Source organism: Pedobacter sp. AK013, from assembly GCF_014205835.1.
In the GTDB taxonomy this organism is placed as follows: domain Bacteria; phylum Bacteroidota; class Bacteroidia; order Sphingobacteriales; family Sphingobacteriaceae; genus Pedobacter.
Map to the genome: position 1 here is coordinate 1 of NZ_JACHCQ010000020.1, position 57,671 is coordinate 57,671.

A 57,671-nucleotide genomic window follows, 5' to 3' on the forward strand; every position below is an offset into this window, starting at 1 on the left:
TTCGGAGGGAAAGGAACTAGATACGCATCATCCGGTAATCAAATTGGTGGCCAGTTTGGCCCGAAACAGAGGGGTCACTTTCATTGAAATACACACTCATATCGTATTGATTTTTAATGAACTGTAAAGTTACTTTCACTAAAAATTATAAATAAATATGAGGGGTAAAACCTTTGTCAGCAACTATTTTATTTTATTTCAAAAGAAACTAAAAGACAACAAAAGATAAAACTGAAAGAAATCAGTTTCTTACAATTTTCATACTCAAAATTCATAGTCTGAAAATTCTCGGAAAATTTAGAGAATAAATATAGCTAAATGAAACTAAAAGAAGTTGAAAACCTAGTCCATCCTAATATATGATAATAAATATAAGTATCTGATAATAAGCTATTTACCGATACAAAACTTTGTAAATATATTCTCCAACAAATCATCAGTAGTTACTGTACCTGTAATTTCGCCAAGATAATGCAAGGCCTGTTTAATATCCATGGCTAAAAAATCAGAGGTAACCGGATTATCTACATTGGCCAGAACCCTTTGTAGCGCGTGTTCGGTTTGTTTTAAAGCTTCTACATGGCGTATATTGGTTACCAAAGTTTCGCTGGTGTTAATGTGGTGCAAATTAACCTGTTCTAGTAATGTGGTTTTTAATTCATCGATGCCCTGCTTTTCTTTAGCAGAAATAAAAACAACATCTAAGGCTTCAAAAGCTTTACGCTGTGCAGTTGTAAGGAGTTCGGCTTTATTGACCAAAATTAAATAGGGGATAGCCAACTGCGCTAAACCCCGAATCTGCTCTTCAATTTCTGCAATACTTTGGGCAGCATCGGCCATGTAAATGATCAGCTTGGCCTGTTTCATTTTTTCTAGGGTACGTTCTACTCCTAGAGCCTCAATAATATCGGCGGTATCGCGTATTCCGGCGGTATCGATAAAACGGAAAACAATGCCGCCAATGGTGAGTTCATCTTCAATGGTATCGCGAGTGGTTCCGGCAATATCCGAAACGATAGCACGTTCCTCATTCAGGAGGGCATTTAATAGCGTAGATTTACCCACATTAGGCTTACCTGCAATAACTATGGGAACACCATTTTTAATCACATTTCCCATTTCGAAAGAGGAGATTAAACGTTGTAAAACGTAATTGATTTTGTTGACCAGGTTTTTGAGCTGTTCGCGATTGGCAAATTCCACATCTTCTTCTGCAAAATCGAGTTCGAGCTCAATCATTGAGGCGAAATGGATCAGTTGTTCGCGTAAACCCTTTAATTCGTTGGCAAAACCACCGCGCATCTGTTGCATGGCCACATCGTGCGAAGCTTTCGAATTGGAGGCTATTAAATCGGCAACGGCTTCTGCCTGACTGAGATCGAAAGCACCGTTTAAAAAGGCGCGTAGCGTAAATTCGCCGGGTTTTGCAGCACGTGCACCTTTGCTAATTAACAGGTTAATAATCTGCTGGATAATGTAGTTAGAGCCATGACAGGAAATTTCTACCACATTTTCTTTGGTGTACGATTTAGGGGCAACGAATAAACCTGCCACCACTTCATCAACAATATGACCGCCATCTTTAACCAGGCCAAAATGTAAAGTATGCGAGGCCTGCTTTTCTAAATCTTTTCCTGCAAATACGGCATTGGTAAGAGAAATAGCCTCCGGACCAGATAAACGGATGACGCCAATGGCGCCAGAACCTGAAGGAGTAGATAAAGCAATAATGGTATCCTGATTGTTCATATGCGGTATTAAAGCTGCAAAAATAAGGCTAATCTATGGGTATATCGTGTAAGGGAAGTAATTTTTTTAAGCATTGGTTAATCGGTTAATTGTTGAAATTTGTTAATCGGCTAAAAACTAGCTTAAGATCTGGGAACAAATAAATCGCCTGACTTCGGACTAAAATATCCGTTGGTTCATGGTCAGGTGTAGATTCCGGGCTGTAGTTGCTAAACCATCAATTGTTCTCCTTCCGGTGGCCTTATTGGCTAGCTGCTACGTTTCTTCTATTGTACAATAAATTATTCTTCAATATAACTCATCGGCCTATCGTGCGGACACATCTTTTTGGGAATAGTTTTGGGCATCATGCTATGATTGCTTTGAAAAACTACAGCTTTGAGCGAAGAACGCCCGTCAATCCCGGGGGGGCGGAAAAATCAAAAAAACGATTGCAGAATAGTACAAATACCACTAACAAACCTTAAACGTAGTGGTTTTGTGTTCATAACGATGATTTAATTTTAAAAAATATTGAACACAAACCCCGTAGGGCTCAATCAGACCAAAGAAAAAATAAACAATAACTGATTAAACGAAGTGCCACTGTTTTTTTGATGCGCATGGGATTGTGCAAAAGGCCCATTGCTGGATTGACCAAGCGCTTTGGGTACTTTGGCGTTTCAAAATGCGAAGCATTCTTGAGCACAGCTAAAAACAACACGAACTGCGAAAAACTATCATGCCACCGCGGCATAGACCGGAAAAACAGCGATATCTATTACTAAATAAGCTTTCTAAGAAATTAGAATCAGCTAATGGCTAGAAATAAATCTATATTAAAAGAGATGTGTCCACACGATAGCTCATCGGTAGGAAACCGGGTTATCGATCCTGGACTACAGACTTCGGACTAAAAAACCAAACTTTTTCACAACGGCTGTGTTTAAACCTTAATCAGATAAACTTTTTATGACAAACAATTTACCCCTAACCGTTAAACGATCAATAGAATTATTGGGTCTCATGGCCGTTGTAGCCGTTATGGTAATCGGAAGAGATATTATCATGCCGATATTGATGGCTTTTTTTATCAGCATTATGTTGCTTCCGGTATATCGCTTTTTAAAAAGAAAAAAAATACCCGAATCGTTAGCCATCATTCTATCCATTTTATTGGTCGCGCTTTTTGTAGCGTTGATTGTTTGGTTTTTTTCGAACCAGATTGGTATTTTGGTTAAAGATTTTCCGCAGATAAAAGCGAATGTAACACAACATATCAATTCGTTAAGCGATTGGATTAGCCGGATTACCCATTACGATGATAAGCAGCAAAAAGCCTTTATACAAGCTAAAAGCGACGATCTGATGAACATGGGAACCTCACTGGCGGGTGGTGCTGCTGTAACCTTAAGCGGCATTTTTGTATTTATCGGTTTATTGCCTATTTATATTTATCTGATGCTTTTTTATAAAGATATTTTATTACGCTTTATATTTATGTGGTTTAAAACCGACGATCATCCAAAAGTGAAAGAAGCAATTTATGAAACGGAATCGATCATTAAAAGCTATTTAATCGGACTATTGATCCAGATCACTTATATGACCATTTTGTTGGGGGGGATATTGATGTTAGTGGGGATCAAACATGCCTTATTAATTGGCGTAATCTTCGCCATATTAAACCTGATTCCATATGTGGGTGCTTTAATTGGTAACGTAATCGGGGTACTGCTTACACTTACTTCATCGCAAGAATTATGGCCGGTAATCACTGTTTTAGGTGTAATTGCATTTGTTCAATTTTTAGATAACAATATCTTAATGCCGCGTATTGTGGGCTCTAAGGTAAAAATCAATGCCCTGTTTGCCATTTTAGGCGTATTTATAGGCGGCAGTATAGCAGGTGTATCAGGCATGTTTCTCGCACTGCCTATTGTGGCCGTACTCAAAATTATCTTCGATCGTACAGAATCTTTTAAACAATGGGGGGTGTTACTGGGAGATGAACGCCCGGCTAAAAGCCCCATGACTTTCCCCAACTTTAGGAAGAAAAAAGCAGTGGATACCAAATCGGGTATAGAGAAAGGGTAGGTTTAAGGTTGCGTGGACATTTCTTGTTATTTGAGATTTAGAAAGTTAAGCAGGAAGCAAATAAGGGAGGTGTATTTCGCCTCCCTGGTTGGGATTATGCCGTTTCTCTTTCTAGTGCAGGAGCCAAAGGCCAGTCTACCGGAACCTCAGTTAGCGCGTGCAGGTAGTTGGTGATGATTTTGTCACCGATCACCATTACGATGTCGATCAGATTGTCCTTCGTATAACCTGCTGCAAAGAAATTATTCAATACATCCTGATCTGCATGTCCGCGGCGCTCAGTAGTGCTTTTTACCAATTTGGCAAGTGCATCCAGTTTAGAGTCAAAGTTGATATTTGCGCGTCTTATCTCTAAAATTTGCTCATCGGTAAAACCGTTCATTTTAGCAAACTGTGTATGGGCGCTCAGACAGTATATACATTCGTTTACCTGACTGACAACCAGGTTGATGACCTCGCGTTCTTTAGAACGGATGGATGACTTTCTATTTTGCAGTGCCAGGTAATCACCAAGAGCGTTTTCACTATGGCCGAAGATTGCATACAGGTTTGGTACGAAACCTACCATAGCCTGGAGGTTATCGAATATCGCTTGGTTAGCTGAAGATACTTGTGCTTTTGTGGGGATTTCGAAATTTTTCATCATCTGTTTTTTAAATTTTGATTATTGTCTTTTGACATTACAAAAGTGCCACAGATTTATCCCCTAATGAATAGAGAGAATTCCCGTTCACATGTAATATCTTCCCTAAAGCTTTATAAACTTTCCGGCAAACAGTATGAATACGCTTTGAAGATTGGACATCGCGCGGCCAACAAAACTTGAGAGATAAAAAGGTTTCCACAGATTTAAGGATACTTTTTTCCGCCTGTGTTGATAGGAGATCGACAGTGTTAAATATAGTGTTGAGCAGAAATCCAACCGGACAAACGCTAACTGCCATTACTGATATCGTTGTTAATTTTGCACGGTCCAAATAAACATTACAATTTCGGCATAAGTTTAAGCCGTTAAATAATAGAGATAATTCCCCATGGCCTGTAAGCTATTTCCCCGACGAAAGTAAGGTTGGCTTCGCGTTACGGAAATCAGATGGGGCGTAGCCGGTTTGTTTCTTGAAAAAGTTGCTAAAATAGGATGCATCGTCATAACCTAGATCATAAGCGATTTCTTTCGCAGATTTGTCTGTATACATCAACAAACGTTTAGCTTCCAGTACAATCCTATCCTGGATTACAGCAAGTGGAGACTTATGGTTATAGAGCCCAAAGTAATTGGCCAGTGTTTTAGGAGATTTGTGAAGCTGGTTTGCATAAAACTGAACCGTGTGCGCTTTACGGTAATTGTTTTCGACCATAAGATTGAATTTTCGCAGCACGTCCAGTTTGTCATCTGTCAATGCCTGCTCTTTAAGATATTGGTGTTTGGCCAGCCGGGTAACGATGATGATCAGGCGTTTAACCAGCATCTGGAGCATGTCTCGCTGTATGGCATCTTTGTCTCCGAATTCTTCAACGAATACCTGTAGCAAAAGTTTCAACTTATTTTGTTGTTGATCGTCCAGAGCAATAAACATGGTCTCGGCAGAACCATAGAATAAGAAACCAACACAGCTAACTTCCTTATCATGATCCACAATGCAATAAAAGTTCCTGTTGTATTGCCATGCAATAATCTGCCCAGGCTTTTCAAAGCTGAAGGTCTGGTTAACCATCAATGGCAAGATGGTGTGGGCAGGAAACTTATAACAGATGCCATCTATCATAGCTGTTTGATCTGGCCCGTCATTCCAGGCGAGGGTTAAAAATTTGTCTTTCCGGCCCTGTTGGAAGAACTGTTGGTCAAAGTCTGTTTGGTGAAATGTCAGGTGCAATTCGCCAGCAGATATAGGGTCGGTGTAATGTAGCTTCATGTTGCTGCTATTAATTCGCGCAAATATAATGATTTCATCAAGGCCATATGAAGTCAAATAATAACCTAGGCTATTCTGGTGGTAAAGGAAGGGTAGGCTGGCGTTTCGCTAAAAATGGCTACAGGTTCTTATCGTTTTTTGATGTTAGCCTCAGGATTAGCCACCAAATTTACGTACCCTATAAATTAACGATAATATGAAATACCTGTCTAAGTGGTTAACCTGCCTGTCTACAATAACGTTATCGGACACATCTCTGGATATCTTAATTTTAGCTATTTTATTTTGTATGCGTTTTTAGTACTACATTTCTGCTGAGGGTTTTAAACCTAACTGCATTATCTTGTTCTACAGTAATGGTAATATGGCCTGTTTTACTCGTATTAATATCGCTTACCCGGCCATGCTTACCTATATGTGTTCCTTTAATCACCACACAGTAATCGCCATCTTTTAAATTTGTTGTTTCCATTTTAGTGTTTATGGATTTGGGCTTGTTTTGTTTTTTAATTAAAAGTATGAATTTTTTAATGTTTTTAAGGGGTTAACTTAAATTTATGAAGAATGGAGATGTAAAATGCTGGTTATGCAGCCTCATCTATTCACAAATTCTACTATCTTGTAAATGCGCTGTTTAATAAATCAAAAAACCTTTTTTTTGATAAAAAAAGATGCCTGTTTTCTAATGCCAATGCCAAATAGATCATGATTAAAAGATTAATGCCATTATTGTTACTGTTGGTTTCTTCTGCAAGCTTTTCGCAGGAAACGATCAAAACTTATCTTTCCGGAACGGATAAAGATCATACCAAACAATGGGATTTTTATTGCACTGCCGGTCGTAAAAGTGGTATATGGACCAAAATACCTGTGCCATCTAACTGGGAATTACAGGGCTTTGGAAGTTACAACTACGGGCACGATAAAGTTAAAGCCAACGAACAGGGGATTTATCGTTATGAATTTGCGACCGGTAAAATAACAGGAAAAAAAGTATTTCTGGTTTTTGAGGGGGCGATGACCGATACCAAGATAAGCATTAATGGAAAGCTGGCAGGTGATGTGCACCAGGGTGGATTTTATCGGTTTAAATATGATATTACGACACTTTTAAAACCTGAAGGAAAGAATTTACTGGAAGTAACAGTTGATAAAGTTTCTGAAAATGCCTCTATTAATAAAGCCGAAAGAACGAGCGATTTTTGGGTTTTTGGTGGCATCTTCCGTCCGGTTTACCTGGAAACTGTGCCAAACAGATTTATAGAAAGAGTTGCCGTTAATGCTAAGGCCGATGGTAGCTTTCAGCTTGATGTTTATGGTCAAAATTTAACTGCTGACGATATTATTGAAGCCCAGGTAAAAAAACTAACTGGCGAAAATGTAGGAAAAGCATTTGCCATAAAAGCGAACGCACTAAATGGCCCGCAAAGCCTGCAGGCTACTTTTTCAAACCCTTTATTATGGAGTAGCGAATTCCCCAATTTATATCAAGTGGTGGTGCGCATCAAAAATAAACAGCAGATTATTCATCAGGTGAAGCAAAAATTTGGTTTTCGAACACTTGAACTACGAAATGGCGACGGTTTTTATGTTAATGGGGCGAAAATGATTTTAAAAGGCGTTAATCGCCACAGCTTCTGGCCTGAAAGCGGACGTACATTAAGCCCTGAAGTACATTTAATGGATGTAAGGTTAATGAAAGAGATGAACATGAATGCCGTTCGTATGTCGCATTATCCGCCAGATGCAGCATTTTTGGATATCTGCGACTCATTAGGTTTGTACGTGATTAATGAGTTAACTGGCTGGCAGGCAAAATACGATAATACCGTTGGGCACAGGCTTGTAAAAGAGCTAGTGATCAGGGATGTAAACCATCCTTCTATTATTTTTTGGGCCAATGGTAACGAGGGAGGCTTTAATACTGACCTTGATAATGACTATGCTTTATACGACCCACAGAAACGTACGGTAATTCATCCTTGGGAGAAGTTTAATGGAACCGATACCAAACATTATCCCGATTATAACTATATGGTTAAGGCAGCTACTTCAGGGCAGGAAGTTTTTTTTCCGACCGAGTTTATGCATGGTCTTTACGATGGGGGGGCTGGTGCTGCTTTAGACGATTTCTGGAACCAGATGTTAATCCATCCTCATGGTGCCGGTGGTTTTATTTGGGCTTTGGTAGATGAAGACGTTATCCGGACAGATAAAAACGGCATTTATGATGGCGATGGAAACCATGCACCTGATGGAATTGTTGGCCCTCACCGCGAAAAGGAAGGCAGTTTTTATACCATAAAAGAGATATGGTCTCCTGTTTTTATCGATTTGCCAAAAATTGATAGTCATTTTAATGGTAAAATAGCTCTTGAGAACCGCTTCAGTTTTACCGATCTGGCTAAATGTGTTTTTAAATGGAAATTAGTGAGTTTCCCATCGGCCAATACCGATGGAACAAAGGCTATTGTAAATGCTAGTGGGGCATTAACCTACGGGCTCAAGCCTGGTGCAAAAGGTACACTCGACCTGGTTTTGCCAAAATCTTGGGCACAAAGCGATGCCTTATATTTAACGGTTTACGGAGCTGATAAGAAGGAAATATTTACCTGGAGCTGGCCAATAAAAGCTGCCGGTTTGATTGTGAAAAAGCAAGAAACAGCCCTGAACAATTCGGGAGTAAAAGCCGAAGAAACTAATCAGTCGCTGCTGGTTAAACAGAATGGTATAAGCTACTATTTTGAAAAGGCATCAGGCTACCTGGAGAAAGTTGTTAAAGGCAATACCATTATTTCTTTGTCAAAAGGCCCGGTGTTGGCTGGTGTAAATACTGAATTGAAAAATTTTAGTCATAAAGCAGAAGGAGCAAAATATATTGTTGAATCTGATTACCAGGGGGCTGGTTATTTGCATGCGCGGTGGATATTTGAAGCTGGAAAGCTGGTGAAACTCGAATACAAATTTAACCAGCAAGACGATGCTGATTTTATGGGGATTACCTTTAATTATCCGGAGGATAAAATTACCGGAATGAAATATCTGGGCCGCGGGCCGTACCGGGTTTGGAAAAACAGGTTAAAAGGGCAGCAGTTTGGGGTTTGGCATAAGGATTATAATAATTCGGTTACGGGCGAAACCTGGGGTTATCCTGAATTTAAAGGCTATCATGCTGAAGTGAACTGGGTTAGGGTAGAAAATAAAGAAGCTCCATTTACGGTTTATATAGCCGATGAAGATACTTATCTGCAAATGTACAGGCCTGCGCGTGAAACTGCTGCATTAAGCAACAACAACGTAGAACCTGCCTTCCCTGAAGGGAGTATCGGTTTCTTAAAAGGGATAAGTGCCATTGGCACCAAATTTCAGTCGGCTTTATTATTAGGGCCACAAAGCCAGAAAAACAAAACCGATGGAAAAACCTTTAAGGGGACGCTACTATTTGATTTTGGACAATAAGGGCATTATCTAAGTTAAAACAGCATGGCCAAATCCTATTTAATCCTTATTTAACGATATGAAGATTGTATTTTTTTCTGCGAAACCTTACGACCGTGAATTTTTCGAAAGCTGTAATAAACATTATGATTTTGAACTGGAATTTTGGGAAACCCATCTAGGGCCTCATATTGCCGGTGCGGTAAAAGCCGGTACCGATGTGGTGTGTGTATTTGTGAACGATAAACTAACTGCTGATGTTATTGCCATATTGGCACAGAGCGGAGTGAAAATTATTGCTTTGCGTTGCGCAGGTTTTAATAATGTGGATTTGAACGCGGCGAAACAATACGGTATCCGCGTTTGCCGTGTTCCCGCTTATTCGCCACAAGCCGTTGCAGAACATGCCGTAGCCATGTTGCTTACACTAAACCGTAAAACACATAAGGCCTATAACCGCGTACGTGAACAGAATTTTTCGCTTTCGGGTTTAATGGGTTTCAATCTTTTTGGGAAAACAGTAGGCGTAATAGGAACAGGAAAAATTGGTGCTGCTTTCAGCAGAATCATGCTCGGTTTTGGCTGTAATGTACTGGCTTTTGATCCTTTTGTAGATAAAGCGTTGCAGCATGCAGGGGTAAAGTATTTGCCTTTTCATGAAGTGATAAAAGAAGCTGATATTATTTCGCTGCATTGTCCGCTTACACCTGAAAACCATTATCTTATCGGATCAAATAGCTTATCGACGATGAAAAAAGGGGTAACTTTAATCAATACAAGTAGAGGTGGACTGATCAATACACATGAAGTTATTGAGGCATTGAAAAACGGACAGCTCGCAGCATTGGGAATTGATGTGTATGAGCAAGAAGAGCAACTCTTTTTTAAAGACCTTTCAGGGAGTATTATTGGTGACGATGATATTCAAAGATTGATCAGCTTTCCGAATGTCCTTCTTACCGGGCATCAGGCTTTTTTTACGCAAGAGGCCTTAACGGAAATTGCAACATCTACCTTAAAAACGGTTAAGGTGTTGTTGGAAGATAATGCTGAAGAGAACGTTTCGGATGCAATATTGGTGTAACAAAACTGGCTGCCCGACGCTGGAAAATAGAATGGATGCAGGGAGTTTAGAGTAGGCTTATTACCACAAAATCTCCCTGCAGCCTTGTATGTTATCAGTAATAAGAAGTATTGAGGTTGCTGTTTTGCTTTTCTGCGGCCTCTATAGGGGTATAATCAGAAAGAACAAGTGCTTCGCCTTTTTTGATGCAAACATCATGTTCAAAATGCACAGATGGACTTCCATCTGCAGTTCTGATCGTCCAACCGTCTTCATCAAGAAAAACATCTTTTTTGCCCATATTGATCATCGGTTCTATGGCCAGCACCAGATTTTCTCTTAATAGCAAACCATTGCCTTTTCTTCCATAATTTGGTACCTGTGGATCTTCGTGCATATCTCTCCCTAAACCATGGCCTACCAGATCTCTTACTACGCCGTAACCCTGCTTTTCGTTATGATTTTGGATAGCTGCACTAATATCACCAATGCGTTTGCCTACAACAGCTTCTTTAATACCAAGAAAAAGCGATTCTTTAGTTGTTTTTACCAGGTTTAATATCGCTGGCGATACTTCGCCTATAATAAAGGTATAAGCATGATCACCATGAAAACCGTTTTTTATGGTACCCACATCTACTGAGATAATATCGCCATCTTTCAATTCATCTTTAGTTGGAAAGCCATGTACAACTACATCATTTACCGAGGTGATGATATGAAAAGGAAAGCCATTATAGTTGTAAAAGGAAGGTACAGCGCCATTATCAAGTATAAATTCGTTGGCAATCTTATCAATCTCAAGAGTTGTAACGCCTGGCTTTAATATTTTAGCTACTTCTGCAAGGGTATTACTCACCAGTAGGGCGCTGGTCTGCATCAGTTCTACTTCTTCGTTGGTTTTATATAAAATCATTGCTGCAAATTTAGCAAAAGAAGCGAAAAGGAAAAAAGACGAAGAATTGAATGATAGAATAACTGAATGTTTGTAGCTAAATTAAGAGCACAACCGGTAATCGAGTGCTAAAACTTTATTTCTGATTCTACTCAGGGTTTCCAAGCGCATACCAAGGTAGCTGGCCAGGTATCGCTGCGGTATTCTGGTAATATCCAAGCCACTTTCCTGTAGTTTACGGTATCTGCTCATTGCTTTGGGTATCCTCGCTAGGATTGATCTTTCTGATGCTGCATAATAATGAAATGCCAACAGCTTTCTGCCAATTAAATTGGCCTCCGGATAGTTGGTATACATCACATCGATAAAGGTATATGGAATGCAAATGAGTTGGCTCTCTTCCAGGGCCTGAAGATACTCTATAGAACTACTAAGCTGCTGATCGGGATGACGTATGGCGCCTATTAATTCATTTCCGAAGCTAAACCAGGTACTGATATCTTTTTTGCCATCGCGCACAAAACCACGTACCAGACCGTTTACCAAAAAATACAGCGAGGCATTACTGTCTATTGGTGAAAGAATATATTTATTCTTTTTAACGTGGATGAGCTTACAAGATTTTTCATGTTCGGCTTTGAAGGCATCAGATAATGGATAGAATTGCGCAAAATAATCAAAAAGCGGGCGCAAAAATGATGTTGAATAAGGCATAATTAAGGCTTTTTTAGATTTTTGAGCATGTGTTAAAGCATACTCATTTGGAAACACCATAGCTATATGATGATCTGAAACCAAAAATACCTGGTATTTCAGTATTTGATGAAATACAGAGCGGTTGTGGCCTCTAACGATACGATCGTTAGACTAAAAAATGGCTATAAACAGGTTAACGACTTAATTATTATGCAAAATAGGTGGTAGGCATTACGCCTGTTTCTTTTTTAAATGCGTTATAAAATGTAGCCAGGCTTTTAAAACCAGCTTCGGAGGCGATAGCCTCGATGGTTATTTTATCTGATTTTAGGGGATATTGTTTTAAGAAATGATCAACGCGGTAACTGTTTATCCAATCGCGGAAATTTTTGCCGATATGTTTGTTAATTACGAAGGAGCAATGGTGTATAGGGATGTTAAGCTTTGCTGCCAGATCGATAATCTGAAAGTTGTGATGCAGATAAAGTTGTTCCCGTTCCATTATTTCTTTCATCGCAAAGGCATAGTCAGACAGTTGTGCATCTAAAAGATTAATTTTTTTGACTGCTGCCATTGTAGGTTTTGGATCTTTTTCTGATAAGGAAAGTAAGGGGGCACCAGTTTCCGGTTGGTTGTTTTCTAATTTCTTAGTTGCAGGTTTTTTAGTCCAGTCTACAGCTACCAGCAGATAGCCATAAAAAATATAAGGCTTGTGGAGTGCATACAATAAAATGATTAATAGTGCTAAACAGTTAAGCACAATAAAAGAAGCGTTCACATATGGGATGTGTAAACTTCTTAAAATAATGGGCACTAAACTAAACAACTGGAAAAAGGTAGCAATTCGAAGAAAAAAGATGATCCATTTTCTGCCTTCACCTTCGAGTATCTGTTGTGGCTTGTTTTTTAGACGGAGTACGACAACCCAGGTAAGGCATAAATATCCAAATACAAGCACTGGCCTAAATAAATAATGAAAATACGGAGGGAAAAGGCCACTTTTTGCCCTTAGCGAGAAGTAACCGTTTTCGGCTAATTGGCTTCCTATTAAATTCCAATCGAGCGTTGTAGAGAAATGCCAGGGGATAACGTGGATAATGGCTAACAAGGCAGGTACAAAATGAAGCCATTCTATTTTTTGTAAATTTTTACGATCTTGAAGAAAACCTGTTATGTAGAGGTAAAAGCAGGCTGGAGCAGCATAATAAAACGGCGTAAAAGTTTGATTAAAAAAGGCTAAAGCATAAGGCTGGCCCGATTTGAAGAGCAATGAAGTTAAAATTTGGCCAAATCGGGCAAAAAATATAACCGAGAGCAGCATATTAAGTAGTTTATTCCCTCTTTTTGCGAAAAAAAGATGCATAGAGAATAAAAGTAAAAATAAACAACTGGTGCTAACGAGAAGGTTTAAAGACTGCATATTTCCAACCAAGATAAAATATAATTGTTAAATTAAATTCCCCTGACTGTAAAATATTTTATTATAAAATGTGCCATTTGCAAAATGTTAAAAATGAGGCAGCTTATCAAAAAATAAGATTAGTATAGCCGCCGGCTGTTCTTATGTTTTATTAGCTTTTTACACTATCGGCAATAATGATTTGGCATAAACGTTTGTTTAATTTATAAAAAGCAATAGTTTTGCGGCCCGTTTATTGTAAGCGGAAAGGAATATTATTTAATTAATGGATGTTTAGCATCCCTATAAAAGAAAAATTATGGACAAATTTAAAAAAGTGCAAGATCTAATCTCTTCTGTTGAAGCAGACGTAACTAAATTTTATGATGGTGGTAATGCGGCGGCAGGTACACGTGTACGTAAAGCAATGCAAGACCTAAAAGTTTTAGCCCAAGAAATTAGAGATGAAGTAACTGATAAAAAAAATAGCGCTAAATAATTTGTTTTCGCTTTAAAAAGGCTGTATCATAAATATACCATTGTCATCCCGAAGGAGTCTGACGGAGCGCCTGTTGAAGCATCTGCCATAACACAGTTTAAGGCATTTAGACAGGCTCAATGTGACAAACCTTAGAACTTTGTTTTATGATACAGCTTTTCCTTTTTATGTGCTAGTTTTGGCCTTTACGCTTTACGTTTACTGGTAATAAGTTTATCGGTAAAGAAATCGCGGAAATCGTTGTAGTAAAGATCGCCCACTGTAAAGCTAATATGGTTAGATAATGTTACCCTTGTTCCCTCTACATGTAAAATATGATTGATGGAAATAATATAACCTCTATGCAACTGGATAAAGCCCTTTTTAATATTCAGTTGTTCTTTAACATCTTTCAAGCTTAAATAAGCAATAATTACTTTCTCTGTGGTGTGGATTTTAATGTAGTTGTGGAAACTTTCAAAAGCGATGATATCTGCATAACGCACTAAAACCGCTTTGTGGTTTTCTGATTTGTTTTTGACCAAGAAATAAGTTTCCTGTTCTATATTTTCTATCTCATCCTCAAAAACGCGGTTTACAGTTAAAGCAAATTTAGCATAACCGTAAGGTTTAAGTAAATATGCATCTGCTTCTGCCTCAAATGCTTCAAAGGCATATTCTTCATGTGAAGTGGTAAATATCAGTTTCCGGGTTTTGGAGCGGATGGCTTTAGAAAGTTCGATGCCCGAAATCTGTGGCATTTGAATGTCCATAAATATCACATCTACCTGATCAATCTTTTTCAGTTCGTTCAAGGCCACCATCGGATCGGTGTAGCTAGCCAGGAGCTTCATATTCGGGGTATCCGCTATGTATTTTTCAAGACCCGAAATCGAGTTTTGTTGGTCATCAATGGCTATACACTTAATCATTTGTTAATCTTCTTTGTATACATAACGAAATTACACCTTTTCATACCGAAAATAGAACGCTTTGTCCTGTTTCGCTTCAAATTTTCTATATATTGGCTAATTTAAGGTAAAAAAGAGCTTTATGGTGTATACAGGAGTGATTAAATGGTACAATCCGGTAAGAGGTTTCGGGTTTATTGCCCCGGATGGAGGAAAAGAAATGATTTATGCAGATAACCAGAAATTGATAGGGATTTACCGGCCCTCTTTACAGGTAGGAACCAAGGTTCGCTTTAATTTAGAACAGGGGCAGGTGGGATGCCAGGCAACTAATATTGTAGTGCTGGCTGTAGGGTTTGATTAACATTTGCACCTATCTGTAACGAAAACAGACCGATCTGTGTAAACCAGTGCTTAAAATTAAGGACAGAATACGATCTTGCGTATGCAAACAATAAACTGTAGAAACCTTAATCCAAACGGCGTTTGGTTTGGAAGCAATAAGTATTATTTTCCATTAACATCTACCTATTAACTTTTCATATCTGGATTATCTCTCTTTCCTATCTAAATTAGCGCTCTATTTTTAGATAGGATTCTTTCGGATAACGTTTTTGCTTAAATTCGCAATACCTTTAGGGTACGGATATTTTTAAAGCAATTGTTTATGAATTTCAAAACCTTGGTTCTTTTGTTGAGTACAGTTTCTACTGCACTAATTGGTGGCCTCTTTTATGCATACTCCTGTTCAGTTATCCCAGGCCTTGCACGTCTTTCTGATGCTTCTTTTTTACAGGCTATGCAATCAATCAACCGGGCTATTTTAAATCCGCTTTTTTTTATTTCTTTTATGGGCACGCTAGTGATATTACCCATAAGTGTTTGGTTTTTCAGAGATCAGCCTATGGTGTTTTACCTGCTTTTTGGGGCAACCTTATTATACTTGGGCGGAGTTTTTCTGGTTACGATAATTGGTAATGTACCGCTCAATAACCTATTGGATGGGGCAGATCTTGATAAACTTGGTACAACAGAACTAACTGCATTGCGCGAAAAATTTGAGCCGGGCTGGAATTTATTCCATCGGATCAGGACCATCGCATCATTTATCTGTATTATACTGGTCGCATATGCCGCAATATTAAGCCGCAATGCATAAAGGTATAAAACAAGAAATTTCGTTATTGCTTCGCGCCTCATATTTATGGGCTTTTTAATGATAAAAGATTTAAAAAGTACGCAGTTTTTTATTTTTATAGTATAAATAGGCCAATTTTATGCAGAAAATTGCAAATAGCAAAATATAAGTAAGATATGAGCCGATACGATGCAACCGATTGTATTTGTATTATCTTTGTATGATCTCTATGCGTGTTTACAGTTCATATTCTGATAGTGAATTGGCATTCTTGTTAACACAAGGTGATGAGCTGGCCTTTACCGAAATTTATAACCGCTTTTATGGATTACTTTTCATCCATGCCAGCAAACGCTTAAACAATGATGAAGAGGCGAAAGACGTATTACACCAACTGTTCGAGTCGCTTTGGGTTAAACGTTTACAGGTAGCACCCGATGGTAATTTATCAGCTTATTTATATACAGCCGTACGTAACCGTGTGCTGGATGTATTTGCACATCAAAAAGTGGAAAGTAAATATGTTAATTCCTTGCAGGATTATATAGATCAAGATCATGTATTAACTGATTATATGGTGCGTGAAAAGCAAATGGCACTATTAATTGAACAGGAAATTGATGCTTTGCCACCCAAAATGCGCGAAATATTTGTTTTAAGTCGCAAAGAGCATAAATCGCATAAAGAAATTGCGCTCGAATTGGGGCTTTCTGAGTTAACGGTTAAAACGCAGGTTAAAAAAGCGCTACGAATTCTTAAATCTAGGTTGGGGGTGGTTATTTATGTTGCTTTCCTTTTAAAAACCTATCGGTAGCTAGCTGTGGGTATATCTAATTGAAGTTTTTCTCTTTAAATTAAGCTGTATTGTGATTATTTTGAAAAAAAAATAATTTTCTGATACCCCCAAGGCTATACCTTAACCGTATATACATTAATCAACCTAACAAACTTCTTTTTAATGGAGAAAAATGCGAAAAAGCTTTTAGATAAATATCTTGCTGGTAATTGTACGCCAGAAGAGATTGCTATTGTTGAAGATTGGTATCTTCAGTTCCCTTTTCAAAAAGGAGCGCCTAACCATTCAATTATAGCATCCAGTAAACAAGAAGTTTGGAACCGATTAAGTCCTCGCAATAGATCTTTAAAATTGGTTACGGTTAAATGGCTTGCCATTGCGGCTAGTATTGTTGTATGTATGATTTTGGGGATTTATTTTACGTTACAGCGCAATGCGGCACCATTAATTGCCAAAACTGAATTAAAAGATATTCTTCCCGGCAAACGTAAGGCAGTACTTACCCTGGCCGATGGAACAGTTGTTGACCTGGATGATGCTAAAAATGGTCAAATTGCCAATCAGAATGGTATTGTAATCCGGAAAGCTAAAAACGGTCAGCTCGAATATATCATCGAAGAAATACCAAATGCAACCGTTATAGGCTCGAACACCATTAGCACGCCCCGAGGCGGGCAATATCAGGTAAGTTTGCCCGATGGAACAAAAGTTTGGCTTAATGCAGCCACAACATTAAAGTATCCTTATGTTTTTGCAAAAAATGAAAGGCTGGTGGAGTTAAATGGTGAGGCCTATTTCGAAGTTTCGAAAGACCATACCCGCCCTTTTAAGGTAAAAACAGATGCGCAAACGGTTGAGGTTTTAGGTACACATTTCAACATTAATGCCTATAGCGATGAGAACATTGTTAAAACCACTTTGTTAGAAGGCGCCGTAAAAGTGAGTGCCACATCGGGTTCGGTAAATCTGCACCCAGGTGAGCAATCGTTGCTGACGGCAAATAGTGCAAGGTTATCTATTAATAAGCAGGTAGATATAGATAAAGAAATGGCCTGGAAAAATAATATTTTCTCTTTCGATAACGACGATTTGCAGACCATTATGCGGCAGATTTCGCGTTGGTATGATGTAGATGTAGTTTATCAGGGTAAAATTACATCAGAAAAATATGTAGGAGAAATACCGAAGAACAGCAACCTTGCAGAGGTTTTTAAAATATTAGAACTGAACCACGTTCACATTGATGCTAAGGGTAAAGTACTAACAGTAACAGGAAATTAAACAAGAACGGCTTTTCTTAAAACAGCCACAAAAATCAACCAACCAATTTACAAACTAACTAAACTTTATGATGAAAAAACTACCAGAAATTTAGCTAAGTACCTTGAAAAAGACCGAAAGCGCGGCAACGCTTCCGGTAGAAATTTGGACAAGCAGCTTGCTTCGAAACCCAGCTGCTATTTTTTAACCTCATTCATTACAAAGGTATGAAATTAACTACCCTTTACAACCCCGTGTGCGACATGCGGAGGGTAAAGATTAAATTTTTATTGGTCATGAAATTGACTACAATCTTACTATTGGTCGGTGCCTTACATTTGTCGGCAGCCACTTTTTCCCAAACAGTAATGCTCTCTCGAAGAAAAACCTCGCTTAAACAAGTTTTTAAGGAGATTAAAAAGCAAACGGGCTATTTTTTCTTTTATAAGGGGCAATTGCTACAGGATAAACCTGACGTTATGGTCGAATTTAATAATGCATCGCTCGTAGATGCGCTGAATGCTTCTTTAAAAGATCAAAACCTGAGCTACAACATCGTTAATAAAACCATTGTGATTAGCCGCAAAGAGAACGTACCAGTTGTTGCAGCAAGCGTAGCGGTAAAAATTGAGGTAAAGGGTGTTGTTGCTGATAAAGCTACAGGTGAAACCCTTCCTGGTGTTAATGTTTCCATTAAAAATGGGGCAAGTGTAGGCATTACCAATGATAAAGGCGAATTTAAAGTCAATGTTGACGAAGGAAGCATTTTGGTTTTTAGTTATGTAGGCTACGACTTGTTTGAAACCAAGGTTACAGATACTAAAACGTTAAACGTTAGGCTCACCCCTAAGATGACCCAAATGAATGATGTGGTAGTAACCGGTTATCAAACCATTAAAAAAGATAACTATACCGGTAACGCAATTACGATATCTGGAGATCAGCTGAAAAGGGTAAATCCACAGAATCTGCTACAAAGTATCGGTACATTCGATCCTTCATTTAAACTGATTGATAATAATCTTGCAGGTTCAAACCCAAACAGAATTCCTTCTATCAATGTTAGGGGAGCTTCTGCATTACCCAGCGGCGATGGACAGGTATTGAGAAGGGACGAAATTCTTGGAACGGCGAATATGCCTGTTTTTATGCTTGATGGATATGAAGTGAGCGTGCAGAAAGTATTTGATTTGGATGTTAACCGGATTGCATCGGTTACTTCATTAAAAGATGCGGCGGCAACAGCCATCTACGGCTCGCGCGCGGCAAATGGCGTAATTGTGATTACCACTAAAACACCATTAGAAGGGAAATTGCGGGTAGAATATAATTACGAATTAAATCTTACCGCTGCAGATCTGACTGATTATCAGGTTTTAGATGCAGCTGAAAAGCTAGATTATGAAGTATTGGCGGGTTTGTACAGTTCTTCGAAACAACAGGTGCCTCAAGATCAGCTCGATGAAATTTATTACCACAAAAAAGCTAATGTTATTGGTGGGGTTAACAGTTATTGGTTATCGCAACCCCTGCGTAACACGATAGGGCATAAGCATGCTGTAAACCTCGATGGCGGTTCGCAGGCATTCCGCTACAATGTAAATCTTCGCTACCAAACCAGGCCGGGAGCAATGAAAGGTTCAGAAAGGGATCAATATTCTGGTGGAATGAGTTTTCAGTACAATGTGAAGAAACTTCAGTTTAGAAATGAACTATCCATTACGCAGGTAGGTGCTACCGAGTCTCCCTATGGTGATTTTTCTAATTATGTACGAATGAATCCTTATTATCCATTAGAAGATGCCAATGGGATGGCGATGAGGATTTCGGACGTATATGAAAAACAAGACCGATCGAAAGAATATGTATTTAATCCGCTGTTTGATGCCAATTTAAGCAGTTTTAATAAATCTAAGTACACCGAAATTATCGATAACCTTTCTGCCGATTTGGAAGTAGCAAAAGACCTGAGGTTGAGGGCGCAGATGAGTGTAACCACAAGATCAAATTCTGATGATATATTCACCTCTCCACTGGCCAATAAATATTACCTGTACACCACAGATAAAATAGATGAGAAAGGGGAATATACAAACAGGGAAATGAAAGAAACCTATTGGGATAGTAACATTAGGTTAACCTGGTTAAAGCAGATAGGCGGCAATTATTTTAACGCTTTGGTAGGTGTAAACGCCCGTACAGAGCTGCGCGACCAAAAAGAGTTTACGGCTATTGGCTTTGCTAACGATCGTTTTACCAGCATCGGTTTTGCCAAAGGCTATGCCGAAGATGGAAAACCGCAAAGCAGGCTAGAAAAGGCGCGCTTGTTCGGTTCGTTTTTTACAATGAACTACTCGTATAAAAACCGGTATCTGATGGATGGAACCGTGCGTATTGATGGTTCGTCAAAATTCGGTGTGAACAATAAACTAGCTCCTTTTTGGTCGTTCGGATTAGGTTGGAATGTACATCAGGAAGAATTTCTTAAAAATAATCCTGTGATCAGCCAGCTTAGAATAAAGGCTTCTACAGGCCTTACAGGTTCGGTAGAGTTTGATCCTTACTTATCAAAAACCATTTATAAGTATAATACTGGAAACTGGTATTCATCTGGTATTGGTGCCCACGTAAACAATTATGGAAATGAAAACCTTGGATGGCAAAAAACAAGAATGACAGATATAGGTGTAGACATCGGGCTTTTTAAAGATCGTGTAATGATTATGCCAAGAATATATAAAAAGTTTACCAAAGACATTTTGGCCGATATTACCTTACCGCCATCAACAGGATTTTTATCTTATAAAGAAAACCTTGGCGACATGGAAAACAAAGGTGCCGAGCTGGGGCTGAACATAGAGGCCGTAAGGAGCAAAGACTGGTCGGTAAATCTTAACGCCAGTATGGTTTCCAACAGAAATAAGGTGGTGAGAATTTCTAACGCATTAAAGAAATATAATGATAGGGCAGACGAACTACAATCTGTAAAGCCAAGTGACGGTGGATACCGGGGGATTCCATTGCTTAGATTTAGCGAAGGACAACCTTTTAATGCCATTTATGGTGTACGTTCTTTAGGCATAGATCCGGAAAACGGACGTGAGTTATACATCAAAAAAGATGGCACGCTTACATATGATTACGATAAGCGGGATTATGTTGTAATTGGCGATCCTAATCCGAAAGTGAGCGGCTACTTTGGTGGAACGGTTAATTATAAAAGGTTTAGCCTGTACGTGCAGTTTCAAACCTTTTTCGGTGGCGATAAATACAACCTCACCCTGGTAGAACGAGTTGAAAATGCCGATCCAAGATATAACGTTGATAAACGTGTGTTCGAAGAAAAATGGAAAAAACCTGGCGACCTATCTTTTTATAAAAACATTGCAGACAATGGCGAAACAGATGTTAGTTCAAGATTTATACAGCCAGATAATCTGATCAACCTTCAATCGGTTAACCTTTCTTACGATATGAACAAAAAAATAGCATCAAAATTATCGATGTCGAGCCTCATGTTTCAGGTAACAGCAAATGACGTGGTGCGTTGGTCATCAGTAAAAGAAGAAAGGGGAATTAATTATCCATTTACCAGGAGTTTAACCTTTTCTATTAGAGCAGCTTTCTAAGCTATATTAATTAACGGATTTAAAAATATAAAAACATGAAGATTAGATTGTTAATCTGCCTCATCTTAATAACAGGATTGTTTAGTTCCTGCAAGAAATGGCTGGAGGTTGAGCCGGAATCAGAAATTGCCGCTCCAATTTTATTCAGCACAGAAAATGGTTTTATGGAGGCCATAAACGGCGTGTATAACCGCAGTACAGAAGCAGATCTGTACGGTAAAGAACTTACATTTGGTACCACAGAAGTATTGGCGCAAAATTTCTCGATGCGCGATGATGGACAGGATTACAGGCAAACCTCGTTGTACAATTATAAACATGGTGAATTTATTAAACGGAAGGATAAAATATGGGCCGGTTTATATAATGCAATTGTTAACTGTAACCTGATTTTGGAAAACGTAGATGCAAAAAAGAACATTTTTAGCGGCAGTAATTATGCTATTGTTAAAGGAGAGGCACTTGCATTAAGAGCATACTTGCATTTCGACTTATTGCGTCTTTTTGCTCCTTCTTATCTAAGAAACCCTACAGCAAAAGGAATTCCCTATGCAAACAAATATACCAAAGAGATTACACCTGTTTCCAGCGTATCAGAAACAATAGATCTTATTATTAACGATCTGGAGCAAGCGAAACAACTATTAATGGTAGATCCGATCCGCAGTGCCGGTTATATTGTAAACTATCCTTTGGTTACCGATACGCTGAAAAATACGGAGGAGAAGAACCCGAGCCTTTTTTTACAGAACAGAAGGCACCGTTTAAATTATTATGCAGTGTGCGGCACGCTTGCCCGGGTATATCTTTATAAAAACGATAAAGCTAAAGCCTTGCAGAATGCAAAAGAGGTAATCGACTCCAAAAAAATTCCCTGGACAGCAAAAAGTGATTTTGAGGCTTTCGAAGATGCCAAGAAAGATCGTATTCTTTATAAGGAACTTGTTTTTGGATGGTATATACCAGGCGCTGCAAAAGAGATAAAAGACAATTGGTTTCAAAGTGGTACCAGGGGCTTTTATTTAATTGAGGATGCTGCGGATTATATTTACGAAAAAGCAACAGCCGGCGCGAGCGATTCCCGGTATAAATACTGGTTATCTGCTACTTCGAACCAATCATCAAGATCTTATGATATTGTTAAATACCGCCGAAACCCTTTAAGCGCTGAGGCAAATGCCAATTTACATTATTTAATGGCCCCGGCAATCAGGCTTAGTGAGCTATATTATATCGCTGCCGAGTGCTCATATGCAAGCAATCCCACGGCCGCAGTAAATTATCTTACACAAGTTCGCGAAGCGAGGCAAATAGGCGATCCTTTGTCCATCAATAGTGAAGAAGACCTGTTAAAAGAGCTGCTTAAAGATGCACGTAAGGAGTGGTTGGCAGAAGGCCAGCTATTTTATATGTATAAAAGGCTAAATAGAGGTATTGTAGGGCAAACTGGCGTAATCATCCCAGCTTCTGATAACATTTTCGTGCTGCCGCTCCCTAACGATGAGATTGTTTATGGAGGCAGATAAAACCATTTCAAATTTTATAAAGCACAAATTATGAAAATATACATATTAATATTCGCAATCATCTGCCTGGTTTCTTGCAAGAAAGCAGAAGAAATGCGTTTTGATCACCCTGCAAATGTTTATTTCGACATTTACAACGGAGATAAAGACAGTATAGTAAGAACCTTTGCCTACAATCCTACACTTGCTCAGGATACCGTATGGCTGCCAGTACGTTTATCGGGAATCAGAACCGATGCAGAGCGAAAATTTAGTGCACGTGTAGATGCTGATTCTTCTACAGCTACGCCCGGCCTGCATTATGAAGCTTTGAAACCCCAGTATTCCATTCTTCCGAACAGGGGAATAGGTTATATTCCGGTGGTTATTTATAATAAGGACCGGCAACTTGAAAACAGATCGGTTTCGATACTGATCAAATTAACCGGAACACCAGATCTGGGCATCGAAAACCCTTACCTGATTAGGGCAAAAGTAGTATTCTCATCTAAATTGGAAAAACCGAGTTGGTGGGATACCTGGCCACTACCGCCTTACTCGAGGACCAAACATGAGCTGTTTATTCTGGTAACTGCGCAGACTTCTCTTACCACCGACGGACTTGATGCCCCGAAAAATCTCTATTATATAGGTTTATTAACCACGATGTTAAACAATCCATTTAATTGGGTAGCCAAAAATGCTGCAAAAGGCTATGTTATTGAAGAAGTAACGGCTGGCAATACCGATAGCTATTATTTCTACAACAAAAGCAATCCTGCTAAAAAAACGCTGTTGAGAAAAAACATGCAGAATGGTAAATATTATTTTATAGATGAAAATGGCAACGAGGTTATTTAATTCGAAGAACATGAATATTAAAAAATTAATCTTATTAATAATGGGCGTTCTTTCTTTAGCCGCCTGTCATAAAGACTTAGGTAATTACGATATTGATATGCCAATTGAGCCTAAATTGGTCAATCTAGATTCTGTTTATACCGCAAGTGTTGGGGATAGTTTGATTATCAAACCAAAAATAGAAGGTGCAGATGCCGCCAATGTAGAACTTCAATGGAGAATTAGTGTAATTGAAGGGAATGATGTTTTGTATAACGGACCCGCTTTAAGGATCATTTTTGGTTTGCAGGCTAAAAGATATGCTGCACGTCTTACCGTTTATAACAAAGCAAATGGGATGAAATATTTCCATAAATTTTATATCGATGGCGGAACCGAATTTGCCAAAGGTACAACGGTATTAAGTGTTGAAAACGGAATCACACAGTTTTCGTTTGTAAAGCCTGATGGTAGTGTACAGGCCCGTTTATACCGGGCCATGCAGGGGAAAGATTTGCCCGCAAACCCAACAAATTTATTCCTGTTAAAGAATACATTTACGGGTGGTACCTTACTGGGTTACTGGATTATTACAAAAAATGGCGGAATCAGACTGGAACCCAATACCATGCAGGAAGATCCAAAATATCCGAATACCCTGAAGGATAACTTTTTTACACCTCCGGATGGTTTGGAAGTGGGCGCTCTTATTTCGCATCCACAAGGAGTGATGATGGGGGTGGTAAATGGCAAATTCTACGGTGGTACCACCAGTACCTGGGACCAGGCTGCTACCTACGGAATGTTTGGTTTACCGGCCGATGGCGACTATGAACTAGCCCCATCTTTTGTGATGAGTTTTACGCAATCTGCTACCTACTTTATCGGATTTGACCGAAACAGAAAACAATTTGTACGGATTAATCTGTATGGAGCTCCTGTTTATTTTGGTACCCAATATTCAGTTACCGCCAACGTTTTTGATCCACTGAATGTTGGGATGGATCTTGTTCATATAGAGCAACTTAACAATGCTGATTGTTTTGCTTATTGCAAGGGAACTGATGGCAAAATTTATGAACTGAAGTTTAACGTTCAGTTTAACGGGCCATTCACCTTTACACCTCAGCATAAACGCTTATTCGTGCGCCAGGAGTTAATTAATGAAAATACGAAATGGAGCGGAGCGAAAAACGGGGTGATCTATATTGCAAATGGCAGTAAAGTTTATCGCTATAACCCGGTAAATGAAGAGTTGAGAGAACTGGCCACCAGCTTTACCGGGAAAACAATTTCTATGTTAAAACTTAGCGAAGATGAAGAAAGCCTGATGGTAGGAACAGAAGAGACCGTTACTTTTTTAAATATAGCAACAGGAATGAACGGCGTATTCATCAAAAAGATTGAGGGTATACCAGGTGCTCCTGTAGATATCGCAATCAGAAAATAATCTTAGTCAATGATGCTGTCTCATAAATATAGAATTGTCATCCTGAGCTTGTCGAAGGGGCTGTTTTAAATGTCTTACAAGGTATTTCGACAGGCTCAATGTGACAAATTCGATTGAATCACAATTAATGAAACAGCCTCATGGAAATTATAACCATAAAAAACGTAAGAATGAAAATCATAAAATCAGTCCTATTGGCCCTTTTATTCCCGGCTTTAAGCTGGGCACAAACCCCAAATTTTAGTTTAACGGGTAAGATAGGATCGCTGGGTATCCCTGCAAAAGCCTATATCGATTACATGGACAATGGTGTAAGCCACGAAGATTCGGTAGCGCTTGTGAACGGAAGTTTCAAGTTTACAGGACATATTTCTGGCAATGCCTATGCCCGTATGGCACTCGATCATACTGGTGGCGGCAAGGGTAAGGCCGTTTATACCGGAGATGTGATTTACTTTTATTTTGGTAAGGAACAGGTAATGATTAGCTCGAAAGATTCTCTAGAAAATGCTGTTTTTTCAGGCTCAAAGGTATACCAGGAATATGATGCCTATAACAAAGCCATTGGCGGTACCATTATGGCACTCACTAAAGCGGTTAATATCGATTTTAACCGTGGCACACCCGAGCAGCAGAAAGATACAGCTTACAGGAAAGCGGTAGATCTGCGTTTCAGAAAAAATATACAGAACAGAACTGACAAACAGTTCCAATTTGCTAAAGAACACCCAACTTCTTATTTCGCTTTGGTAGCACTTTCAGAAGCAGCTGGAAGCAAGGTAGACGTAGCCAAAGTTCAGCCGATTTTTAATGCGTTAAATAAAGAATACCGCGAGACCGACATGGGCAAAGAACTGGCGCAGCGTATTGCAGCAAGTGGCATTACAGCTGTTGGAAATGTAGCCCCACTTTTTACCCAGAACAATGTGGTAGGCAAACCAGTTTCATTAGCCAGTTTAAAGGGAAAAGTGGTATTGGTTGAGTTTTGGGCAAGCTGGTGCGGTCCATGCAGAGCAGAGAACCCTAACCTGGTAAAACAATATCAAACCTATAAAGATAAAGGCTTTGAGATTATTTCGGTTTCTTTAGATAATGTAAAAGAACGTTGGTTAGAAGCAATAGAAAAAGACGGTTTAGACTGGATCCATGTATCTGACCTGAAGGGCTGGAACAACGAAGTAGGCCGTTTGTATGGTGTGCGTGCCGTACCAGCCAGTTTTCTGGTAGATGCACAAGGCAAAATTATCGGAAATGGCCTCCGTGGTGAACCGTTAAACAAAAAGCTTGCTGAAATTTTCAACTAATTATGACTAAACTGATCTGGATGATGAAAAAGATGCTAACCGTATGCCTGATGCTGGTATCGCTGTATACATTTGGAACTGCTAAACACCGGGATAAAATTGCATTAAAGATTTTGTACGTGGGTTACAATCCCGACAGGCCAATGCCAAAAAATGTGGTGTATTATTCAACTGTACCCAACATCCTCGAAAAAATATACAAAACCAGAATGGCAGATTTTAAAGCCTTTTTGGAACAGCGTTTTACTGAAGTTAAGGTTGTGGATGTGGCAGATTACAAAGTAGAAATGTCTGATGGGGTTGATGTAACTGTGATGGATGCCGGGCCGGTTACGCTACCGCCAAATTTTAGCCGTCCTATGGTTTTAATGCATGCCATGGCACCAAACGTAGGTTTGCCTTTAGGTTTAAAATTCGATTGGTATTGCCAGTGTTTAGATAACGAAGCTTTAAATATTAAAACCAGTCATCCCATTTTTAATACCCCTAATGCCGTAAAACTAACCATGGTGAAAAAACCGACACCAGGTTCCTTTTTTAATGGCCATCAAGGCGCAGAAACACCAAAGCAAATGGATAGGTGGCAGGTGGTAAAGCAGGGTTTTTCTGCTAAAGAGCCTTACCTGATCGGTATGGTTTCGCACGGCGAAGGATTTAACGATTCGCCTGATGCGGAATCTATTTCAGGTGGTGTTTGCCTTAAAAATGCCGAAGCGGTAGCACTGGGGCGCCAGGGGAATTATTTTATGTGGGGTTTCGCAGGATCGCCGGATTACATGACGGATGAAGCCAAAGATGTTTTTGTAAATACCATTTGTTACATCAAAAAATTCGATCACCTCCAGGCTATTGTAAAAAAAGTACAGATCGAAACCCGTAGTGGTATAGATGAGCTGATTTATCGGTTAAACAAAGATCTTTATAACCAGGCTATTATTTCGCGCAGGGAAGGTAATTTGCGCATGCTGAAAATGCAGCAGGAATTAAAAGATAAAAAAGCAAGGGGAGAAGATATTGGCCATGGTAACGAAATGTTTTTGAAAATGCCCGTAACCAACGATACCCAATCTTTTGAAGATTATGTAAAGGGGTTTGCTGGCGATAGCTTGTTTGCCCTTTATGGCACGAATATGAACCTATATCATAAATACTATCGTCAAAATTATGAATATTTCTATCCTTCCGGTGTATACTCGCTTCAGCTCGATCGTGAGGCGCAAAAGCTTGGAATTTCTAACCGTAAAGTGGCCCTTTTAGATAAATGTGTCAATTTATTAGAAGCAAACAAAGATGTAGCAATGGCGCGGCGCCTGCTAGAGCGTTATACCACCGAAAAGTTTAATAATGCTTCTGATTGGAGGAAATGGTTTAACCAAAACCACAATAACCTTTTTTATACCGAATCTGGTGGGTTTAAATTCATGGTCAATACGTACGGCAAAAGTGTTCCTGTTACCCAGCAACAAAGCTACCAATTGCCAAAAGCAATTATAAGCGGTGAACCTACCGCGGCCGATCCGGTTGCTGTTTCGGCAAGGTTTATTCCGGGTAATGGAGATAAAAAAGATAGCTTACTTATTGAGGCCAAAATATTAAAAGGCTGGCATATTTATGCTTATGTATCTAAAGATAACCCATTTGTAGTAACCGAAACCCGCCTCGAACTTCCGGAGGGTGCAGTGGCCGATCGGGAATGGAAAACTACAGCTGCAGTTCCCTATCCAGGTAACGACGGCATGTTTATTTTTGAAGGAAAGGCAAACTTTAGCATAATGGTGGATTATAGCAAGGCAAAAGCTGGAACTAAGATTAAATGCGGCCTGTATTATCAGGTGTGTGATGAAAACAAATGTTATCCGCCGAAAGAAAAAATATTAGAAATATTCATTTAAGCTACTTATACATACGGTACGGCCTGTAAAAACGGCCTTACTGTTTTTTTAACCTAACGTATGAAATCTTTTTTCAGGCTTTGCCTATTGGCTATGTTAAATGTAGTGGCCTCTACCTCCTTATGGGCGCAGTCTCCAACAAATAAAGCAGATTCTGTTCATCACAAACTTCTGGCAGAAATGATAACTGTACCAGCACCCAATTTTACCTTAAAAGACCTTGACGGAAATGTGGTATCGTTAAAAGACCTAAAAGGAAAGGTAATTGTACTCGATTTCTGGTCAACATGGTGTGTGCCCTGCAAAAAATCTTTTCCTGCTATGCAACTTGCTGTTAATGCCTATAAAAATGATCCATCGGTAAAGTTCTTATTTATCCATACCTGGGAAACCAGTAAAACAGCTCTTGACGATGTAAAAAACTATATTGTAAAATCGGGGTTTAATTTTCAGGTGCTGATGGATCTGAAAGATGGGGCAGGGCGCAATGCTGCGGTTGAAGATTATGGCGTAAGTGCCATTCCAGCAAAATTCATTATCGATAAAGCAGGTAATATTGTATTTAAACTAACCGGGTTCACCGGAACCGATGCCGCTGCACTCGAAGAAATTTCTGAGCGGATTACATTGGCAAAAAATCATAAATAATAATGAATAACTATATAAAGGCATTAACAATAACCTTTGTAATGCTGTTTAGCCTAAATGTTAGCGCACAGAAAAAGCAGGTTACTAAATTTCAGAAAACCATTGTCGAAGCAGTTAAAAAAGCATACCCTGCAAGTGTACGCATGTGGGGTTTTGATGTACAGCAGAACCAAAGAACCAGTGCACAGTTTAGTGGTGTGGTAGTGAGTGCAGATGGTTATATCTTAACGGCTGCACATACTATTTTACCAGGTAAAAATTATAAAGTGTTTTTTCCTGATGGACGCGAATGTATTGCAATGGCTTTAGGAAAAATAGAAAATAAAGAAACCCCGGGAATTCCAGATGTAGGCATGATGAAAATTACCGATAAAGGCACCTATCCATTTGCAGAGATGGGTTATTCGGCAAGTTTGCTTAAAAATGAACCTTGTATCAGTATTTCTTATCCAGAAAGCTTAAACCAAAGCCTGCCAACTTTAAGGTTGGGCAATGTTGCAGAGGTGAAAAACGAATATGGTTTTATCCGCTCAACCTGCAAAATGGAACCAGGTGATTCTGGTGGACCTTTATTTGACTATTACGGCCGCGTAATTGGGCTGCATAGTGCCATTGATATTGCTGAGGACATGAATTTTGAAAATCCTGTTGATCTTTACCGACGCTATTGGACAGCCTTGAACAATGAAACGCTTTATACAGCTTTTCCTGAAACGACGGATAGTGTGAAAGTTGATCCTTTGTCTTTGCGATTACAGAAAGAAAGCAAACAAAAGGCTTTACATCCGGATTTTGATGAGCCGAGGATTAAGAATATTTGTTTTTCCATCAAAAGCATAGTGAAAGGACAAAAACAGGAGATTGAGGCTTGTTTATTAAATATTAAAACACCAAATGGGGATATAAAACAGTTTTTACTGAGCAAAAACACCATGGTTAGCGAAGAAGTGCATTGTGATATTGATGGAACCGCAGTGCCGGTTAAGTTGATTGGAAAGGATCAGGAAAACGATCTGGTTTTATTTGCGCCAGGGCGGAAAATAGTGGGTGGGATTGATTTAAATATTGCTGATACCGATACCCTTAAAATAGAGATGGGTAAATTACTTTATAGTATAAATTCAGATAATAAAGTGATGCGCAGTATTTTAGGTAGTAAGCCATTTAATTTGCCAAAAATTAACAGCCAGCCTTATTTGGGTGCTATGGTGGTATACAACTCTAGCCCGGTTCTGTTCTCATTAATTAAAGAAGGTAGCCCGGCAGAGAAAGCAGGGATAAAAGTTGGCGACGAACTCATCAGCATTAATGGAAAACCCATCAAAAAGGCAAGTGAATTTGCCCCTGAAATGATGAAATATTGGGCAGGAGATGAGCTTACTTTGGAGTGGACCAACGCAACTGGGAAAATGCACAAAACTTTCAAGCTCGATGAAAGGGGGCAATCGGTCTCCAATCACCCGGCAGAGAAATTTGAAGGAGGGAGATCAGCGCGAAGAGACGGTTTTAATACCGTTTTTACACACGATGCGGCCATTAAAGCAAATGGCTGTGGATCGCCTGTTTTTGATTGGGAAGGACATTTTTATGGGATTAACATCGCTCGGTTTAGCCGAACAGCAACGGTGGTAATTCCAAAGAAAACAATCATTGATTTTGTTTTGAAGAATGTGAAGTAGTTTAGTTTTTGCCAGGGAAACACAGAAGTCACGGAGTTTTAGTGGTCGGTGTCTCACCAACCACTATGTAGGATTTATTGCCTAACATATTTCGGTCGGTGAGACACCGACCGATAAGGAAAGGAAAAGTTGTATGTTGTTGAAGCGAAGTGTCAGAGGCAATTATTAACGTTTTTCTATTGGTCGGTGTCTCACCGACCAATGCTTAATGTTCTATGTTAAAAAAGAAATGTTATATGTTTTTTGGAGCGCAGTGCCAGGAGCACTTGTTAAAGTTGGTTCCCGTGCTTCGCAATATCCTTTCGCTGTGCTTCAGGGATGCCGCTACGCCCGGGGCTAAAAACACAGTTATTACTAAGAACAAAGTGCAAAATGCCATTTCGTTCCTTGTACTGCCCCAGGTTAAATAAACCTTCTTGCAGCGGCTATCCTTTTTGCGGTAAGACTAATCGTCTATGCAGTTAATTCACAAAAAGATAGAGGCGGAAAGAAGGACTGCCCGAACCGAAGCGCGCTATACCTGCTTTCCAAAAAGGAACCATTATATGTTTTTGGAGTGCACAGGCGCATTAACAATTATTATAAAAAGATTCTTCACCACGTTCAGAATGATAGCTAAGGGATAATTTACGATTCTTTATTTCTTCAACAGCGTATCAATCTCCGTATTAAATTCTTTAATAAATTCATCATAAAACTTACCTGTGGCGGGACCATTAAAACCAGTATGGATCTGGGCAACATTTCCCTGTTTATCAATTATTATCGTGGTTGGGAACGATAAAAAAGAATCGAGCGCAGGCAACGATTCGGATACCACCTGTTTATCGGCTGTACCCGCCAATACCTGATCGTATTCAATACCAAAACGTTCGCGGAAACGTGTCATCACTTTTTTTGCATATTCAGGTTCGGTTGAGCGTTCGTAATGTAAAGCGATAATTTCTACACCGCGTTTTTTGTTTTCTTTGTACCACGGAGCAATAAAAGTAGCTTCGTCAACACAGTTAGGGCACCAGCTCCCAGTGATGGTTAAAATCACCACTTTGTTTTTATACTTCTCATCTTTTAGCGAAATCTTTTTGCCGTTTATATCAGGAAAGCTAAAATCAAGTGTTTTATATCCTTTTTTTAAATAGGTAAGTTTATAAGGATCAGGTAGGGCAGCATCTTTATTTTTGGTTCCGGTAAAAGGCTGATTGACCCTAGCGCCTAAAATTTCACCAGTTAATGAGCCATCTGGCTGGAAAGTTCCTTTGTAATAGGCAGGAGAGGAACCGATAAAACTTGAAAGCTGAAATTCATTGCCTTCTACCACACCTTCAAGGTAACGCGAATCGCCGGTTACACGTAAAAAAGTACCGGTAAGTTTATTGCCTGTTTGTTTAAATAAACCCACAGTTTTTTCTTCTTTACCATCGGGTGATTTAAAAACTACATCATAACTTCCTGAGTAATCTGCTGTAGCTAGTTTGTTAATAGGTTCGAAACGGTAGTTTTTGCGCTCGGCCACAATGTTTAGTGGTTTGCCTGCTTTATCCTGCTTTCTTAAAGTACCTGATAAATGATCGCCATCTACAAGAGCAAAAGCCAATTCGTTATCAAACTGATCCAGTTTTACGAAAAGAGAATCAGCAGTCTGTTTCACTAAACCACCTTCAAATTTTTCTTCGGCATTGCGGAAATATAATTTCTGCTGACCACTTTTTTCATTGATTTCGAAGTTAAAGGGAATATCCAACCCTTCTTTTACCTTGGCTATTCCACGCCAGGTACCCAATGCAACAAAAGCTTTTGATTTTTTTTCTTTGGCTGTTGATTGTTGGTTATTAACCAGTACACTTTGTTGTTGCGCAAAGGTTAAGGAGGTTGTTATAGCTAGTAGGGCGGGAAATATGAATTTTAAGTTCATCGGGATATGTTAATCGACTAAATTAGTCGACAAATATACTGACGAAATAACCAAAGAAAAAATATTTCAATAAAAATCTATAAAAACTATAGGATAAATGGAATTAATTATACCTTTGCCCCAGTTATTTTAAAATACTTATCAAGAAAGGCGGAGGGAATGGCCCTGTGAAGCCTTAGCAACCATCTAATTTTTAGAAATGGTGCTAAATCCATCTCAGATGAATCTGGGGTAGTTAAGTCAGTTGATTGCGTTATCCTTATAAGAAATATATGGAGCACTTCTGATTTAAGGGGTGCTTTTTTTTTTACCCTGATGCTCGCTTGAAAAGTAAATACGGTTTAAATAAAAATATTCAGATGAAAAAAACAGACGAGCTAAAAGCCATTGATGCAAACCTTAGTGCATACTTCCGAATGCGCATGCCCTGTTAAAATTGCTCCATTTAACAGGCTTTTTTGATCTAACCATTCCAATTGTTTTTTTATAAACACGGTTATTAACCGTTAGGGATTGTTTTGCCCAAAATTATTATCCCTTATTAACTAATTAACTACACAATATGCTTAAAAATTTAAAATTAATAGCGTTTATCTTTCTGCTCTTCATGGCACAAAAGCTTTCCGCTCAAGAAGTCACGGCTACCGGAACCATAAAGTCGGCAGATGGTGAAACACTCCCTGGTGTTTCCATATTAATAAAAGAAACCAAACAAGCCACTATTTCTGATGCAAAAGGAGCTTTTTCTATCCATGCACCAGATAAGGGCACATTGGTATTTTCTTATATCGGTTTTAAGAGTCAGGAAATACAGATCAATAAAAATGCGGGTCCTATTTCGATCATTCTTCAATCAAGCGATAATGCGCTTGATGAGGTAGTGGTTACGGCATTGGGTATTTCAAGGCAGAAGAAATCGCTTGGTTATGCTGTTCAGGAATTAAAAGGACAGGATTTGGCTGAAGCTAAAGAATCCAATCTGGTAAATGCACTGGCCGGAAAAATTGCCGGTGTTAGGGTAACTAATAGCCAGGGGAGCATGGGCTCTTCGCGTGTGGTCATTAGGGGTGAAACATCTATTGCCGGAAATAACCAGCCATTATTTGTGGTTGATGGGATTCCGGTAGATAATTCGCAATTAAACTCGGCTGGAGCAAGAGATTATGCGAATACCATTTCAGACATCAATCCTGAAGATATAGAATCGATGAGTGTATTAAAAGGACCAAATGCCGCGGCGTTGTATGGATCAAGAGCGGCAGCAGGCGTTATCCTCATTAAAACCAAAACGGGTAAATCAAAAAAAGGATTGGGTATTGCCATTAATTCGAATGCTGTTTTAGAAACTTTACTTACCCTTCCCGTTTATCAAAACGCTTTCGGTCAGGGATCGGAAGGCAAGTTTAGTTATGTAGACGGTGCAGGTAAAGGGATTAATGATGGAGTAGATGAAAGTTGGGGGCCTAAGTTGGATGGTAGACTAATCCCACAATTTTTTTCGAAAGGTGTAGCGGTTCCATTTGTGGCGCACCCAGATAATGTACGCGATTTCTTTCAAACGGGATATTCATTAAACAATGGTGTATCGGTTGCCGATGCGGGCGAAAAGTACGACTATAGAATATCATACAATAACTTGAAACAAGTTGGTATAGTGCCAAACTCAGGACAGGGTAAAAATTCATTTGTATTAAATACTACTTTAAAAATCACACCTAAATTAAGTTTAACGGCAAATGCTAACTATAGCAAGCTTAATTCGGATAATCTGCCAGGAACAGGTGGTTCACGTTCAACCAGTACGATGTTACAGTTTACCTGGTTTGGCCGTCAGGTTGATATTAACCAGTTGAAAAACTATTTGGATGAAAATGGAAAAACGTTTAACTGGAACAATAGCTATTATAGTAACCCTTATTGGGTAGCTTACGAAAATACGGTTTCGCAAAACCGCAGTCGCATTATTGGTAGTTTGGCCCTTAATTATAAAATTATTGATGGACTTGATTTCAATTTCAGATCCGGTACGGATTATTACAACGATAGACGTAAAATTAGAATTGCCTACGGTACAAATGGAACACCTTTTGGTTCCTATACAGAAAGCGCCTTTACAGTAAGTGAGAATAATACTGATGCTACCTTAAATTTTAACAAGCAGTTAAACGATGATTTTAGCCTCGAATTATTGGGTGGTGGTAACATCCGAAGGCAATACATTGAGCAAAATGACCAGAGCGCACCTAAACTGGCTATCGCCGGACTTTACACGCTTAAAAACTCCCGCGATCCATTGGTTTCATCCAATAATCTATCAAAGTTAAAGTCGTATAGTGTGTATGCATCTGGTCAGATTGGCTTCAGAAATTACCTTTTTGCCAACATCACAGCACGTAACGATTGGTCTTCAACTTTGCCGGCACAAAATAGATCTTATTTTTACCCATCATTTAACGGAAGTTTTGTAGCAACCGAAGCATTTGATATCAAAAGTGAAGCCCTTAACTATTTAAAAATACGTGGAGGCTGGTCTAAAGTTGGTAAAGATGCAGATCCTTACCGTTTAATCAATACTTATGCATTTGGCGCTCCATTTAAAACAAACCCTCAACTTACAACAGGTTCTATAGATCTTAAACCAGATCTTAAACCGGAAACCACTACTTCTACAGAATTGGGTATTGAAGCTGTCTTTTTTAATAAGAGATTACGACTTGATTTAAGTGCATACAACACGAATAGCTACAATCAGATTTTAGCAGCCGATGTGAGTCAGAGTACGGGCTTTAGTTCGAAATTGCTTAATGCCGGAAAAATCAATAACAAAGGGTTAGAAGCGCAATTGGGTATTACTCCAATCAAAAAAGCTTTTACCTGGGATGTTGATTTCAATTTCGCAGCAAACAGGAGCAGGGTAATTGAGTTGGATGCTGAAAAATTCTTAACCAATTATGTTGTGGCTTCAAACTCGGCGCAGATAATTGCAACGGTTGGTCAGCCCTATGGATCATTGTTCGGAACAGCATTTTTAAGGGATGCTAACGGAAATATCATTGTTAACGCTACAGGCGCACCATCAACAAATCCAACCAAACAGGTATTGGGAAAATATACACCAGACTGGATTGGTGGAATATATAATACTTTTACTTATAAAGGCATAAGTTTAGGTGTATTGGTTGATGCCAGTTTTGGAGGTTCTATTTACAATGGTACTTATGCAACGGGTACCTATACAGGCGTATTGGCTTCTACACTTCCAGGCAGAGCAGCAGAATATGGTGGTATTTCTTACTATTATCCAGATAACAAAAAAGAAAATGGTACAGTAAGAGTAAACGGAACTGCCCCTGCAGGCGTTACGGTGTATGATGATGGGATTATTTTTGATGGCGTAACAGCCGATGGTAAACGCAATGAAAAAGTATTACCTGCTCAGCAGTATTATAAATCGTTCAGGAATATTGATGAAGCAAATATTTTCAATGCTTCTTATGTAAAACTCCGTGAAGTTAAATTAAGTTATAACCTTCCGGCCAAATGGCTCCGCCCATTAAGTTTACAAGGGGTTTCAGTATCGCTGGTTGGTCGTAACCTTTGGATTATCCATCGCAATACCGTTGACATTGATCCTGAAGTAGCTTTTAATACTGGCAACGGCCAAGGTTTAGAAAGTTTATCTAACCCAAGCACGCGCAGTTATGGTATTAACTTGAATGTTAAATTTTAAATATTTCCATCATGAAAAATAAAAAACTATATATATTGGCCATTTTGGCAATCGCATTTTCTTCTTGTAACAAAGAGCTTGATGAGGTGAATATCAATCCCAATGCTCCTGAAATTCCGGTACCTGATTATTTACTTACAGGTACTACTAAGGCTACTGTTGATGCCTACTGGGGAGTAGCCAACAACATGAACTCGAGCTTGCTGTTTGCCCAACATTGGGCTAAAGTGCAATATACAGAAGAAGATCGTTTTATTTATTCGAACAGTAGTTTTACCTCTTTATGGTCTACCGCTTATGCACAAAGTATTCCTGGCTACAATAAGATTATAGAATTGGGTGATGCACAAGGTAATTCTGGTTATAAGGGAGTTGCTTTAATCTTAAGATCGTGGGTGTTTTTGTTACTTACTGATGCTTATGGCGACATTCCATATTCACAGGCAGGGAAAATAAAACAGTTTATTACACCAGTTTACGATAAACAAAAGGATGTTTATTATGGAATTCTGGAGGATTTAAAGTCGGGACAAAAAGCGCTTAATTTAAATACTGGAAATGCTTCTGGTGATATTATTTATTCTGGAAGCACCGCGGGTTGGCAAAAATTTGCAAATTCATTACGGCTTCGTATTGCTTTGCATATTGCAGACAAAGAACCGGCGAAAGCAAAACAGATAATTGATGAGATTAAAGCTGAAGGTGGACAGTTTATTAGTTCCAATCTGGAAAATGCCAAACTCGACTATGATGCTTCTCCCCAACAAAATCCTGTAGCGGCTTCATTCGAAACCAGAAACGATTACAGGATCAGTAAAACCATTGTAGATAGGCTCAAGGCATTAGACGATGCAAGATTACCCATTTATGCAAGTAAAACAGAAAATGCACCGCAAGGTTACGTAGGTATTCCGAATGGTTCTACCAATTCTGAGGCAAGTGAAATCGGTTTGGCGAATTCTTCAAAACCAGGTGCCTATTTTCTTGATCCAAAAGCACCAGCAGTAATTTTAAGTTACGCCGAAGTGCTTTTTGATCGGGCAGAAGCGGCAGCCCGTGGTTTTACCACAGAAAATGCCGAAGATTTATATAAACAGGCCATTACAGCCTCTTACGCACAATACGGTTTGAACAATCTTAATAGTAATATTGAGGTTTATCTTAATAGAGCTGTAGTACAATACGACCCAAGCAACTATAAAAAATCAATCGGCGAGCAAAAGTGGATCGCCTTATTTGGACAGGGCTTAGAAGCCTGGACAGAACAAAGAAGGTTAGATTATCCGCAGTTAACCGCATCTGTAAATACCGTTCTGAATGGTAAAATTCCGGTACGTTTTATTTATCCAGGTACCGAGCAATCGTTAAACGGGCAGAACTATAAAAATGCGGTAAGCAGTCAAGGGGCCGATTTATTAACTACGAAACTTTGGTTTGATGCTTTTTAATACCGAACCGTCACCCTGAATTTATTTCAGGGTCTATCTTGCAGGAAAGATGCTGAAACAAGTTCAGCATGACGATCGTATAAGAAAAAAGTGAATATTTGATATGTTATATTTGACACTAAATAAAAAAACGTCCTAATTTTACATTAGGACGTTTTTTGTGTTCAGAGAAATAGATATTTGGCCTCTTCGGGCTCCACATTTCTTTCAGGTATTCATCTGGCTAAGTCTTCAGCAACATGGCTTGCCCTGGCTTTCAGGTCTTCGGTATATCCCTTTGCTTTCTCTACCCATCCTGGAGCTTTTTCCAATAAATCATCAACTATAGATTGTCCGGTAATTGGATCTTTCTTGGTAATATATTTTACGCCAGCATAAACTGCGGCCCCAATAATTGCTGTTTTTAAAATTCCCATGTTCTTTTCTTTTTTCTAGTTAAACATTTTGATATCGTTAAAAGTTTTAGACAATTCCCTATGCCTGTTGTTACATGTTGTTGTTTAAAGCAATTATTCCCTTTAATCCGTATTGTTTTGTTTCTGTGCTGCAGGTTACCCTCTCATTTTCTAATCTGGTGCTGAGATAAAAATTTTACAGATTATCATTATTAAATTTATATATTTCGAGCAAAATTATCTTAACAAAAACCGATTATAAACCAAATAGACTTACATGAACAAAGAAGAGTTAGGTTACATCAAACAAACGGCATTAGCCCTTGCAATTTCACTTTTTACCATCGGAAATATTAAAGCCCAAAGCATCATACCCATTGAAACTGCACACAATGCATTGGTGTTACAAGCCAGTGGAAAAAAAGATGTAAACACTATATTTTTTGGAAAGAAGCTAGCCAATAAAGAAGAATACGGTCAAATTACCACACAATATAAACAGACCGAAGATTATACCGGGCAGCTAAATTCGGTATATACGCCTTCAGGATCAAGAAACCTGGTTGAACCAGCCATTAGCGTTACCCACGCCGATGGTAATAACTCGCTTGATCTGAAATATGTAGACCATACCGTTACCGCTATTGATGATAATGTGAGTTTACTTAAAATCAGATTAAAGGATCCTGTTTATAATTTTGAGGTAAGCCTATTCTATAAATCATTTTATAAGCAGGATGTAATAGAACAATGGACCGAAATTAAACATGCTGAAAAAGGGACAGTGGTATTGCATAAATATGCATCGGCCAACCTGCACTTAAAATCGCCACATTTTTGGTTAAACCAGTATCATGGCGACTGGGCTAAGGAAATGCAACCAGAACAAAGTGAAATTACCCACGGTATTAAAACTTTAGATAGCAAATTAGGTACAAGGGCAAATTTGTTTCAGCCTTCTGTTTTTATGATTTCGTTAGATAAACCAGCAGAAGAAAATGAGGGTAATGTTTTATATGGAGCGATGGAGTGGAGTGGTAATTTTAAGATCGATTTGGAGCTGGATTACCAGGATAACCTCCGCATTATTGCCGGAATGAACAATTATGCTTCGCCATACAGCTTAAAAGCAGGTGAAGTTTTTACTACCCCTGTTTTTTTATACACTTTTTCTGATCAGGGAAAAGGTGATGCCAGTAGAAAATTACAAGATTGGGCACGTAACTATAAAATATTAGATGGAAAAGGTAGCAGATTAACGCTTTTGAATAACTGGGAGGCTACATATTTCGATTTTAATGAGCAAAAACTAGCCGATTTATTAAAAGATACCGAAAAATTAGGTGTCGATTTCTTTTTGCTTGATGATGGTTGGTTCGGGAACAAATATCCACGTAACGATGATCATGCCGGGCTTGGCGATTGGCAGGAAAATAAGAAAAAATTACCAAACGGAATATCTGCTTTGGTAAAAGAAGCCGACAATGTAGGAACCAGATTCGGAATTTGGATAGAACCAGAAATGGTTAACCCTAAAAGTGAACTTTATGAAAAACATCCTGATTGGGTGGTGAAACAGCCTAACAGACCGGAATACTATTTTAGAAACCAATTAGAGCTTGATCTGAGCAATTCAAAAGTACAGGATTTTGTTTTCGGTGTGGTAGATGATCTGTTTACTAAAAACCCGAAACTGGCTTATATTAAATGGGATTGTAATGCGGTAATTTACAATGCGTACTCTGCACATTTGAAAAATCAATCTCATTTTTACATCGATTATGTTAGGGGACTGTATAGTGTACTGCAAAGAATCCGTGCTAAATATCCAACTGTACCGATGATGTTATGCTCTGGCGGTGGTGGTAGGGTAGATTATGCTGCCTTACAGTATTTTACTGAGTTTTGGCCAAGTGACAATACCGATCCTTTAGAACGCATATTTATACAATGGGAATACTCTTATTTTTATCCTGCCATCAGCAGTTCCAACCATGTAACCGACTGGGGGAAACAATCAATAAAATTCCGTACTGATGTTGCTATGATGGGCAAGCTGGGCTTTGATATTGTGGTAAGTAAACTACCCGAAAAGGAGCTTCAGTTTTGCCAGGAGGCCATTAAAAACTACAATGATGTGAAACAGACAATCTGGCAAGGCGAACAATACCGTTTGGCTGATCCGCGTAGGGGTAGCACCGCATCGATGTTGTATGTAAATGCGCAAAAAACCGAAGGTGTCATTTTTAATTACCTGGTTAACTACCGTTATGGCGAAAACAGTAAGTATCCTATTAAATTGAATGGTTTAGATGCAACAAAGAAATATCATATTAAAGAAATCAACCTTTATCCAGGTACAAAATCATCAATAGATGATACTAAAAGTTATACTGGTGATTTCTTGATGAAAGTGGGTTTTAATCCTAATCTTAATACCACCAGAACCAGTGTAGTGTTAAAATTAGAAGAGGCGAAATAATAAAACGTTATCATCCTTGAGCCTGTCGAAGGACAAATGTTTTTTATTTGGAATCAGCATTTATCTTGTTGCTAGGGCCCTGAAATAAATTCAGGGTGACGCATCTTTGGAATTGACTGAAGACTTCGTACTACAGACTGAGGACTAGTCTTCATCTTCTCCATTCATAAAAAAACGCGGGCTCTTTCCGAACTGTTTTTTAAACTCCCGGCTAAAATATTTCGGATCGTTAAAACCAACCTGATAAGCCACCTCATAAATGGTAAACCTATTTTGTTTAAACAATTCCATCGCTTTCTTTAAACGGATAGATTTAACAAAATCATTTACAGAGAGGTTGGTTAGCTTCCTTATTTTTTTATACAAAATAGGTCTGCTCATGCCAACCATCGAAGCCAGTTCTGACACTCCAAAATCTTCATCGGCAATATGTTCATCAATGTATTTTAAGAGTTTTAGCATAAAAGCTTCGTCAACAGCATTGATGGTAAGTTCTTTCGGCTGTAAATGAATATGTTTCAGGAATTTCTGACGCATTACCTGCCTCGACATCAGTAAATTACGGACATTTAGTAAAAGCAATTCAGGACTGAAAGGTTTGGTAATATAGGCATCGGCACCAGTTTCCAAACCACTAACCTGGTGGATATGAGAAGAACGTGCGGTAAGAATGATAACAGGAATATGGCTGGTACGTTCATCTTCTTTAAGTTGGCGGCAAAGCGCTATACCATCCATTATCGGCATCATAATATCACAAATAATCAGATCGGGCAGTGTTTCTACAGCCGTTTCCCAGCCTATTAATCCATTTTCACTTTCTGCTACCTGGTAATGTTTACCAACCAGTGATGCGATTAACAGCCTGATTTCGCTATTGTCTTCTACTATCAATATGGTTTCGGTAGAATTATCAGTTTCTTTTTCAGGCTTTAAAATGGCTGTTTCTTGGTCTGCCTGTTGTGTATAGATATCGAGATGACTTGGATGATCTTTTATCCCATCAAAAAGCGCAGTTTTAAAATGTGATTTTCCTTTTTTTAGCCTTACAGCGAAATTAGTGAAACCGCGCTCGTCATTTTCAGCAGGTGTACTTTCTACGGTAATATGTCCTTTATGCTCCTCTACAATTGCTTTGGAAAGTGCCAAACCAATGCCCGAGCCGATTTGGTTGGAGTGTTGCTCATCTACCTGGAAATAATCGCTAAAAAGATTTTTTAAACTTTCTGCAGGAATACCCAATCCGTTATCTGATATGCTAATTGCTACCTCATTATCCATTTCCAATACAGAAACAGAGATTTTGCCACCTTTACCGCAAAATTTAAAGGCATTTGATAATAGGTTGAACAGTACTTTTTCCAGCTGCCGTTTATCAAAAAACAGACTGATGTTTTCTTGTTCATGTATAAATTCGTATTGTATGCCATTTGTTTGGGCCAGATGGGAGAAGGAAATGAAAATTTCGTTAATAAAATCGACGATATTATCTTCGGTTACATGTAAGGTAAGATGCCCGGTTTCGGCTTTTCTGAAATCCATTAATTCAGTAATCAATCGCATTAACCTGTTGGCATTATTTTTTATAGGAATAATCTGTCGGTTTAGCTCGGTATCCGTTTGATATTGCTTGGAAAGATTTTCTAAAGGGCCAAGAATTAGGGTAAGCGGCGTTCTGATTTCGTGAGCCACGTAAGTAAAAAAGTTCAGTTTCATTTTCTGAATGTCTTCTGTACGTTTAAGCAGCGCACGTACAAAAAGATAACGTACAATTAAGAACAGTAACCCTGAAAAGAAAGCTAAGTAAATAAGATAGGCCCACCAGGTAGCCCAAAAGGGTGGGAGCACCGTTATTTTAAGGGTTGCCGCTTGGCCACCAGGATTGCCATCATTATTGTTCCCTGTTACCACAAAGGTGTAATTACCTGCGGGAAGATCGGTATAAGTAACACTTGGCACATCGGTTTTTACCCAATCTTTACTATGGCCCTTAAGGATATAACGGTAGCTGTTTTTTTCTGGCTTAATGTAGTTTAATAAGGCGAAATCGAGGCTGAAGTTGTTGTTGCCATGTTTAAAGGTAATTTGTTTTGTGCTTTTTATATCTTCTCTTAACAGTCCGTCAGGAGCATTTACAGCCACTGGTTGATCAAACAGTTTGAGCCCGGTAAAGGTGATTGGCGCAACGTTTTTATTAATATCAATCTGGCTGGGGTAAAATGCTGTTAAACCATCATAGCCTCCAAAAAATAACTCGCCATTGCTGTCTTTTAAAAACGATCTGATATTAAAAACATTGCCTGCTAGTCCGTCGCTTTTGGTATAATTAATAAATTTTCCTGTTTTAGTAACCAGTTTTGATAGTCCCTTATCAGTACTGATCCACAGGTTATTTTCATCATCTTCAATTATTCCGAGTACATTACTGTTTGGTAAGCCGTCTTTTTCGTTATAATTCTTAAATTTTCTATTTTTATTGTCGAAAATGCTCAATCCCCCAAAAGAAGTTCCAACACAGATATTTCCATTCCGTATTTGAATAATGCAATTAATATGATCTGAATTTAAACTGCCTGTATAAGCAGTAATTCTTTTAGTGGCTGGGTGGTAAGCATATAATCCGCCCATAGTTCCTATCCATAGGTTTTTGGCTTTATCTTCGAATATAACCTGAATATACTTGTCTCTGAGGTTTTGCTCTAACGGACTTTTAACTGTTGAAGAAGGGTATTGTCCATTTGTTTTTTTTAATGTAGATAATCCATCTCTAGAGCCTACCCAAACAGTACCATCGCTATCTTCGGTTATTGCAATTACTTCAGAAGCCCCAGGACTATTTTTTACATCTTTAACGTTGATTATTTTTTTAAAATTATGGTCTGAAGGATTAAGTAGGTATAAACCGCCACGGTGCGTACCTACCAATAGCTGCCCGGTTTTATCGAGGCACAAGGTTTTAATAAGGTTGGAGTTGAGCCCGTTGCTGCTGTTGGGTTCTGATTTATAGTAGGTGAAGGTATTGTTGCGTCTATTCAGATAATTTAAACCACCACCTTCAGTACCAATCCATAGGTTATGGTATTTATCTTCGACCATGGTACTTACAATATTGCTGCTCAAACCTTGCTGTTTCTTCGAATTTTTAAAAACGGTAAACGGTGTTGCAGACGGGTAAACAACATTTACACCTTTGTAATAAGTACCCAAATAAACGGAGCCGTTAAGATCTTGAAAAATACTGTGGATCGAATTTTGGCTCAATCCGCCTGTTTGCTCCGGGTCGTAACGGTAATTACTAAATTTTCGAGTATTTGGATCGAGGATACTCAATCCTTCTTGTGTACCGATCCAAATGTTGCCTGCTTTGTCGCAGGTTAGCTTTCTAATGTCGTTATTCACAATCGAATTCTGATCTGTAGCACTTGTTTGGTATCGCTTAAATGTTTTATGTTCGTAATCGAATAGGTTTAAACCATTATATGTGCCTAACCAAAGCCGCTTTTGTTTATCGATAACAATACTTTTTACGGCATTAGAACTGATGCTATTCTTGTTATTGGGATTATGCCTGAATATTTCAAAGTGATATTTACCCTTAATCTGGAAAATGCGTACTAAACCATCATAAGTACCTGCCCAAATGTTGCGTTTATCATCTTTAAAAACCGAAAAGATAAGGTTTATACCTGTTTTACGTTGAGGCTTATCGAAAAGAAACTTCTTGAATACCTGTTTTTCTGCATCAATTACCAGGTTTAGACCGTTGTAAGTGCCTATCCAAATATGGTGTTGAGGATCTTCGTACACACATTCTACCGAATCGCAGCTAAAGGAATTTACAGAACTGCGTTTATTGATGCGATAAAAATGATCTGTTTTTCCATCGTAAATATTCAGCCCGTTTTCTGTTCCCACCCACAACCTTCCTTTTGCATCGCTTAGTAGGGCTGTAATTACATTGTTTGAAATGCTGTTTTGATTATCGGAGCTATTGTTGTAAATTTTAAAGCGGTAACCATCATAACGGTTTAATCCATGCCTGGTACCCATCCAAATAAACTGGTTTTTGTCTTGTGCGATGGCCATCACCGAATTTTGAGATAAACCATTTTCCATTCCGAGGTGGTTAAAAACAATATGCTTCTGGGCACACAAAGAGGTGCAGATAAAAAGCATTGAGAAAAACCATAAAGCGTTTAAACGCAGATTCATATAATTAAGCTAGTTTTTTGGCCATCTTATGGACAATAGAAGAATATCCTTTGATGTATTTTCATTTAAAGATAGCGCGAACTTATCAAAATACTAAAGGATTACAGTTTTTCTACCCTTTCATTTACAATTTTCGACCTTTTTCATTTTACACCCAACTAATTTTGATAAAGCTAATGCAAGGTGATAAAAGAGCAATCACCCGGAAAAGTTAACCATTTCTGCCATTGGCTTAACCAAATTTAACTAACAAACAACACTGTGGGTAAATCTGATATAAACCCATCTGAGTGCCAACAGTAAATATTAACCAAACCAACCATGAAACAAAAATTACTTTCACCAAAAGCAGCACTTTCAAAAATCAGGATTTTTACAGTAGTACATCGGCATATTCTTTCTGTGCAAAATAACCAACAAAAGAGATAACCAGCTAAAGCAACGTCTCTAAACAATCAACACCTAAAATTTATGAATTTATTTACACTTAAGAGGCATTGCCTAATGCCTGCACTTGCGTTGCTGTTTTTTACTTCCTGTAAGAAAGAAACTTACACTTCAGATATCTATATTAAAAAGCAATGGAAGGTAGACCTGAGTGCTACCAAAATTATTCCTGCGATTGCGAACCGTACGGATCACGCAGTGGCCGTGCTTTATCTGATGGACAATAATGAACTTCATTATGATGTGTATTTTGATCAGCCCTTGCAGAATGGCGATACGCCGAGTTCTGTCAAAATTAATCTTGGTGCATCTACAGCAAATGGTTCCCTGTTAATCGATCTTAAAAACCCGGCATTTAACGGCAACAGAGAATCGAAGGGAAGCCTAACGGTGGATGCACAAACAGCCGTTGCATTGAGCACCCAAAGTGCTTATCTGGTTGTTGCTTCACAACAGCAGAATGCAGGTCTAGTACGGGGGCAGGTTAATAACTAGATGGCTTCTTAAATAATGTTTCTTACCAATAAACTACAAAACATGACCAAAAGTATTATTTTATTTAAGTGGAAAAGGGCCTTATGGAAACACTGTTTATACATAGTGGCTTTTGCTCCGGTTTTTACTTTTGCCCAGCAGCCTGTTGTGAAAATTACAGATAGTTTATCTGTTGATAAGATGGATGCTAAATTGCCTTATATCCAAAGAGGTGTTGATGTTTGGAATGGCGTAATTCCACGCAAGCTGAACGTTGCTGGCACATCAACCATTTATGCTGAAGATGTAAATACAACTCCGGTATCAGATATTTCAAATGTTCTGGCAGGCCGATTGACAGGGCTGTATACCATTCAATCTTCGGGAAGAACAGGATTTGATAGCTCTATTTTTGGTTTACGTGGGCAAACACCTTTAATTGTAATTGATGGAGTGATCCGTAATTTTACTGGCTTCAATCCTAACGATATCAAAAGTATTACCGTGATGAAAGATGCGGTCTCTACTTCCATGTTCGGCATGCGGTCTTCAAACGGGATTATTTATATCACTACTAAAGACCGCTCTGAAAGCCGTCCTTTTGAATTAAATTTTACTGCGCAGTACGGAGCCTTGCAGCACCTTAAAACACCTAATTTTATTAGCGGGGCAAATTATGCCAAACTGTATAATGAGGCACAGTTAAATACCAACCCAGGTTCTGTGCCTTTGTATAGCGATGCTACAATTGCAGCCTATCAAAACGGTAATAACAATCCTTTTTTACAACCGAATACCAATTGGTACAACTTGGTATATAAGAAGAACAGTGCGCAACAGCGTTATAATATTGATGTGGCCGGAAATGGAAAATCGTACCGGTATTTTGCCAGTATAGAACATTTTAAATCAGATGGTAATTTTGTTACCGATGATAACAACGCCTACAATACCAATAATTTTTATAAACGTTATAACATCCGCACCAACGCACAGATGGATTTTACGGATGATATCCAATTAACGTTAAATATTTTTGGATCAATAGAAAACCTGAATGAACCTGGTGTGGGAGCTAGCACAATCATGAGCAGGATTTACAGCACTTCTCCATTTGCTTATCCTGCATACAATGCCAATGGTTCTTACAGCGGTAATCCTCAAAATACCACCACAATCAATAATGTTACTTACGGAACAAATATTTTGGCAAGTACAGTAAGCAGTGGTTATTTGGCTGCCAACCAGCGTACTTTAAATGCAGACGCCTCTCTATTATATAAATTAGATGATATTACCAAAGGTTTATGGGCAAAGGGAACATTATCGATCAATAATTATTACCAACAAAATATTGACCGTTCAAAAACATTTGCTACCTATAATCCTACGGTAGTAAACGGAGCTACCACTTACACCAAAGTGGGAAGCGATGGGGTTTTGGAGGCAGGTAAGGCGGGTAGTTCTATATCCGGACAGTTTAAACAAACCTATACTAATTTACTTATTGGTTATGACCGTGATTTTAACAGGCATCATCTTAATCTCTTAGGTACCTATAACAACGATAACACCTTAAATTCTTACACCCAGCTCAATCAGATTTACCAAACTGCTGGTTTAACAGCCAGATATAATTATAAAGAAACTTATCTGGCAGAATTAGCAGCCAACTACAGCAGCTTTAACCGTTACGAACCTGGTAAACGTTGGGGCTTTTTGCCATCATTAGGTTTGGGGTGGATTTTAAACAAAGAGAATTGGTTTAAATCTGAGGTAGTAAGTTTCTTAAAATTAAGGGCTTCAGTTGGTCAAACGGCTTATGCAAACCCATCCAATTATTATGGTTATGTACAGCGATATACGTTAAACAGCACGGGGTATAACTTTGGTACTGGTTTAACTGGAGTTTCAGGTTCATTTGAAAATCCATTGGCAAGCACCAATTTAACCTGGGAAAAAGCTTGGAAATACGATGCAGGTATAGAGGCGGGATTTTTCGATAACCGTTTAAACGCAGCATTGACCTATTATAATAACCGTTATTATGATTTACTGCAACAGAAGAACAATGGCGATGCCAGTGGTATTTTAGGGCAAACCTATCCACAGCAGAATTTGGGTAAAAATACATTTAATGGTTTTGAGGCAATGCTATCCCTAAGTTCGAAGGTCAATGCCGCATTTGGTTACCATGTAGGGGCTAATGTTTCTGTAGAGCAAAGCAAAGTTATTGATAAAGATGAACCTAATTACCCTTATCCATGGCTATACCTGGCCGGAGCGCCTGTTACACAACAGCGCGGATATGAAGCCATCGGTTTCTATCAGATTGGGGAAGATGTGACTAAAATTCCAGGCATACTGGGCTACAACCCACAACCTGGCGACATCAAATACAAAGATTTAAATGGCGATGGAATTATTAATTTTCTTGATCAGAAACAGATTAGCAGTACCAAACCACGCATTTTTTTCGGTTTAAACTTTGCGTTTAACTACAAAAATTTTGACTTGAGTGGCTTGGTACAAGGAATTGTGAACAGACAATTGCTGTTAAGCCCTAGTTCGATGTCGGCTTTTTCTAATGGATATGGTTACGTTTTAGATTATAGCACTGATAACAGATGGACGCCACAAAATAACATAAATGCTACTTTGCCACGCTTAACATTAGGTTCCAATACCAATAACCAGCAAACGTCTACATTCTGGTTAAGAGATGCCAATTACCTGAGATTGAAAAACCTTGAGCTCGGTTATAGTTTTCCATCGAAATTATTGAGCAAAGCCAGAATTAACCGCCTAAGGTTGTTCGTAAACGCTTATAATTTATTTACGGTTTCCGAACTGGATTATGTTGATCCGGAATCAGGACTCTCTGGTTTTTCTAACGAACGCATTATCAATGGTGGAATCTCATTGAAGTTATAACCATAAATCGATAGACGATGAAAAAATATTCTTATACCCTTATTATATTTTCGGCTTTACTGTTTATTTGTACAGCTGGCTGTAAAAAAATTACAGAGGACGGCCCTTTGGAATTTACAGATGAAAATAATGTGTTTGATAGTAAAGACTCCGTTGGTTTATTTACCGAACAGTTTTTAAACAACATTTATTCCAGTTTGCCAAAAGGTTTTAACCGGATAAACAATAATATTTTAGATGCGGGAACTGACGATGCGCTTCCAAACTCTACTTTAGATAATGTTCAATATTATTCTACCGGTGGCATAAACGCTTCTGTTTTACCCGATAATACTTGGGATGCCAACTATGCCGGTATCAGGAAAGTAAATATCTTTTTAAGCAAAATAGACCGAGTAACCTTAAAAGCTTCGTTAAAAGGCTATAAGGAGCGTTGGAAAGCTGAAGCAAGAGCGCTCAGAGCTATGTTTTATTTCGAACTGGTAAAAAGGTGGGGTGGAGTTCCACTCATTGGAGATCAGGTCTTCGATCCACAGCAGGAAATTAAAATTGCCAGAAACAGCTATGATGAATGCGTTAGCTACATTACAAGCGAAATGGATCAGGCGATGCCTAATCTGCTATCGCCGAATGCAACCGGAACCTTTGCCTCAAATTTTTATGGCCGTTTTAGTCGCGGTGCCGCAATGGCTGTTAAATCGAGGCTACTGCTTTATGCGGCAAGCCCGTTAAATAATCCGGGTAATACCGCCAGCAAATGGCAATTAGCAGCAAAAGCCGCTAAAGACATCATGGATAGTGTAAGCCAAAACAAGTTTGCCTATAAACTTAATGATGTGGCAACAACCACTCATTATACCACCACCAATATGGCAGGTATTACCTCCGCTGCTAAAATTAGTGCTTATGTAACTTCAGTAAATAAATTCTTAAGTGTTTTCTCAACGGCAAGCAACAATGAAATCATTCTGCCTTATATGGCAGCAACCAGTACTGGCGTAGAATCATCTAACGATCCAATCGGTTATCCTCGAGCAGGATCAGGTAAAACCAATCCTACTCAGGAGCTCGTAAACGATTATGAAATGAGCAGTGGCAAAAGCATTACCGAAGCCGGAACCGATTATGTAAGTGCAACCCCTTACTACGATCGCGATCCACGTTTGCCGGCAACAGTAATGTTTGATGGTTTGTTCTGGCTTACCCGTAAAGTGCAGATGTATGATGGTGGTTTAGACAGGCCGCTTGGTTTTGGAAAAACCAATAGTGGCGAAACCCGTACAGGTTACTACATGCGTAAGTTTTTAACCAGTAATGCCAGCGGAACATCATATACGGCAGCAAATCATGTATTTCCAATTTTTAGGTATGCAGAAATTCTGCTGAATTATGCCGAGGCTCAAAACGAAGCCATTGGACCTGATTTATCGGTTTATAACGCTATTAACGCAATCAGAAATCGTGTAGGAATGCCTAACCTGCCTGCCGGGCTAAACCAAGCTGAGATGCGTACCCGGATCAGGCATGAGCGCCGTGTAGAAATGGCTTTCGAAGAGCAGCGTTTTTGGGATATACGCCGCTGGAAAATTGCAGAAAATGTTTTGAACGGAACCTTACATGGTGTACAAGGTACTTTTAATGGAACAATAACTACATACAAAACGGTAGATGTTGCACCAGCTAAATTCGATGCTTCAAAAATGTATGTATTTCCAATTCCATACAAAGAGATGATTTCGAACTCACTTATGTCTCAAAATCCAAACTGGTAATTATTTAAGGAGAATCAGAACATGAAAAAAATTATATATCACTTTGTGCTTTTGCTACTGACCATAACTTTTTATCAGGCCAAGGCACAAATACAAAGTACCATTTCGGGCACAGTATCAGATAAATCTGGTGGTGTACCAGGAGTTTCGGTTTACGAAAAAGAATTTAGTAACAATGGTACAACAACTGACGATCAAGGCCGGTTTACCCTAAAGTTAAAAGGAACAACAAAAATCATTATTGTAAAGAACGTAGGTTATATTACCAAGGAAATAGATGCCAGAGGTAAAACTACATTGAAAATTACGATTGAAGATGATGTAAAAGGACTGGAAGATGTGGTGGTATTGGGTTTTGGGCAAAAAACCAAGAAAATAACCAATACCGGAGCAATCAGCTCTATTTCAGGAGCAGAAATCAGACAAAGCCCTTCAGCCAGTTTGCAGAACTCATTAGCTGGCCGTTTGCCAGGATTTTTCTCTCAGCAAAGGAGCGGGCAGCCCGGCAAAGACGGTGCAGCATTCCAGATACGCGGAATTAGTACTTACGCCGGAAGTGGCGCCACTAGTCCGTTGATTATTGTTGACGATATCGAATTTACCTTAGATCAGGTTAACCAATTGGATCCAAATGAGGTTGAAAGCGTTACCATATTGAAAGATGCATCAACCACTGCTGTTTATGGCGTTCGCGGAGCAAACGGGGTATTGATTATAAAAACACGCCGTGGCGAATCAGGCAAGCCTCAACTTACTTTCCGCAACGAAACGGGTTTACAGATGCCTACCCAAAGGCCAAAAGTAAACGATGGCTATACTACTTTAAGTTTATTAAGGGAGCGTGTTACCAGTCAGTATTTAGATCCGGCTGTTGCTTACCCACAATATTTTTCCGGTAATACTTTAGAACATTACCGTACAAACGACGATCCTTATAATTATCCGAGTGTAAACTGGTGGGATGAGGTATTGAAAAAGGTAAGCTTGCAAAACCGCATCAACCTCGATATCAGTGGTGGTTCTAAAATTGCGAAATACTTTGTTTCCTTAGGTTATCTATCTCAAGGAGGAATTTATAAAGACTTTTCTAAGGATCAGGGATATACCAGCAATTACTTCTACAATAGGTACAATTTTAGATCGAACGTAGATATCGATCCAACAAAGGATTTGCATATCAGATTGGATTTATCCGGGCGTTTTGGGATTACGAATGAACCTTATGATAAAGCATGGAACAATGGAGGTACAACTTTTCAATATTTATGGAATGGAGAACTTTCTTCATTCAGCTATCCGGTGTATTGGCCTAATGGTTTAATTGCTTCCAGTGCCAACCCTAGTGCTGTAAAGCCGAATCCTGTAGCCAATTTAATGTATGCCGGATATACCAGAACCTATGGTAATAATTTAAATTTTGTAGCACAGGCCAATCAGAAATTAGACTTTATTACACCTGGTCTGGCTGCAAATGCTTTAGTATCGTTTGCAAGCGACTATGGTTTTACCCGCACTTTACGTAGGAGCGGAAGTGGTACCAATCTTGAAATTTTAGCCTACGTATACAATGCCAATACCAAAACCTACGATCCATGGAAAACGGATATGTACCGAATGGGTACATTGGTTAGGGAAGGAGGAAGTTTAGCAACCAATAGGCTATTAAACCTTCAAGCCAATTTAAATTACAGCAGGAGTTTTGGAAACCACAATATCTCGGCATTGGCTTTATTAAACCAAACAACCAATTCGACTGATATCAGTGCATCATTGGCAGCTGAACCTTATAATATCCGTGGTATTACTGGAAAAGTAGGTTACAATTACAAACAGAAATACCTTTTCGATTTTAGCGCCGGTTACAATGGCTCTGATAAGTTCGAATCGAGCAAAAGGTACCAGTTGTTCCCAGCCGCGAGTATTGGATGGAATATTAGTGAGGAGCCATTTTTCAAAAATAACATCAAGTTTGTAGACGCATTTAAAATCAGGGGATCTTATGGTTTAACAGGTAACGATGCCATTGGTTCGTCTGTATATTCATATGCCAAAACCTATTCTACAGGCTCTGGTAGAAGTTATGTATTTGGAGAAACACCTACCACTTCAGTAGGTTTGATTGAACCTACTCTATCTAACTACGACATTACCTGGGAAGTACAGCAAGATGCTGATGTGGGGGTAGATTTAAAAATGTTTAAAGGTAAACTGAGTTTAACAGCCGATTACTTTTACAAAAAACGCAAGAATATCCTTTCAGATCCTGGAACATTACCAGGAAGTTTTGGAGCAAGTGTACCCAAGTACAATTTAGGTATTGTGAAAAATACCGGATATGAACTTGATGTAACTTACCGCGATAGGATTAATAACAACCTAACATTTTTCGCAAATTCGAACATTACCTATGCTAATAACGAAATTGTTTTTAGAGATGAACCGGCCACACTTTATCCCTGGTTAAGTACAACTGGTAAACCAGTAGGTGCCCAGTTCGGCTATACTTCTGATGGTTTTTATCAAACCTTGGCTGAACTGTACAATGCGCCTAAATTAGTCACTAATATTCCATTGTCGAACACACAGCTTGGATCTTTGAAATTTAAAGATTTAAATAACGATGGTATAATTGATCAAAATGATGCGGGGTATTTAGGAACCAATCAGCCCAAATATACAGTTGGTTTAAGCTTTGGCTTTACCTACAAAAATTTTGATGTAAGTACGCTGTTTCAAGGCGCTTTCGATTACATCATCAGATACGACAGGGGGATTTTAGCTTATCAAAGACCAGACAGGCAATCTATTCCTTTCAATTTAGGTAGATGGACGCCAGTAACAGCTGCCGATGCAACTTTTCCTGAAATAAGTGGAAGTGCGAACAACGCTTTGGTTTCATCTTATTGGTATTCGAAAGGCGATTATGTCCGTTGGAAGAACTTTGAAATCGGTTATCGTTTCTCTTCTCATATCGTTAAAAAGCTGCACCTGAATAATTTAAGACTTTATGCAAATGGCTATAATATGGGCTTGGTTTATACCGCATTGCCTGTGTTTATCGATCCCGAATCGGCAGTAAGCGCATCGGCAGGAGAATATCCCCAACAGCGCATCGTAAATTTTGGCATTCAGGTAGGATTATAGTTATACCCTTTAATAGATCATAACATGAAAAAATATTATTACATATTGATTGTAGCGTGTAGCACTATTGCTTTACAATCGTGTAAAAAAGGCGGCTTTTTAGATCCTAAAGTAGAGCCTTTAACAGAAGCAAAGGTTTTTGCAGATAGTACCCTTACCATGAGTTTTTTAACAGATATCTATGCCTATACGGGAATGGATATCATACCTGATGTAAATGGTGGAACCGGTTTAGGCTCAATTATTGATAATTTTGAAACCATGACCACCAATGTGGCAGCTGGTTATGCCTCTGGTCCTCAGATTCCCCTGTTAACCTCTTCTTTAACGTCGAATAATCATGCATTCAATTCTTATTATACTGCTTATTATAAGCGTATAAGGTCTGCTAATATTTTTATGAAAAACGTTCCGGCTTCAACACTTTCTACACCCAAAAAACTTAGGGTAATTGCTGAAGCCAGGTTTTTGAGGGCGTGGTATTATTTTGCTTTAGTAAGGCTTTACGGTGGAGTGCAATTAATGGGTGATGAGGTTAATGATGACTTACCTAATTATGAATATAAGCGGAATACCTATAAACAGTGCATTGATTATATTGCAAATGAGTTAGATGAAGCCGCTAAAAATCTGCCTGCATCAGCAATACTCGAAGCTGCTGATTATGGAAGAGCAACTTCGGGTGCATGTAAAGCATTAAAAGCACGTGTTTTAGTTACAGCGGCCAGTCCGCTTTATAATGGAAGTCCGGTAGCAACAGATGCAACTATTGGGCCTTTGGTTTCATATTCAGCTGCTCTTGATCAGAATTTGTGGCAAAAGGCTGTCGATGCCTGTAAAGCTGTTTTGGATTTACCAGAATATGCGCTTGTAGAAGACAATTCTGTTAAACCCGGTTTAGGATTCCAGAACATGTTTATCGCCTCGCGAAAAAATTCCGAATATATATTTGCTTACAATGTTTCAAGAGGAAAAACTTTAGAGCTGATGTGGTTTCCGTGGAGCAGGACAACTCAAACCGTACTCACTTATAGTAACCCAAGTGAAAATATGGTTAAGGCATTTGGGATGAAAGATGGCAAGCCTATTACCGCATCATCTGCTGCTATTCCATATGATGCGAACAATCCTTACGTAAACCGCGATCCAAGGTTCGATTATTCTATCATTTATAATCAGTCAATAGTTTGTAATAAAACTACCACCGCTTTAGAAAAAGTTGATATTTTCTTTAATAAAGCAACAAATGCGCCTTCGGTTGATGGTTATGCTGCATTGCATACCCGTACCGGGTACTATAACCGTAAAATGTGTAACGATTCCTCACCATTTAATAGCTTAAGTGTAGATCGGGCATATCCAATAATCCGCTTAGCTGAAATGGTTTTGGGTTATGCCGAAGCTTTAAATGAACTCGGACAAACTGAAAATGCTGTAGCAAATGTAATAAAGATTAGAAAACGTGCAGGCATTTTGCCTGGAACAGATAACCGTTATGGCATCCCTTCAGGTATTTCGCAAGCGGATCTGCGCACACTGATTCAAAATGAATACCGGGTAGAGTTTTTCTCCGAAGGACATTGGTACTATGATACCAGAAGATGGAAAACCGCAGAAATTACCGAAGCGCAGCCGGTAACCGGAACAATAGTTACAAAAGAATTAAACGGAACATTTACTTATGCGCCTATTACGGTAATAAATAGTGCGTTTTTAAAGGCCGGATACTTTGCACCAATACCGTTAACCGAGATACTAAAAGGTAAAAGCTTATTGGTTCAGAATCCAGGATGGTAATTAATTAAATCAATTATAAACCTTAAAAATTATGAAAAAAACATTAATTCTCTTTGCAATGATTATGGCTTTTGTTGCCATTAAACCTCTTAGAGCAAAAGCTCAGGTGCCTACACAAGAGTATTACCATGAAGTAACCAATGAATTGGGAACTTTTAAAATTTGGCTGTACGTAACCGAAAACAATGGCATCGATCATGTTTACGTCATGGATCCTGAATTCAATTCTTGGACAGCAAATATTACATGGAAAGTTTATGCAGGCGGGTATGGTGCAACCGTTGCTCATGTAACAGAATTCTCAGCCTATTTTGCAGGTTATCAAATAGATTGGGCAGGTGCATTTGAACCAGAGTATAGTTATCAGCCTATTATTACACTTGCTAATTAATGTATTTCCAACTATTAATGATTTGACATGAAAAAGTCTATTCTAATCTTATCCTTATTTTTAAGCTTCTTCGCTATCTGCAGTTCGGTAAAGGCACAATGTGTACAGCCACCTGCACAGATTTTAACCACCGCTTACGATCAGTCGCAATACTATGTAACAGTAACGCTAAATCCGACAACGGGAGCCCAATCAGTATTGATTGAAGATCCAAGTAACACTGCCAACAATGCTTATGTAACTATCGATAGCACTTATGGTGGTTGTTCATTATCAGCCTACGAAGTTTATGGTTCATTTATCATATTCGATATTCCATCGCAGAGCTATAAACGCTACAGCGTAGCCCTAACGGCACAAACCGGTTTTGATGGAACTGACCCTGAGCGGGGAGCTTACACTATAGGCGAATATTTTTAGTAGAGTTAGTCCAAGAAAAGTTGCCTGCCTTAACAGGTAGGCAACGCAATGGCTTTAACTATTGCAAAATTAATACAATCATCTTAAACATTTACTTATGCCAATCAATCAACAGGGAAGCATAGTTTCTACAAAGTCTAAAACTTCAACTGGCATTAAAACACTTGAGCCTATTATGTTTTATTCGGGAAAGGAAGATGAGCTGCAGATTTTTTTAAATGAAACCGAACATGGCGAACTGATTATTAAGTCGCTGTCTCACGACCAGATTCAGGTTAAAGAGGTTGTACTTGGCCATGCAGGCGAAAAACTCAACTGGAAACAAGATTACAAAGGGCTTAGGATATCAGTGCCAGAAACATTGATAACTGGCAAGATGGCTACAGGGAGGGTGGTAAAGGTCACTTTTTAACTAAATGACAATAATGAAATAAAAATTAATCAAATAACCATAAACTTTAAACCATTAACAATGAAAAACAAAAAACAAATTTACTTTGCCTTGCTTTTTACAATTTCGAGCGGCATTTTAATGAGCAGCTGTAAAAAAGTTCAGGTTTCAGAACCAGAAACCAATCAGGTAAAATTGAGCAAATCGGCGCTAAGTTCAACTACCACGCCCAGTTTTGTAACCAATACCAAAAACCTCAACATTGTCATGTTTGTGCCTACCGATAATCCAGCGCTTCCTGATTACAAAACCAGGTTGACCGCATTATTTACACATTTTCAAAACTGGTTCCATACCGAAATGTTAAGGTATGGTTATAACAAATATTTGGGCTTAGCCAGAGTTGATTCTACCAACCTCATTAAATTTATAGAAATTCCTGCCGCAGGACCACAGGCAGATTACCCCTATGATTCGAGCATATCAGGAAGCAAAATTCTGAATGAAATAAATGCATACAAAGCTACGCATGCCTCAGAATTTTCCAATTCTTCCCATATGCTCATTTTATTGCCGCAAAGAACCGATGGCGGCGGACAACCATTTTATGGATTGGGTAAAAATTGCTTCGCACTGGATAATGCAAATATGGCGGTTGATAAAATCCCTAACCCTAACTCTAATTATTTGGGCGGAATGCTGCACGAACTTGGCCATGGCTTAAATCTTCCTCATGATCATGCAAAATATGCTTCAGAAGAGCCAACTTTAGGTACTTCTTTAATGGGATCGGGAAATGTAAGTTTTAGCAAAGGTCAGCCTACATTTTTAACTGAGGTAGATGCTGCCATTTTGAACCGTAACGAGGTTTTTCAAGATCCTTTACCCGTAGAAATACCTTACGAAAGTGCCACGACTACAATTAATGCCAATGCCACTTTCAATAGCACTACTCAGGCTTTC

39 protein-coding genes and 1 riboswitch (1 of these 40 running past the window's edge) are annotated in these 57,671 nt (G+C 38.8%); of the genes, 28 read left to right on the forward strand and 11 right to left on the reverse strand.

Annotated elements, in window-relative coordinates; genetic code table 11:
- Nucleotides 1-390: 390 nt before the first annotated feature.
- The gene (gene mnmE / locus HDC90_RS14115; protein WP_184467408.1) at nucleotides 391-1,749 is read right to left on the reverse strand and encodes a tRNA uridine-5-carboxymethylaminomethyl(34) synthesis GTPase MnmE; all 1,359 of its coding nucleotides are present in this window, start codon (nucleotides 1,747-1,749) and stop codon (nucleotides 391-393) included.
- Between the two features lie 951 nt (nucleotides 1,750-2,700).
- Here mnmE and HDC90_RS14120 point away from each other — a divergent pair.
- Nucleotides 2,701-3,825 (forward strand): AI-2E family transporter, encoded by a 1,125-nt coding sequence (locus HDC90_RS14120; RefSeq protein ID WP_184467410.1) that lies wholly within the window; start codon nucleotides 2,701-2,703, stop codon nucleotides 3,823-3,825.
- A gap of 94 nt (nucleotides 3,826-3,919) precedes the next feature.
- Here the strand turns inward: HDC90_RS14120 and HDC90_RS14125 are convergent, their stop codons facing one another.
- The 3 genes from HDC90_RS14125 to HDC90_RS14135 form a co-directional block, all read right to left on the reverse strand.
- Nucleotides 3,920-4,471, reverse strand: a complete 552-nt coding sequence (locus HDC90_RS14125) for a carboxymuconolactone decarboxylase family protein (RefSeq protein ID WP_255497659.1) — start codon at nucleotides 4,469-4,471, stop codon at nucleotides 3,920-3,922.
- 400 nt (nucleotides 4,472-4,871) lie between these two features.
- On the reverse strand, nucleotides 4,872-5,738 hold the full coding sequence (locus tag HDC90_RS14130; protein WP_184467412.1) for an AraC family transcriptional regulator: 867 nt from the start codon (nucleotides 5,736-5,738) through the stop codon (nucleotides 4,872-4,874).
- 280 nt (nucleotides 5,739-6,018) lie between these two features.
- Nucleotides 6,019-6,210: an RNA-binding protein gene (locus HDC90_RS14135; protein WP_184467414.1), complete on the reverse strand. Its 192-nt coding sequence runs from the start codon at nucleotides 6,208-6,210 to the stop codon at nucleotides 6,019-6,021.
- A gap of 233 nt (nucleotides 6,211-6,443) precedes the next feature.
- On the opposite strand from HDC90_RS14135, the gene HDC90_RS14140 reads away from it, so the two are divergent.
- Both HDC90_RS14140 and HDC90_RS14145 read left to right on the forward strand, forming a co-directional pair.
- The gene (locus HDC90_RS14140; protein WP_184467416.1) at nucleotides 6,444-9,197 is read left to right on the forward strand and encodes a glycoside hydrolase family 2 TIM barrel-domain containing protein; all 2,754 of its coding nucleotides are present in this window, start codon (nucleotides 6,444-6,446) and stop codon (nucleotides 9,195-9,197) included.
- 58 nt (nucleotides 9,198-9,255) lie between these two features.
- The gene (locus HDC90_RS14145; RefSeq protein WP_184467417.1) at nucleotides 9,256-10,260 is read left to right on the forward strand and encodes a 2-hydroxyacid dehydrogenase; all 1,005 of its coding nucleotides are present in this window, start codon (nucleotides 9,256-9,258) and stop codon (nucleotides 10,258-10,260) included.
- 94 nt (nucleotides 10,261-10,354) lie between these two features.
- Here HDC90_RS14145 and map read toward each other — a convergent pair whose 3' ends face one another.
- The 3 genes from map to HDC90_RS14160 form a co-directional block, all read right to left on the reverse strand.
- Nucleotides 10,355-11,155, reverse strand: a complete 801-nt coding sequence (gene map / locus HDC90_RS14150) for a type I methionyl aminopeptidase (RefSeq protein WP_184467419.1) — start codon at nucleotides 11,153-11,155, stop codon at nucleotides 10,355-10,357.
- An 81-nt stretch (nucleotides 11,156-11,236) separates the two neighbouring features.
- Nucleotides 11,237-11,908 (reverse strand): Crp/Fnr family transcriptional regulator, encoded by a 672-nt coding sequence (locus HDC90_RS14155; protein WP_184467421.1) that lies wholly within the window; start codon nucleotides 11,906-11,908, stop codon nucleotides 11,237-11,239.
- 130 nt (nucleotides 11,909-12,038) lie between these two features.
- Nucleotides 12,039-13,193: an AraC family transcriptional regulator gene (locus HDC90_RS14160; protein WP_184467423.1), complete on the reverse strand. Its 1,155-nt coding sequence runs from the start codon at nucleotides 13,191-13,193 to the stop codon at nucleotides 12,039-12,041.
- Nucleotides 13,194-13,548: 355 nt separating this feature from the next.
- On the opposite strand from HDC90_RS14160, the gene HDC90_RS14165 reads away from it, so the two are divergent.
- Nucleotides 13,549-13,728, forward strand: coding sequence for a histone H1 (locus HDC90_RS14165; RefSeq protein WP_184467425.1), 180 nt, complete (start codon nucleotides 13,549-13,551; stop codon nucleotides 13,726-13,728).
- A 185-nt stretch (nucleotides 13,729-13,913) separates the two neighbouring features.
- Here the strand turns inward: HDC90_RS14165 and HDC90_RS14170 are convergent, their stop codons facing one another.
- Entirely contained in the window at nucleotides 13,914-14,639 is a 726-nt protein-coding gene (locus HDC90_RS14170; RefSeq protein WP_184467427.1) for a LytTR family DNA-binding domain-containing protein, read from the reverse strand.
- A 121-nt stretch (nucleotides 14,640-14,760) separates the two neighbouring features.
- Here HDC90_RS14170 and HDC90_RS14175 point away from each other — a divergent pair, with 121 nt between their 5' ends.
- The 12 genes from HDC90_RS14175 to HDC90_RS14230 all read left to right on the forward strand — a co-directional run bounded on the left by HDC90_RS14175 (nucleotide 14,761) and on the right by HDC90_RS14230 (nucleotide 30,759).
- Entirely contained in the window at nucleotides 14,761-14,982 is a 222-nt protein-coding gene (locus HDC90_RS14175) for a cold-shock protein (protein WP_184467429.1), read from the forward strand.
- A 303-nt stretch (nucleotides 14,983-15,285) separates the two neighbouring features.
- A complete protein-coding gene (locus HDC90_RS14180; RefSeq protein WP_184467431.1) occupies nucleotides 15,286-15,777 on the forward strand; it encodes a DUF1772 domain-containing protein in 492 nt (163 codons plus the stop codon).
- A 208-nt stretch (nucleotides 15,778-15,985) separates the two neighbouring features.
- Nucleotides 15,986-16,570, forward strand: a complete 585-nt coding sequence (locus HDC90_RS14185; protein ID WP_184467432.1) for an RNA polymerase sigma factor — start codon at nucleotides 15,986-15,988, stop codon at nucleotides 16,568-16,570.
- A 144-nt stretch (nucleotides 16,571-16,714) separates the two neighbouring features.
- Entirely contained in the window at nucleotides 16,715-17,833 is a 1,119-nt protein-coding gene (locus tag HDC90_RS14190) for a FecR family protein (protein WP_184467433.1), read from the forward strand.
- A gap of 275 nt (nucleotides 17,834-18,108) precedes the next feature.
- Complete coding sequence (locus tag HDC90_RS14195) at nucleotides 18,109-21,441, forward strand: SusC/RagA family TonB-linked outer membrane protein (RefSeq protein ID WP_184467435.1); 3,333 nt, start codon at nucleotides 18,109-18,111, stop codon at nucleotides 21,439-21,441.
- A 35-nt stretch (nucleotides 21,442-21,476) separates the two neighbouring features.
- Nucleotides 21,477-22,967 carry a RagB/SusD family nutrient uptake outer membrane protein gene (locus HDC90_RS14200; RefSeq protein ID WP_184467437.1) on the forward strand — a complete coding sequence of 497 codons (1,491 nt, stop codon included), beginning with the start codon at nucleotides 21,477-21,479 and terminating at the stop codon, nucleotides 22,965-22,967.
- Nucleotides 22,968-22,997: 30 nt separating this feature from the next.
- Nucleotides 22,998-23,807 (forward strand): DUF4843 domain-containing protein, encoded by an 810-nt coding sequence (locus HDC90_RS14205; RefSeq protein ID WP_184467439.1) that lies wholly within the window; start codon nucleotides 22,998-23,000, stop codon nucleotides 23,805-23,807.
- A 10-nt stretch (nucleotides 23,808-23,817) separates the two neighbouring features.
- The gene (locus tag HDC90_RS14210) at nucleotides 23,818-25,236 is read left to right on the forward strand and encodes a PKD-like family lipoprotein (RefSeq protein ID WP_184467441.1); all 1,419 of its coding nucleotides are present in this window, start codon (nucleotides 23,818-23,820) and stop codon (nucleotides 25,234-25,236) included.
- A 170-nt stretch (nucleotides 25,237-25,406) separates the two neighbouring features.
- Complete coding sequence (locus HDC90_RS14215) at nucleotides 25,407-26,540, forward strand: TlpA disulfide reductase family protein (protein ID WP_184467443.1); 1,134 nt, start codon at nucleotides 25,407-25,409, stop codon at nucleotides 26,538-26,540.
- Between the two features lie 2 nt (nucleotides 26,541-26,542).
- Nucleotides 26,543-28,432 (forward strand): protein-disulfide reductase DsbD domain-containing protein, encoded by a 1,890-nt coding sequence (locus HDC90_RS14220; protein WP_184467445.1) that lies wholly within the window; start codon nucleotides 26,543-26,545, stop codon nucleotides 28,430-28,432.
- 60 nt (nucleotides 28,433-28,492) lie between these two features.
- Nucleotides 28,493-29,080 (forward strand): TlpA family protein disulfide reductase, encoded by a 588-nt coding sequence (locus HDC90_RS14225; protein ID WP_184467447.1) that lies wholly within the window; start codon nucleotides 28,493-28,495, stop codon nucleotides 29,078-29,080.
- Nucleotides 29,081-29,082: 2 nt separating this feature from the next.
- Nucleotides 29,083-30,759: a S1C family serine protease gene (locus tag HDC90_RS14230; RefSeq protein ID WP_184467449.1), complete on the forward strand. Its 1,677-nt coding sequence runs from the start codon at nucleotides 29,083-29,085 to the stop codon at nucleotides 30,757-30,759.
- A 637-nt stretch (nucleotides 30,760-31,396) separates the two neighbouring features.
- Here HDC90_RS14230 and HDC90_RS14235 read toward each other — a convergent pair.
- On the reverse strand, nucleotides 31,397-32,671 hold the full coding sequence (locus HDC90_RS14235; RefSeq protein WP_184467451.1) for a peroxiredoxin: 1,275 nt from the start codon (nucleotides 32,669-32,671) through the stop codon (nucleotides 31,397-31,399).
- Between the two features lie 135 nt (nucleotides 32,672-32,806).
- A riboswitch (SAM riboswitch) is annotated at nucleotides 32,807-32,913 on the forward strand.
- Nucleotides 32,914-33,233: 320 nt separating this feature from the next.
- On the opposite strand from HDC90_RS14235, the gene HDC90_RS14240 reads away from it, so the two are divergent.
- A complete protein-coding gene (locus HDC90_RS14240; protein WP_184467453.1) occupies nucleotides 33,234-36,401 on the forward strand; it encodes a SusC/RagA family TonB-linked outer membrane protein in 3,168 nt (1,055 codons plus the stop codon).
- Between the two features lie 11 nt (nucleotides 36,402-36,412).
- The gene (locus HDC90_RS14245) at nucleotides 36,413-37,849 is read left to right on the forward strand and encodes a SusD/RagB family nutrient-binding outer membrane lipoprotein (protein ID WP_184467455.1); all 1,437 of its coding nucleotides are present in this window, start codon (nucleotides 36,413-36,415) and stop codon (nucleotides 37,847-37,849) included.
- Nucleotides 37,850-38,064: 215 nt separating this feature from the next.
- Here HDC90_RS14245 and HDC90_RS14250 read toward each other — a convergent pair whose 3' ends face one another.
- Nucleotides 38,065-38,265, reverse strand: a complete 201-nt coding sequence (locus HDC90_RS14250) for a YtxH domain-containing protein (RefSeq protein ID WP_184467457.1) — start codon at nucleotides 38,263-38,265, stop codon at nucleotides 38,065-38,067.
- 256 nt (nucleotides 38,266-38,521) lie between these two features.
- Between HDC90_RS14250 and HDC90_RS14255 the strand changes: the two genes are divergently transcribed.
- Entirely contained in the window at nucleotides 38,522-40,726 is a 2,205-nt protein-coding gene (locus HDC90_RS14255; protein ID WP_184467459.1) for an alpha-galactosidase, read from the forward strand.
- A 144-nt stretch (nucleotides 40,727-40,870) separates the two neighbouring features.
- On the opposite strand, the gene HDC90_RS14260 is transcribed toward HDC90_RS14255, so the two are convergent.
- Entirely contained in the window at nucleotides 40,871-44,938 is a 4,068-nt protein-coding gene (locus tag HDC90_RS14260; RefSeq protein WP_184467461.1) for a hybrid sensor histidine kinase/response regulator transcription factor, read from the reverse strand.
- Nucleotides 44,939-45,409: 471 nt separating this feature from the next.
- Between HDC90_RS14260 and HDC90_RS14265 the strand changes: the two genes are divergently transcribed.
- The 9 genes from HDC90_RS14265 to HDC90_RS14305 form a co-directional block, all read left to right on the forward strand.
- Complete coding sequence (locus tag HDC90_RS14265) at nucleotides 45,410-45,880, forward strand: CHRD domain-containing protein (protein ID WP_184467463.1); 471 nt, start codon at nucleotides 45,410-45,412, stop codon at nucleotides 45,878-45,880.
- Between the two features lie 42 nt (nucleotides 45,881-45,922).
- Nucleotides 45,923-48,793: a SusC/RagA family TonB-linked outer membrane protein gene (locus HDC90_RS14270; protein WP_184467465.1), complete on the forward strand. Its 2,871-nt coding sequence runs from the start codon at nucleotides 45,923-45,925 to the stop codon at nucleotides 48,791-48,793.
- A 17-nt stretch (nucleotides 48,794-48,810) separates the two neighbouring features.
- Nucleotides 48,811-50,565: a RagB/SusD family nutrient uptake outer membrane protein gene (locus HDC90_RS14275; RefSeq protein ID WP_184467467.1), complete on the forward strand. Its 1,755-nt coding sequence runs from the start codon at nucleotides 48,811-48,813 to the stop codon at nucleotides 50,563-50,565.
- A 21-nt stretch (nucleotides 50,566-50,586) separates the two neighbouring features.
- Complete coding sequence (locus HDC90_RS14280) at nucleotides 50,587-53,709, forward strand: TonB-dependent receptor (RefSeq protein ID WP_184467469.1); 3,123 nt, start codon at nucleotides 50,587-50,589, stop codon at nucleotides 53,707-53,709.
- 24 nt (nucleotides 53,710-53,733) lie between these two features.
- Nucleotides 53,734-55,506, forward strand: a complete 1,773-nt coding sequence (locus HDC90_RS14285) for a RagB/SusD family nutrient uptake outer membrane protein (protein WP_184467471.1) — start codon at nucleotides 53,734-53,736, stop codon at nucleotides 55,504-55,506.
- Between the two features lie 31 nt (nucleotides 55,507-55,537).
- Complete coding sequence (locus HDC90_RS14290) at nucleotides 55,538-55,897, forward strand: hypothetical protein (protein ID WP_184467473.1); 360 nt, start codon at nucleotides 55,538-55,540, stop codon at nucleotides 55,895-55,897.
- A gap of 27 nt (nucleotides 55,898-55,924) precedes the next feature.
- On the forward strand, nucleotides 55,925-56,317 hold the full coding sequence (locus HDC90_RS14295; RefSeq protein ID WP_184467475.1) for a hypothetical protein: 393 nt from the start codon (nucleotides 55,925-55,927) through the stop codon (nucleotides 56,315-56,317).
- Nucleotides 56,318-56,414: 97 nt separating this feature from the next.
- Nucleotides 56,415-56,729, forward strand: a complete 315-nt coding sequence (locus tag HDC90_RS14300; RefSeq protein ID WP_184467477.1) for a hypothetical protein — start codon at nucleotides 56,415-56,417, stop codon at nucleotides 56,727-56,729.
- A 60-nt stretch (nucleotides 56,730-56,789) separates the two neighbouring features.
- A protein-coding gene (locus HDC90_RS14305) for a hypothetical protein (RefSeq protein ID WP_184467479.1) crosses the window boundary here: on the forward strand, nucleotides 56,790-57,671 show its 5' portion. 555 nt of this gene lie beyond the right edge of the window; the window shows 882 of its 1,437 coding nt (coding positions 1-882); its start codon is at nucleotides 56,790-56,792; its stop codon lies beyond the right edge, outside the window.

What these genes read in the sequence shown, in the direction of transcription:
- mnmE (WP_184467408.1), bottom strand. Translation starts at nt 1,749, where the DNA reads ATGAACAATCAGGATACCATTATTGCTTTATCTACTCCTTCAGGTTCT.
- HDC90_RS14120 (WP_184467410.1), top strand. Translation starts at nt 2,701, where the DNA reads ATGACAAACAATTTACCCCTAACCGTTAAACGATCAATAGAATTATTG.
- HDC90_RS14125 (WP_255497659.1), bottom strand. Translation starts at nt 4,471, where the DNA reads ATGATGAAAAATTTCGAAATCCCCACAAAAGCACAAGTATCTTCAGCT.
- HDC90_RS14130 (WP_184467412.1), bottom strand. Translation starts at nt 5,738, where the DNA reads ATGAAGCTACATTACACCGACCCTATATCTGCTGGCGAATTGCACCTG.
- HDC90_RS14135 (WP_184467414.1), bottom strand. Translation starts at nt 6,210, where the DNA reads ATGGAAACAACAAATTTAAAAGATGGCGATTACTGTGTGGTGATTAAA.
- HDC90_RS14140 (WP_184467416.1), top strand. Translation starts at nt 6,444, where the DNA reads ATGATTAAAAGATTAATGCCATTATTGTTACTGTTGGTTTCTTCTGCA.
- HDC90_RS14145 (WP_184467417.1), top strand. Translation starts at nt 9,256, where the DNA reads ATGAAGATTGTATTTTTTTCTGCGAAACCTTACGACCGTGAATTTTTC.
- map (WP_184467419.1), bottom strand. Translation starts at nt 11,155, where the DNA reads ATGATTTTATATAAAACCAACGAAGAAGTAGAACTGATGCAGACCAGC.
- HDC90_RS14155 (WP_184467421.1), bottom strand. Translation starts at nt 11,908, where the DNA reads ATGGTGTTTCCAAATGAGTATGCTTTAACACATGCTCAAAAATCTAAA.
- HDC90_RS14160 (WP_184467423.1), bottom strand. Translation starts at nt 13,193, where the DNA reads ATGCATCTTTTTTTCGCAAAAAGAGGGAATAAACTACTTAATATGCTG.
- HDC90_RS14165 (WP_184467425.1), top strand. Translation starts at nt 13,549, where the DNA reads ATGGACAAATTTAAAAAAGTGCAAGATCTAATCTCTTCTGTTGAAGCA.
- HDC90_RS14170 (WP_184467427.1), bottom strand. Translation starts at nt 14,639, where the DNA reads ATGATTAAGTGTATAGCCATTGATGACCAACAAAACTCGATTTCGGGT.
- HDC90_RS14175 (WP_184467429.1), top strand. Translation starts at nt 14,761, where the DNA reads ATGGTGTATACAGGAGTGATTAAATGGTACAATCCGGTAAGAGGTTTC.
- HDC90_RS14180 (WP_184467431.1), top strand. Translation starts at nt 15,286, where the DNA reads ATGAATTTCAAAACCTTGGTTCTTTTGTTGAGTACAGTTTCTACTGCA.
- HDC90_RS14185 (WP_184467432.1), top strand. Translation starts at nt 15,986, where the DNA reads ATGCGTGTTTACAGTTCATATTCTGATAGTGAATTGGCATTCTTGTTA.
- HDC90_RS14190 (WP_184467433.1), top strand. Translation starts at nt 16,715, where the DNA reads ATGGAGAAAAATGCGAAAAAGCTTTTAGATAAATATCTTGCTGGTAAT.
- HDC90_RS14195 (WP_184467435.1), top strand. Translation starts at nt 18,109, where the DNA reads ATGAAATTGACTACAATCTTACTATTGGTCGGTGCCTTACATTTGTCG.
- HDC90_RS14200 (WP_184467437.1), top strand. Translation starts at nt 21,477, where the DNA reads ATGAAGATTAGATTGTTAATCTGCCTCATCTTAATAACAGGATTGTTT.
- HDC90_RS14205 (WP_184467439.1), top strand. Translation starts at nt 22,998, where the DNA reads ATGAAAATATACATATTAATATTCGCAATCATCTGCCTGGTTTCTTGC.
- HDC90_RS14210 (WP_184467441.1), top strand. Translation starts at nt 23,818, where the DNA reads ATGAATATTAAAAAATTAATCTTATTAATAATGGGCGTTCTTTCTTTA.
- HDC90_RS14215 (WP_184467443.1), top strand. Translation starts at nt 25,407, where the DNA reads ATGAAAATCATAAAATCAGTCCTATTGGCCCTTTTATTCCCGGCTTTA.
- HDC90_RS14220 (WP_184467445.1), top strand. Translation starts at nt 26,543, where the DNA reads ATGACTAAACTGATCTGGATGATGAAAAAGATGCTAACCGTATGCCTG.
- HDC90_RS14225 (WP_184467447.1), top strand. Translation starts at nt 28,493, where the DNA reads ATGAAATCTTTTTTCAGGCTTTGCCTATTGGCTATGTTAAATGTAGTG.
- HDC90_RS14230 (WP_184467449.1), top strand. Translation starts at nt 29,083, where the DNA reads ATGAATAACTATATAAAGGCATTAACAATAACCTTTGTAATGCTGTTT.
- HDC90_RS14235 (WP_184467451.1), bottom strand. Translation starts at nt 32,671, where the DNA reads ATGAACTTAAAATTCATATTTCCCGCCCTACTAGCTATAACAACCTCC.
- HDC90_RS14240 (WP_184467453.1), top strand. Translation starts at nt 33,234, where the DNA reads ATGCTTAAAAATTTAAAATTAATAGCGTTTATCTTTCTGCTCTTCATG.
- HDC90_RS14245 (WP_184467455.1), top strand. Translation starts at nt 36,413, where the DNA reads ATGAAAAATAAAAAACTATATATATTGGCCATTTTGGCAATCGCATTT.
- HDC90_RS14250 (WP_184467457.1), bottom strand. Translation starts at nt 38,265, where the DNA reads ATGGGAATTTTAAAAACAGCAATTATTGGGGCCGCAGTTTATGCTGGC.
- HDC90_RS14255 (WP_184467459.1), top strand. Translation starts at nt 38,522, where the DNA reads ATGAACAAAGAAGAGTTAGGTTACATCAAACAAACGGCATTAGCCCTT.
- HDC90_RS14260 (WP_184467461.1), bottom strand. Translation starts at nt 44,938, where the DNA reads ATGAATCTGCGTTTAAACGCTTTATGGTTTTTCTCAATGCTTTTTATC.
- HDC90_RS14265 (WP_184467463.1), top strand. Translation starts at nt 45,410, where the DNA reads ATGAATTTATTTACACTTAAGAGGCATTGCCTAATGCCTGCACTTGCG.
- HDC90_RS14270 (WP_184467465.1), top strand. Translation starts at nt 45,923, where the DNA reads ATGACCAAAAGTATTATTTTATTTAAGTGGAAAAGGGCCTTATGGAAA.
- HDC90_RS14275 (WP_184467467.1), top strand. Translation starts at nt 48,811, where the DNA reads ATGAAAAAATATTCTTATACCCTTATTATATTTTCGGCTTTACTGTTT.
- HDC90_RS14280 (WP_184467469.1), top strand. Translation starts at nt 50,587, where the DNA reads ATGAAAAAAATTATATATCACTTTGTGCTTTTGCTACTGACCATAACT.
- HDC90_RS14285 (WP_184467471.1), top strand. Translation starts at nt 53,734, where the DNA reads ATGAAAAAATATTATTACATATTGATTGTAGCGTGTAGCACTATTGCT.
- HDC90_RS14290 (WP_184467473.1), top strand. Translation starts at nt 55,538, where the DNA reads ATGAAAAAAACATTAATTCTCTTTGCAATGATTATGGCTTTTGTTGCC.
- HDC90_RS14295 (WP_184467475.1), top strand. Translation starts at nt 55,925, where the DNA reads ATGAAAAAGTCTATTCTAATCTTATCCTTATTTTTAAGCTTCTTCGCT.
- HDC90_RS14300 (WP_184467477.1), top strand. Translation starts at nt 56,415, where the DNA reads ATGCCAATCAATCAACAGGGAAGCATAGTTTCTACAAAGTCTAAAACT.